At 62.4% G+C, this 57,671-nt stretch carries 47 protein-coding genes (1 of these 47 running past the window's edge); 23 read left to right on the top strand and 24 right to left on the bottom strand.

Going from position 1 to position 57,671, the window contains the following annotated elements; all coding sequences use genetic code 11:
- The coding region (locus C476_RS08270; protein WP_008011815.1) for an RNA-guided endonuclease TnpB family protein at positions 1 to 1,282 on the top strand (1,282 nt) is incomplete at its 5' end.
- A 62-nt stretch (positions 1,283 to 1,344) separates the two neighbouring features.
- Here C476_RS08270 and C476_RS08275 read toward each other — a convergent pair.
- From C476_RS08275 to C476_RS08300, 6 genes are all read right to left on the bottom strand, one after another.
- The gene (locus C476_RS08275) at positions 1,345 to 2,172 is read right to left on the bottom strand and encodes an undecaprenyl-diphosphate phosphatase (RefSeq protein ID WP_008011817.1); all 828 of its coding nucleotides are present in this window, start codon (positions 2,170 to 2,172) and stop codon (positions 1,345 to 1,347) included.
- 81 nt (positions 2,173 to 2,253) lie between these two features.
- Positions 2,254 to 4,056, bottom strand: coding sequence for a glutamine--fructose-6-phosphate transaminase (isomerizing) (glmS, locus tag C476_RS08280; protein ID WP_008011819.1), 1,803 nt, complete (start codon positions 4,054 to 4,056; stop codon positions 2,254 to 2,256).
- A 2-nt stretch (positions 4,057 to 4,058) separates the two neighbouring features.
- A complete protein-coding gene (locus C476_RS08285) occupies positions 4,059 to 5,234 on the bottom strand; it encodes a sugar phosphate nucleotidyltransferase (RefSeq protein WP_049911675.1) in 1,176 nt (391 codons plus the stop codon).
- A 125-nt stretch (positions 5,235 to 5,359) separates the two neighbouring features.
- Positions 5,360 to 6,382, bottom strand: coding sequence for an NAD(P)H-dependent flavin oxidoreductase (locus tag C476_RS08290; RefSeq protein WP_008011823.1), 1,023 nt, complete (start codon positions 6,380 to 6,382; stop codon positions 5,360 to 5,362).
- A 13-nt stretch (positions 6,383 to 6,395) separates the two neighbouring features.
- On the bottom strand, positions 6,396 to 6,917 hold the full coding sequence (gene moaC, locus C476_RS08295) for a cyclic pyranopterin monophosphate synthase MoaC (protein WP_008011826.1): 522 nt from the start codon (positions 6,915 to 6,917) through the stop codon (positions 6,396 to 6,398).
- Entirely contained in the window at positions 6,910 to 8,358 is a 1,449-nt protein-coding gene (locus tag C476_RS08300; protein WP_049911687.1) for a bifunctional ADP-dependent NAD(P)H-hydrate dehydratase/NAD(P)H-hydrate epimerase, read from the bottom strand. Before C476_RS08300 ends, moaC begins: the two co-directional genes overlap by 8 nt.
- A 159-nt stretch (positions 8,359 to 8,517) precedes the next feature.
- Between C476_RS08300 and C476_RS08305 the strand changes: the two genes are divergently transcribed.
- From C476_RS08305 to C476_RS08320, 4 genes are all read left to right on the top strand, one after another.
- Positions 8,518 to 9,279: an ABC transporter ATP-binding protein gene (locus tag C476_RS08305; protein ID WP_008011832.1), complete on the top strand. Its 762-nt coding sequence runs from the start codon at positions 8,518 to 8,520 to the stop codon at positions 9,277 to 9,279.
- On the top strand, positions 9,276 to 10,742 hold the full coding sequence (locus C476_RS08310; RefSeq protein WP_008011834.1) for a hypothetical protein: 1,467 nt from the start codon (positions 9,276 to 9,278) through the stop codon (positions 10,740 to 10,742). Before C476_RS08305 ends, C476_RS08310 begins: the two co-directional genes overlap by 4 nt.
- 85 nt (positions 10,743 to 10,827) lie before the next feature.
- Positions 10,828 to 11,037 (top strand): hypothetical protein, encoded by a 210-nt coding sequence (locus C476_RS08315; RefSeq protein ID WP_008011836.1) that lies wholly within the window; start codon positions 10,828 to 10,830, stop codon positions 11,035 to 11,037.
- A 95-nt stretch (positions 11,038 to 11,132) separates the two neighbouring features.
- Positions 11,133 to 12,722, top strand: coding sequence for a cobyric acid synthase (locus tag C476_RS08320; protein ID WP_008011837.1), 1,590 nt, complete (start codon positions 11,133 to 11,135; stop codon positions 12,720 to 12,722).
- Between the two features lie 41 nt (positions 12,723 to 12,763).
- On the opposite strand, the gene C476_RS08325 is transcribed toward C476_RS08320, so the two are convergent.
- Entirely contained in the window at positions 12,764 to 13,150 is a 387-nt protein-coding gene (locus tag C476_RS08325) for a ribbon-helix-helix domain-containing protein (RefSeq protein WP_008011840.1), read from the bottom strand.
- Between the two features lie 191 nt (positions 13,151 to 13,341).
- Here C476_RS08325 and C476_RS08330 point away from each other — a divergent pair, with 191 nt between their 5' ends.
- The 4 genes from C476_RS08330 to C476_RS08345 all read left to right on the top strand — a co-directional run bounded on the left by C476_RS08330 (position 13,342) and on the right by C476_RS08345 (position 17,273).
- Positions 13,342 to 13,593 carry an MTH865 family protein gene (locus C476_RS08330; RefSeq protein ID WP_008011842.1) on the top strand — a complete coding sequence of 84 codons (252 nt, stop codon included), beginning with the start codon at positions 13,342 to 13,344 and terminating at the stop codon, positions 13,591 to 13,593.
- Between the two features lie 131 nt (positions 13,594 to 13,724).
- On the top strand, positions 13,725 to 15,830 hold the full coding sequence (locus C476_RS08335; protein ID WP_008011844.1) for a bacterio-opsin activator domain-containing protein: 2,106 nt from the start codon (positions 13,725 to 13,727) through the stop codon (positions 15,828 to 15,830).
- Positions 15,831 to 16,145: 315 nt separating this feature from the next.
- Positions 16,146 to 16,412, top strand: coding sequence for a hypothetical protein (locus tag C476_RS08340; RefSeq protein ID WP_008011846.1), 267 nt, complete (start codon positions 16,146 to 16,148; stop codon positions 16,410 to 16,412).
- Between the two features lie 84 nt (positions 16,413 to 16,496).
- Positions 16,497 to 17,273 carry a hypothetical protein gene (locus C476_RS08345; protein ID WP_008011849.1) on the top strand — a complete coding sequence of 259 codons (777 nt, stop codon included), beginning with the start codon at positions 16,497 to 16,499 and terminating at the stop codon, positions 17,271 to 17,273.
- Positions 17,274 to 17,369: 96 nt separating this feature from the next.
- Here C476_RS08345 and C476_RS08350 read toward each other — a convergent pair whose 3' ends face one another.
- From C476_RS08350 to C476_RS08360, 3 genes are all read right to left on the bottom strand, one after another.
- The gene (locus C476_RS08350) at positions 17,370 to 17,720 is read right to left on the bottom strand and encodes a winged helix-turn-helix domain-containing protein (protein WP_008011850.1); all 351 of its coding nucleotides are present in this window, start codon (positions 17,718 to 17,720) and stop codon (positions 17,370 to 17,372) included.
- A gap of 178 nt (positions 17,721 to 17,898) precedes the next feature.
- A complete protein-coding gene (otsB, locus tag C476_RS08355) occupies positions 17,899 to 18,714 on the bottom strand; it encodes a trehalose-phosphatase (protein ID WP_008011852.1) in 816 nt (271 codons plus the stop codon).
- A gap of 3 nt (positions 18,715 to 18,717) precedes the next feature.
- The gene (locus C476_RS08360) at positions 18,718 to 20,424 is read right to left on the bottom strand and encodes an alpha,alpha-trehalose-phosphate synthase (UDP-forming) (RefSeq protein WP_008011853.1); all 1,707 of its coding nucleotides are present in this window, start codon (positions 20,422 to 20,424) and stop codon (positions 18,718 to 18,720) included.
- A gap of 188 nt (positions 20,425 to 20,612) precedes the next feature.
- On the opposite strand from C476_RS08360, the gene C476_RS08365 reads away from it, so the two are divergent.
- Positions 20,613 to 21,758 carry an aminopeptidase P family protein gene (locus tag C476_RS08365; RefSeq protein WP_008011856.1) on the top strand — a complete coding sequence of 382 codons (1,146 nt, stop codon included), beginning with the start codon at positions 20,613 to 20,615 and terminating at the stop codon, positions 21,756 to 21,758.
- A gap of 145 nt (positions 21,759 to 21,903) precedes the next feature.
- Here C476_RS08365 and C476_RS08370 read toward each other — a convergent pair whose 3' ends face one another.
- The 3 genes from C476_RS08370 to C476_RS08380 form a co-directional block, all read right to left on the bottom strand.
- Positions 21,904 to 23,109: a Cdc6/Cdc18 family protein gene (locus C476_RS08370; RefSeq protein ID WP_008011858.1), complete on the bottom strand. Its 1,206-nt coding sequence runs from the start codon at positions 23,107 to 23,109 to the stop codon at positions 21,904 to 21,906.
- Between the two features lie 1,218 nt (positions 23,110 to 24,327).
- On the bottom strand, positions 24,328 to 24,504 hold the full coding sequence (locus tag C476_RS18705; RefSeq protein WP_008011862.1) for a hypothetical protein: 177 nt from the start codon (positions 24,502 to 24,504) through the stop codon (positions 24,328 to 24,330).
- 117 nt (positions 24,505 to 24,621) lie between these two features.
- Entirely contained in the window at positions 24,622 to 25,728 is a 1,107-nt protein-coding gene (locus tag C476_RS08380; protein ID WP_008011864.1) for an iron transporter, read from the bottom strand.
- Between the two features lie 205 nt (positions 25,729 to 25,933).
- On the opposite strand from C476_RS08380, the gene C476_RS08385 reads away from it, so the two are divergent.
- The 6 genes from C476_RS08385 (at position 25,934) to C476_RS08410 (ending at position 32,963) form a co-directional block, all read left to right on the top strand.
- Positions 25,934 to 26,647, top strand: a complete 714-nt coding sequence (locus C476_RS08385) for an SCO family protein (RefSeq protein ID WP_008011866.1) — start codon at positions 25,934 to 25,936, stop codon at positions 26,645 to 26,647.
- Positions 26,648 to 27,214, top strand: a complete 567-nt coding sequence (locus tag C476_RS08390) for a TlpA family protein disulfide reductase (protein WP_008011868.1) — start codon at positions 26,648 to 26,650, stop codon at positions 27,212 to 27,214. It abuts the gene before it with no gap.
- A 2-nt stretch (positions 27,215 to 27,216) separates the two neighbouring features.
- A complete protein-coding gene (locus C476_RS08395) occupies positions 27,217 to 27,900 on the top strand; it encodes a cytochrome c biogenesis CcdA family protein (protein WP_008011870.1) in 684 nt (227 codons plus the stop codon).
- A 197-nt stretch (positions 27,901 to 28,097) separates the two neighbouring features.
- Positions 28,098 to 28,520: a universal stress protein gene (locus tag C476_RS08400; RefSeq protein ID WP_049911689.1), complete on the top strand. Its 423-nt coding sequence runs from the start codon at positions 28,098 to 28,100 to the stop codon at positions 28,518 to 28,520.
- 199 nt (positions 28,521 to 28,719) lie between these two features.
- Positions 28,720 to 31,929 carry a bacterio-opsin activator domain-containing protein gene (locus C476_RS08405; RefSeq protein ID WP_008011874.1) on the top strand — a complete coding sequence of 1,070 codons (3,210 nt, stop codon included), beginning with the start codon at positions 28,720 to 28,722 and terminating at the stop codon, positions 31,927 to 31,929.
- Between the two features lie 305 nt (positions 31,930 to 32,234).
- On the top strand, positions 32,235 to 32,963 hold the full coding sequence (locus C476_RS08410; protein ID WP_049911690.1) for a helix-turn-helix domain-containing protein: 729 nt from the start codon (positions 32,235 to 32,237) through the stop codon (positions 32,961 to 32,963).
- A gap of 87 nt (positions 32,964 to 33,050) precedes the next feature.
- Here C476_RS08410 and C476_RS08415 read toward each other — a convergent pair whose 3' ends face one another.
- Positions 33,051 to 33,233 carry a DUF5786 family protein gene (locus tag C476_RS08415; RefSeq protein ID WP_008011878.1) on the bottom strand — a complete coding sequence of 61 codons (183 nt, stop codon included), beginning with the start codon at positions 33,231 to 33,233 and terminating at the stop codon, positions 33,051 to 33,053.
- A 614-nt stretch (positions 33,234 to 33,847) separates the two neighbouring features.
- Here C476_RS08415 and glmS (C476_RS08420) point away from each other — a divergent pair.
- Both glmS (C476_RS08420) and C476_RS08425 read left to right on the top strand, forming a co-directional pair.
- Positions 33,848 to 35,659, top strand: a complete 1,812-nt coding sequence (gene glmS, locus C476_RS08420; RefSeq protein WP_008011880.1) for a glutamine--fructose-6-phosphate transaminase (isomerizing) — start codon at positions 33,848 to 33,850, stop codon at positions 35,657 to 35,659.
- Between the two features lie 643 nt (positions 35,660 to 36,302).
- On the top strand, positions 36,303 to 36,509 hold the full coding sequence (locus tag C476_RS08425; RefSeq protein ID WP_006431419.1) for a DUF7563 family protein: 207 nt from the start codon (positions 36,303 to 36,305) through the stop codon (positions 36,507 to 36,509).
- A gap of 87 nt (positions 36,510 to 36,596) precedes the next feature.
- Here the strand turns inward: C476_RS08425 and glmM are convergent, their stop codons facing one another.
- Positions 36,597 to 37,922 carry a phosphoglucosamine mutase gene (gene glmM / locus C476_RS08430; protein WP_008011888.1) on the bottom strand — a complete coding sequence of 442 codons (1,326 nt, stop codon included), beginning with the start codon at positions 37,920 to 37,922 and terminating at the stop codon, positions 36,597 to 36,599.
- A gap of 287 nt (positions 37,923 to 38,209) precedes the next feature.
- On the opposite strand from glmM, the gene C476_RS08435 reads away from it, so the two are divergent.
- Positions 38,210 to 38,494, top strand: coding sequence for a MarR family transcriptional regulator (locus C476_RS08435; RefSeq protein WP_008011890.1), 285 nt, complete (start codon positions 38,210 to 38,212; stop codon positions 38,492 to 38,494).
- A gap of 45 nt (positions 38,495 to 38,539) precedes the next feature.
- Here C476_RS08435 and C476_RS08440 read toward each other — a convergent pair whose 3' ends face one another.
- Both C476_RS08440 and C476_RS08445 read right to left on the bottom strand, forming a co-directional pair.
- Entirely contained in the window at positions 38,540 to 39,550 is a 1,011-nt protein-coding gene (locus C476_RS08440; protein ID WP_008011893.1) for a lipid II:glycine glycyltransferase FemX, read from the bottom strand.
- A complete protein-coding gene (locus C476_RS08445; RefSeq protein WP_008011894.1) occupies positions 39,547 to 41,175 on the bottom strand; it encodes an alkaline phosphatase family protein in 1,629 nt (542 codons plus the stop codon). The genes C476_RS08440 and C476_RS08445 overlap by 4 nt, the downstream gene beginning before the upstream one ends.
- Positions 41,176 to 41,408: 233 nt before the next feature.
- On the opposite strand from C476_RS08445, the gene C476_RS08450 reads away from it, so the two are divergent.
- Positions 41,409 to 42,524, top strand: a complete 1,116-nt coding sequence (locus C476_RS08450) for a DegT/DnrJ/EryC1/StrS family aminotransferase (RefSeq protein ID WP_008011896.1) — start codon at positions 41,409 to 41,411, stop codon at positions 42,522 to 42,524.
- Between the two features lie 30 nt (positions 42,525 to 42,554).
- Here the strand turns inward: C476_RS08450 and C476_RS08455 are convergent, their stop codons facing one another.
- Positions 42,555 to 44,291, bottom strand: a complete 1,737-nt coding sequence (locus C476_RS08455) for a helicase HerA domain-containing protein (RefSeq protein WP_008011897.1) — start codon at positions 44,289 to 44,291, stop codon at positions 42,555 to 42,557.
- Positions 44,292 to 44,400: 109 nt separating this feature from the next.
- Positions 44,401 to 46,317, bottom strand: a complete 1,917-nt coding sequence (locus C476_RS08460) for a DEAD/DEAH box helicase (RefSeq protein ID WP_008011898.1) — start codon at positions 46,315 to 46,317, stop codon at positions 44,401 to 44,403.
- A 588-nt stretch (positions 46,318 to 46,905) separates the two neighbouring features.
- Between C476_RS08460 and C476_RS18935 the strand changes: the two genes are divergently transcribed.
- Positions 46,906 to 47,082, top strand: coding sequence for a hypothetical protein (locus tag C476_RS18935; RefSeq protein WP_008011899.1), 177 nt, complete (start codon positions 46,906 to 46,908; stop codon positions 47,080 to 47,082).
- On the opposite strand, the gene C476_RS08465 is transcribed toward C476_RS18935, so the two are convergent.
- Positions 47,075 to 48,034: a transcription initiation factor IIB gene (locus C476_RS08465; protein WP_008011900.1), complete on the bottom strand. Its 960-nt coding sequence runs from the start codon at positions 48,032 to 48,034 to the stop codon at positions 47,075 to 47,077. The two genes, C476_RS18935 and C476_RS08465, sit on opposite strands and share 8 nt — an antisense overlap.
- 719 nt (positions 48,035 to 48,753) lie before the next feature.
- On the opposite strand from C476_RS08465, the gene C476_RS08470 reads away from it, so the two are divergent.
- Complete coding sequence (locus C476_RS08470) at positions 48,754 to 49,347, top strand: DUF7344 domain-containing protein (RefSeq protein WP_008011901.1); 594 nt, start codon at positions 48,754 to 48,756, stop codon at positions 49,345 to 49,347.
- Positions 49,348 to 49,759: 412 nt separating this feature from the next.
- Here C476_RS08470 and C476_RS08475 read toward each other — a convergent pair whose 3' ends face one another.
- From C476_RS08475 to C476_RS08485, 3 genes are all read right to left on the bottom strand, one after another.
- Positions 49,760 to 51,568, bottom strand: a complete 1,809-nt coding sequence (locus tag C476_RS08475; RefSeq protein ID WP_008011902.1) for a hypothetical protein — start codon at positions 51,566 to 51,568, stop codon at positions 49,760 to 49,762.
- 463 nt (positions 51,569 to 52,031) lie between these two features.
- Complete coding sequence (locus C476_RS08480) at positions 52,032 to 52,982, bottom strand: hypothetical protein (RefSeq protein ID WP_008011903.1); 951 nt, start codon at positions 52,980 to 52,982, stop codon at positions 52,032 to 52,034.
- Between the two features lie 413 nt (positions 52,983 to 53,395).
- On the bottom strand, positions 53,396 to 55,222 hold the full coding sequence (locus tag C476_RS08485) for a hypothetical protein (RefSeq protein WP_008011904.1): 1,827 nt from the start codon (positions 55,220 to 55,222) through the stop codon (positions 53,396 to 53,398).
- 286 nt (positions 55,223 to 55,508) lie between these two features.
- On the opposite strand from C476_RS08485, the gene C476_RS08490 reads away from it, so the two are divergent.
- Positions 55,509 to 56,816: a hypothetical protein gene (locus C476_RS08490; protein WP_008011905.1), complete on the top strand. Its 1,308-nt coding sequence runs from the start codon at positions 55,509 to 55,511 to the stop codon at positions 56,814 to 56,816.
- A 17-nt stretch (positions 56,817 to 56,833) separates the two neighbouring features.
- On the opposite strand, the gene C476_RS08495 is transcribed toward C476_RS08490, so the two are convergent.
- On the bottom strand, positions 56,834 to 57,671 hold the 3' portion of the coding sequence (locus C476_RS08495) for an alkaline phosphatase family protein (protein ID WP_049911692.1). Its footprint extends 773 nt past the window's final position; only the last 838 of its 1,611 coding nucleotides appear in the window; its start codon lies beyond the right edge, outside the window — the gene reads right to left on this strand; its stop codon occupies positions 56,834 to 56,836.

The following is a 57,671-nucleotide window of genomic DNA, read 5'->3' on the forward strand; positions in this document are numbered from 1 at the left end:
CACGCAGTCGGCGGTCAACGATGTTGTTACCGGCTACAATCTTACGTCCTACGCGAAGGACGCGCTCAAGAACTACGTCCCACAACTCCGGCGGACGTACAACGCGTCGGAACTCGAAGACGACCATCCGGTCCGGTTCACGAACCGGGGATTCCGAATCGACCACTCCGACGACCGTGTGTGCGAGTTCTGCTGGCGTGTTCCACAGGCCGGACGTGGGAACGCTTTCTGGATTCCGCTCCGGATCAATCCCGAACAGGAATCCTTGTGGTTCGACCTGCTCGACGAGAACGCGACAGTCGGTGAGTTCCGACTGCAACAGTGCCGCACGAATTGGGTGCTGCACGTCACCGTCGAGTACGAGGTCGCCGACCCAGAGATCCCGGACGATCCGACCCGAATTGGTTTCGATATCGGTGAGTCCAAGCTTCTGACGGGCTGTGCCTGTCAGAACGATACTCCGACTCAACCGTACATCTANCCGACCCGAATTGGTTTCGATATCGGTGAGTCCAAGCTTCTGACGGGCTGTGCCTGTCAGAACGATACTCCGACTCAACCGTACATCTACGACGGCGGTCGTTCGCGAGCACTCCGCAAGGAGATGTACATGACGCTGAAACGCCTCCAAGAGCGTGACGCCGAGCAGTGGCGCGTGGACGAACGCTTCGACCACTACCAGAACGCCCTGACGGACATCGTCGAGAAGGCGTCTCGAGAAGCCGTCGANGAGCAGTGGCGCGTGGACGAACGCTTCGACCACTACCAGAACGCCCTGACGGACATCGTCGAGAAGGCGTCTCGAGAAGCCGTCGAGTACGCCGAGTCCTTTGACGATCCAGTGATCGTTCTTGAGGACTTGTCGTACATCCGCGAGAATCTGGATTACGGGAAGTACATGAATCGACGCTTGCACTCGTGGGCGTTTGCCTGGATCACCGACCGTATCGAGGACAAAGCCCTCGAAGCCGGTGTCCCAGTCGAGTTCGTGAACCCGCGCTACACGTCTCAGACGTGCCACGCTTGCGGCCACATCGGCCGTCGTGGATCGCAAGCTGAGTTCACGTGTACGAACGCGGAGTGTTGGGTGACGGAGTATCAGGCGGATATCAACGCAGCAGCAAACATTGCTGGTCGCATTGACCCGTGGGGAGAGAGCGTTCCTTGGAAACCGGAGCGCGATGACTCGCCACGGGATGGGAGCCGTTGTGACACGGCCACAGGACACCGCTCGCCGAGTCGGCAATCCCGACAGACGACGCTTGCGGTCTTTGAGTCCTGAAACCTCCCTCGACACGAGGCTTCCCTTGTAGGAAGCCCTGTCCTTTAGGACGGGCGAGGATGTCACACGACGACAGAAACAACTCCCCCACCGACAATCGCGAGCCCGCCAAGGCCGAAACAGACGACCCAGAACGGGATGCGATCGACGATCCGCATGAGGGCGTCGATGGTGAGATAGCCGACGAAGGAACTGACTCCAAGTGCCGCTAATGCAGGCACTGGCTCGATACCGGGAAGACCACCGGAACCCGTGATAGTGAGAGCAGCCGCACCGAGACTGGCAGGGATCGACAACAAAAAGGAGAGACGGAACGCTGCCGGCGGATCGTAGCTCCGAAACAGCAGTGCGCTCGTCGTGATACCAGACCGTGAGATTCCTGGAAGGATCGCAACGCCCTGGACGGCCCCGACCAGAACCGAGTCAGGTAGCGTCGGCGCGTCACGGATCCCCATTGACACCGACTCCGAGGCGAGCTGAAGGATACCCGTGAGCACCAGGAGAACACCGATAGCCGCGATGAAGATGCCGCCGGTAAGCTGGCCGGCGAGATCAACTGCATACACGTACAGTGGGATTCCCACGACGCCAGTCATTAGCGTGGCGACAACGACGTACGACGCGATGGCGTTCTCGCCAGCGTACGCGCTGTCAGGTCGCCAGCCGGGCACTGCGCGGATGGCCGTCGCAATATCATCGCGGTAGTAGACCGCTGCCGAGAGCGTCGTACCGACCTGCAAGAACAGCGCCAGTTGCACCGCAACTGCAGGGTCGGTGCCCACGACAGTCAAGAACAGCGCCAGGTTGCCCTGACTCGAGACGGGCAACCACTCGACGATTCCCTGAACGATCCCGGCGAGGATTGCGACGACGAGGTCGATTCGGCTCACTGATGATGATGCGACAGTGTGATAACTTAAATGAATCCGATTCGAGTCAGTGATCGAGCGAGAAGATGAATTGTGACCGAGCTACTCGACCGTCACGCTCTTGGCCAGATTGCGCGGTTTATCGATCGAGCGTCCCAGCAGGTTCGCAACCCAGTAGGCGACCAGTTGTAACTGAACGTTCGCGAGCACAGAGCTGCCGAAATCACCGACAGCAGGAATCTCGAGGACGTGATCGGCGTACCGCCCCACGTCGGACTCGCCGTCGGTGATCGCCACGACGGGCGCATCGCGAGCCTCGACTTCTTTGACGTTTCCGATGGTCTTCCGTGCGGTCTCATCGTCACCGGTGACGACTGCGAACACGGGCGTGTTTTCGGTCACAAGCGCGAGCGGGCCGTGTTTCAACTCGCCAGCCGCGAACCCTTCCGCATGTCGGTAGGTAATCTCTTTCATCTTCAGCGCGCCCTCGAGCGCAACGGAATAGTGGTACCCACGGCCGATGAAGAAGTACGCGTCAGCGTCGGCATACTCCTCGGCGATCGCCCGTGCATCAGTCGTCTCGAGGACAGTCCTGACCTGGCCGGGAATATCACGGAGTGCCTCGAGTTCTTCGCGAGTTGGCCCGTCACCGAGTGTGAATGCCAAGAGTGCGAGTGCCAACTGCTGGCTTGCAAAGGTCTTCGTCGCGGCGACGCCGATCTCGGGACCGGCTCTGATATAGAGAGCGTGATCACACTCGCGTGCAGCCGAACTGGCGACCGTATTGGTCACCGCGAGCGTCGTCGCCCCGGCGCGGGCGGCCTCTCGAAGCGCGCGTAATGTATCAGCCGTTTCGCCGCTCTGGGTAACGCCGACGACGAGGGTCTCATCGTCGATGGGGACGCGATCGCTCGCGTACTCGCTGGCGAGGAACGCCTGCGCCCGAACCCCTGCTTCTCGGAGTCGCTCAGCGCCGAACAGCGCTGCGTGATACGACGTCCCGCAGGCGACGAACTGTACCGGCCCCTCGTGGTCGAGGTCAGCAAGGTCCTCGAGATCGACCGCTCCATCGAGATCGTCGATTCGACCGCGAAGACACTGCCGTAGGGCTTTCGGCTGCTCGTGGATCTCCTTGAGCATGTAGTGGTCGTAGCCACTCTTTTCTGCGTCTTCGGGATCCCACGCAACCGTTTCTATCGGCCGGTCGACGGGGTTGCCCTCCGCATCAGTGACGACAGCATCGTCGGCAGTCAGCCGAACGAAATCGCCATCTTCGAGATAACAGACGCGGTCTGTGTGCTCGACGAACGCGGGGACATCACTTGCGAGATACGTGCCAGTTTCGCCGAGGCCGACGACGAGTGGGGAGTCCTGACGAGCCGCGTACACTGTCTCTGATCCATCGAAGACAGCAGCGATCGCGTAACTGCCCTCGAGTTGATCGATCGTCAGTCGGAACGCTTCCTCGGGAGCCGCGCCGCGGTCGAGATAGCGACCGATCAACTGCGGGACGACTTCGGTGTCGGTCTCGCTCTGGAACGTGACTCCAGCGTCGATGAGATCGTCGCGCAGCCGCTGGTAGTTCTCGATGATGCCGTTGTGAACGACTGCAACGCGACCTTCTTCGTCGCGGTGTGGGTGTGCGTTCACATCGGATGGGGGACCGTGCGTACTCCAGCGCGTATGGCCGATCCCAGTCAATGCACCCTCGAGTTCGTCTCTCGGAACCGTGTTCTCGAGTGCTGATAGCTCGCCCTCTGTCTTGTGAACCCTCACCGACGGTGTTGGCACAGCAAGGCCGGCAGAGTCATAGCCGCGATACTCGAGACTTGACAGGCCATCGAGGACCACATCGACGGCGTCGACACCGTTGGACGTCCCAACATACCCGACGATACCACACATCGTCACTGCACCTCCGTTCCATCGTCGACCGTCCCGCTGACGGCTGTGCCAGCGGTAATAACAGCATCGGAGCCGACGACCGTTCCCGGCGCGTAGGTCACACCGCCTCCATCACGAACACGATCCGCGAGCACAGCACCCAGCCGCTCGTTCTCGTGGATTCGATCGCCAACGCGGACATCGCCGGGGCCACCGACCATGGTCGAGCCAGCGCCGATCTGGACGCCATGGCCAGTCACACCATCGATAAGTGTTGCGTTTGCTCCGATGCGGGTGTCTGCATCGACGACACTGTTCTCGACGACTGCGTTCGCTCCCACCGTCACGTTCTCGCCGAGCGCGACGTTCGGACCGACGACGCTCCCCGGGCCGATGACGCAGTCCGTCGAAATCACGACCGGTTCGACGATCGTCGCGGACTCATGAATCTGGGCGTCGGTCGATACTGTGCTTTCAACGCCGTTTGTACTCCCGAGGAGCGTCTCCGTCACCTCGAGTAAGTCCCACGGATACGTCGCGTCGTACCAGAACCCGGCGGATGTGACACCGCGGACGGTTTCGTCTGCATCGATCGCGTTCGCAATACCGTCGACGAGCGAGTATTCGTTGAACTGGGGCTCTGGGCCACGGAGGTATTCGAAGATTTCGGGCTCGAACGCATAGACTCCTGCGTTGAGATGGTAACTGCGGTCGTCACGGGGCCGTTCGACGATCTCCGTGACGTGCTCGTCGTCCTCGAGGATCACGCCGCCGTAGTTAGCGATGTCCCCGTCTCGAACGAGTCCAAGCGTTGCGATAGCGTCGTTATCATGGGCTTCACGAACGTCCTCGATGAGCCTCTGTTCGACGAGCTGATCACCGTTGAGTACGAGCTGCGGACCCGAAACCTTGGGTTCGGCTTCCAGAAGCGCATGGCCACTGCCGAGTTGCTTGTCTTGGACGACGTAGTCGATCGACACACCGCGGTACGTCGATCCGAAGTGCGACTGCACGTGTGTGCGACCGTAGCCGACGACAACGGTAATCTCCGTGATATCGGCGTCGACGAGCGCATCGAAGACGTGCTCGAGTATAGGTTTGGTCGCTGCAGGAAGCATCGGCTTCGGCCGATGTTTCGTCAACGGCCGAAGTCTGGCCCCTTCCCCCGCTGCAAGGACCACCGCAGAACTGATTGGCATGTCAAGAATAACAGTAATGAACGACTATTGTTCTTGTGGATCGGATTTTCACTCAACAGTAACATTCGAGATGGGGTTGGTGACCCGTGACAGGATTACGGCTCGAGAACTCCAATGATGACCGCTCAGTCGTCTCGGCCCAGACCCTCAAACGCGTCACGCGTTTCCACGACGAGTTCCTCGAGCAGCGACTCCGCGGGCTGAATATCGTCCGTCAGCCCGACGCTCTGCCCTGCAAACAGCGCCATGTCGTCGATATCCCCCTTAACATCCGGCGTCGCGAGGGCTTCGGCATAGCGTTCGATCGGTTCGCCGTCACCGTCGTCGGTCCGTGCAACGATGTCGTCCTCACCGGGACGATCGCCTGGAGGTGTCCGTCCTGCCGACTCCCATCGCTCGAGCGTCTCGTTTCGCAACACGCGATGAGGCATTCCTGGCCAGCCCTTATCGAAAAGACAGGTGTACTCGGTGTCGGTTTCGTTGCTCTCACGGAGTCGGCGGAGATACGTCTCGTGAACGCGTGCCTCTTCGGTCGCGACGAACCGCGTGCCGAGCCACGCGCCGTCAGCGCCTAGTGTGAGCGCAGCCGCAATCCCTCGTCCGTCGGCAATGCCACCAGCGGCGACGATCGGCACCGCATCGCCGACGGCATCTGCGACCCTGGGAACGAGCGCCATCGTCGACACCCCGCTCTGTACGTGCCCGCCGGCCTCGAAGCCCTGTGTCACGATCACGTCGACACCGGCGGCGACAGCCTTGCGCGCTTCTGCAGCGCTCCCGACGGTCTGTGAGACGAGTACGCCTGCCTCGTGAACTCGGTCGATGTAGGGCGCTGCCTCGCCGAACGAGAGCGTGACGATGTCGACTCCGGCCTCGAGAACGACCTCGAGGTGTTCGTCGGTATCCACGGTTGTCGTCGCATCGTCACACACGAGGTTGACAGCGAACGGCTGGTCTGTTAGCTCACGAGTTTTCTGGACTACCCGTCGGGTTTCCTCTCGGTCGCGCCACGTCACTGCGAGGTGACCGAGACCGCCGGCGTTCGAGACGGCTGCTGCGAGTTCGGGACACGTGGCGCTCCCGATCGGGGCCTGAACGATCGGATAGTCGATCTCGAGCAGTTCACAGAGGTGCGTCTGCAGCATCATTTCTCCCGCTTACTCACGGCCGCTGTTTTTCTTTCGTGAGTACCCGAACGTTTTCGATCCCGGTATCGGGATACTGACCCGAATCGTCTTTCTCGACGGCTTTGACCATATCCCAGACGACGTTGAGCCCGGTCGTGACACCCTCGAGGGCCTCCATCTCACACCCCGTCTTGCCGGTGGTCTCGACAGCGACTCGAAGTTCGATCCGGTCCTCGGCAAGTGAGAAGTCGGTGTCGACGTTCGTGATCGGGATCTGGTGACACATTGGGATCGTCTCCCAGGTGTGTTTGACGGCCTGAATCGCGCCGACGCGGGCGGTCGCGAGCACGTCACCCTTGCCTACTTGATCAGCGCGGATGGCCTCGATCGTCGACGGCTGGAGCCGAATCTCGCCGGCTGCGACCGCGCGACGTTCGCTGTCTGGTTTGTCGCCGACGTCGACCATCTGGACGTCGCCTTCGTCGGTGGTGTGGGTGAGGTCATCGGCTGCGTGGTCGTCGCCGCTCGAGTCGGCCGCGTCGTCGTTCTCACGCATCCGTCTCACCCCACAGCGCCGCGGGGATTTCGTCGAGCATCTCGGAGGCGAGTACACCCAGTGCATCGCTGTCGGCCAGACGCTCGCCTGCGATACCGCTGACGTACGCGCCAGCCGTCGCAGCTTCGAGTGGATCGGTCTCCTCGAGCAGCGCCGCGACGATCCCCGCAAGCAAGTCACCGGTGCCGCCGACTTTCATTCCCGGCGTTCCCGACCGGCAGATCCGGGTGCGATCGCCGTCGGTTATCACGTCGTCGACTCCTTTCGCGAGGACGACGTGGCCCAGGTCGGCCGCGAAGGCCTCGATCTCGTCGACTGCGTCGCGAAGCGAATCGGTGTCCGGCCCGCCCATCCGGGCGAGTTCCCGGCGGTTCGGCGTACAGACGAGTGTCGCCTCGGTGTCGATCTCGGGGACGACCGATAACGCGTCGGCGTCGACGACCGCTGCCCCCGTGTAGGACGCGAGGAACTGGCGCGTCGCCTCGAGCGTCTCGTCTGCGGTGCCGAGGCCGGGACCGAGGACGACGATATCATCGTGGCGTTCGGCCGTTTCGGCGAGGTCGTCGGCTTGGTCGGGTGAGAGGCGATCACTTCCGTAGGGCTGGACGATGAGGTCCTCGGCGTAGCTCTGAATCTCGCCGGCGACGGACTCCGGTGCGGCGACGAACGAAAGTTCGACCCCGGCTCGGAGCGCTGCCTGTGCGGCGAGTGCCGGCGCGCCAGTGTAGGGGCCGCCGCCGATGACGAAGACGCGGCCGTCGCGACTCTGTGGCCGGGCGAGGGTGACATCGCCGGGACCGGCGAACCGTTCGGCGGCAGCCGGAATCCCGATGTCAGCGACGGTGAGCTCGGCGTCGAGGTCATCGAGCCCTGGTTTCGTATCGTGGAAGGTGACAACGTGGTCGGCTTCGACGCCGTTAGACGCATGATCTCCCCCGTCGGCGTCGAAGCCGGATGGAACGTCGACCGCGAGGACGGTCGCGTCAGTGTCGTTGATCGCTGCCGCCGCAGTCGCTGCTGGTTCCCGAAGGTCGCCGCTGATCCCCGTGCCGAGCATCGCGTCGACGATCACGTCCGCCTCACTGAGATCGAACGCACTCGAGTCCGGTGTGAGGGCGCTCGAGTCGGTCACCTCGCGGGTGTCGTAGTCCGCCTGCTCGAGCGCGTCCCAGTTCTCACGGGCAATGTCCGTCCCGATCAACTCGGCGCGGCCGAGTAACAGCGTCGTGACGTCGTACGCGTCCAGGAATCGGGCGGCAACGAACGCGTCACCGCCGTTGTTCCCCCGGCCAGCGACGATGACGATGCGAGCGCCCGGGTCGGCGATCTCTCGGATCGCTCGAGCGACCGCGTGTCCGCTCGATTCCATCAACTGCTTTTGTGGCACGCCCAGCGCCGCGGCGTTTGCGTCGACAGCGGCCATTCGCTCGCCTGTAATCATACGCGAGGGTTCGGCCGGCCGACCGTTGAAGATTGCGGACAGTGCAACTCGTTCGGTGGTCGTCATCGATCGTTAGTCGAGCGTGACACGAACTGAACGCATGTGGATTCCGCGACCAGCACCGTTATTATCAGTTCCTGTGAATAGTTCGGCGTTCAGATGGGTGCAATTCGCGTAGACGGGCTGCGAAAGTCCTACGGAGCCGTCGAGGCGGTCGCCGGGATGAACTTCACCGTCGAGCGCGGCGAACTGTACGGCTTTCTCGGCCCGAACGGGGCGGGGAAGACGACGACGATCCGAACGCTGACCGGGCAGGTCCAGCCAGACGCGGGAACGGTCCGCGTCCTCGAGACCGATCCGGCGACGGAACCGCTCGAGACGCGCCGGAAAGTCGGTATCCTGCCAGAACAGGGATCACCGCCGAGCTTTCTAACACCGCGTGAGTACCTCGAGTTCGTCGGCGAGGTGCGGGATCTCTCGGCTGACCGGGTTGCCGACCAGACGGTGGCGTGGGCCGAGCGACTGGGATTCGAGAGCAAACTCGAGACGCTGCATACCGATCTCTCCCGGGGCCAACAACAGAAGGTGATGATCACGCAGGCGTTCATCCACGAACCGGATGTCGTCTTCATCGACGAGCCGCTAGCGAACCTCGATCCGCTCGTCCAGGAGCAAGTCAAGCGGTTCCTGATTTCCTATGCAGCCGGCGACAACGCCGTCTTCGTCTCGACGCACAACATCGACGTCGCCGAGGAGATCTGTACCCGCGTCGGCATCGTCGCCGACGGTCAGCTCGTGACCGAACGCTCGCTTGACAACGGTGCGGATGAGGGCGAGGGATCGCTACTCGAGCTCTTTCTCGAACGTGTCGAGGCCGAAGAGACGCGAGACACGCCGACGCTCGAGCACCTGGGCTCATGACTGGGTCCACGACGAGCGATCGGCCAGATTCGGGAGGTGGCCTTTCGACCCGGCGGCTGCTCGCGGTGCTCTTCCGCGAAGAGTGGCGTATGCACACTCAACTGTTCGGCGGCTGGCGCTTCGCGCTCTTCCCGGTCGTCATCGCCGTCCTCGCGGTGGGAGCGACGGTCGCGCTGCTCGAGACCGGCACCGCGCAAGGAACGATCGTCGGTGGCCTGCACGCACTCGCCGTCGCCTTCGGCCTCTATAGCGGCACTGCCGGCTTCGCGGGTTCGGATATGCTCGAGAACGTCTTCGGCCGGCTGTCGCTGTTGCTCTCGTCGTCGACGACGCTGCCGCTCTCGCGACGGTGGTTGCTCGGTGTCTTTCTCCTGAAGGACGCGTTGTTCTACGGCGTTGCATTCGTACTGCCGATGGCACTCTCGAGCGCGGCTCTGACGGGTTTTTCGGCTGCGACGCCGGTCGCCGTCGGGCTGTTCTGGCTATCGCTCTGTCTCGTTTTCGCGGTCGGGATGGCGACAACAGTCGGGCTAATTGCCATTCGAACTCGCGGCGTGCCGCCGTGGACTATCGGGCTGGCGGTTGGCCTCTCCGTCGTCGGCATTTGGGCCACGGGCAGCCTCGGTGCCGTTCAGTCCGTTTTGGTGCCGGTGCGCGGCTCCGCGATCGCCGCTGGCGGGCTGGCCGTCAGCACCATCGTCGTCGCGATGGTCTCGCTCGTGGCCTACAATCCGACGTACGGTCGACCCTCGCGGACCGCGACCGATCGCTTTGCCCGGCTTAGTGGGGCACTCCCCTTCGAGAACGCGCCGCTGGTCACGAAGTCACTACTCGACCTCGCGCGCTCCTCGGGCGGCGTCTGGAAGCCGTTCGTCTCGGCGTCGATCCTGCTCGCGCTCGTAGCCGCGCTCGTCGGTGTCGTCGATTCGATTACCGGCATCGTGCCCGCGCCGGGGATCTTCTTCGGCGGCGTCCTCGGCCTCTCGGCGTTTACGACCTACAACTGGCTGACACAGTTCGACTCGCTCGAGGCCTATCTCGCCTACCCCGTCTCGATCGCGGACGTCTTCCGGGCCAAGCGAATCGCATTCGTGCTCGTCGGTGCGCCGACGGTCGCCGTGCCATACCTCGCGGCCGTTATCTGGTTCAATGCGACGCTGCTCGATGCCGTCGTCGGCGCGATCTTGCTGGCCGGCTACGCGCTGTATTACTACGGCCTCACCGTCTATATCGCTGGCTTCGATCCGAACGAGTTCCTCTTCGATGCCGTTCGTTTCGCGACGTTTACCGTCGGCGTGGCCGTCGCACTCGTGCCGACGCTGGTTGCCGGCTTCGTCGTCGTCCCGCCGTCAGTCGAACTCGCTGCTGCGCTCGGTGTCGGCGGGGTCGTGATGGGTGTCATTGGGATCGTCCTCTCGAGTCGCGCCGGGCCACGTTGGGACGCAAAATATCGGACGGAATGAACGGCACATGCCGTTACGCGGCAGCCCAGCTGTCGCCTTCGTTCGCAAGGGACAGGAGAAACCGTCGGCCCGTTGATGTCACTGCATGAGGGTCATTTTCAAACCAGGCAACGCGTACGAAGAGATCGATTGTTTCGACTTCCGCGAGTACGAACACGGTATCGTCCTGCGCGACGAGGAGGGATACAATATCGGCTACGTCCCACACGATATTCTGAGCCACATCGTGCCCCATTCCGACGAACAAGTCGAATTCGAGAACGGACAGCCGTCGGAATCCGGAACTGCCGAGTGACAACGGGACGGGTAAACTGAGAAGAGGATGGCCTAGACTCCTTGAGGCGAACCGATAGGACAATACACCCTGCAGCGGGAGTACCGCCAACGCGGATGACACGAACGCTTCTCGTCGCCGGAACCGCGAGTCACGTCGGCAAGTCGACGGTCGCGGCCGGCCTCTGTCGATTGCTCGCCGACCGTGGGGTCGACGTCGCGCCGTACAAGGGCCAGAATATGAGTAACAACGCGCGCGTCGTCGTACGGCCGGACGCGGACGGTCAAGGAGATGGCGAAACTGACGATCGATGGGGCGAAATCGGCGTCTCCCAATTCGTTCAGGCTCGAGCGGCCCGCATGACTCCCACCACCGACTGCAACCCCGTTCTTCTCAAACCTCGCGGCGACGGTGAGAGCCAGCTCGTCCTGCAAGGCGAGGCCCACGACCACGTTCCCGCGGGAACCTACTACGAGGAGTACTGGGACCAAGCACGCGAGGCCGCCGAAGAGTCCTATCGCAGACTGGCGGCCGACAACGACGTGATCATCGCCGAGGGCGCGGGCAGCATCGGCGAGATCAACCTCCACGATCGGGACCTCGCAAACGTCGAGACGGCCGAGTTCGCCAACGCCGACATCCTTCTGCTGGTCGACATCGAACGCGGCGGGGCATTCGCCAGCCTCTATGGCACCATCGAACTCGTCCCCGACGCGCTTCGCGACCGAATCGTCGGCGCGGTTATCACCAAGTTCCGCGGCGATCCGTCCCTGCTCGAGCCCGGCATCGAGGAGATCGAATCCCGAACTGGTGTGCCGATTCTGGGCGTGCTCCCCTACGACGATCCCGGTCTCCCCGAAGAGGACAGCGTCGGCCTCCCCGGCAGCGAGGAACGAGGTGTCGTCGGCGACGAGGATGGCGTCCCCGCCGATCGACGGCTCCGGATCGCTGTCCCCCGGCTGCCGCGAATCTCGAACGCGACCGATCTCGAGGCGCTGGCGGACGAACCCGGCGTCTCGGTTGTCTACGTGCCAGTCGACGGCGACGGGACAGCTGATCCGCTCGAGGGAGTCGACGCCGACGCAGTCGTCATCCCAGGGACGAAGAACACGGTCGACGACCTGCTGGCACTCCACGAGGCCGGCTTCGCCGACGCGCTTGCGACCTTCGACGGCCCGGTTGTCGGGATCTGTGGCGGCTACCAGATGCTCGGCGAGCGGATCACCAACGCTGCGCTCGAGGGAACGGGCACGGACGATACCGTCGATGGCCTTGGCCTGCTGCCGGTCGAAACCCGATTCGAGGGGGACAAACGCCTCGAGCAGACGTCGGTTCCCGTTGACGACGCTGCGTCACCGCTGCTTGCGGGTGCCGACGGGCCTGCGTCTGGGTACGAGATCCATGCCGGCCGGACGCGGGCGCTCGAGGACGTGACCCGGCCGCTGGGCGACTCGAGTGCGGCCCGTGGACAGGTGCTGGGCACCTATTTGCACGGGCTGTTCGACAACGAATCGGTTCGGACGGCGTTTCTGGAACACGTCGCGGCGACGGCGGGGGTCGACTGGCCGCCGCAGGCGGAGACGGACGCGTCACCGTCGCCGGACTCGGATGCGACGGATGCTGGCTCGACGCCGTACGATCGCGCGGCACGGCTCGTCAGCGAACACGTCGATCTGGCGGCGCTTGGCGACCCATTCAGCGAGTGAGAAAATAGACGGCAAGACCAACAGCAGAGACGTTCGAGCGACTACGATCCGTCGCGGTAGGTTCCGAGTAGTTCCTCGAGGATGATACACTCCTGGTCGGTCTCGTCGTAGTGGGTGTCGATGAAGCGTTCGGCGGCCTCGTAGTTGCCACGCAGTCCGTGTTTGCGGACGTTGATGACCGCGTCGAGGAAGAAGGTGCCACCGTCTGTCCCGAGCGCTTCGGCGTGGTCGCGGTCGCTGATATCGAGTTCGGCCTGGATCTCGTCGAAGTTGAACGTCTTGACATCGTGATCGTCGTTGATCAGGGTGAGGACGTACTCCGCGGAGAACCGATAGAACTCGGACTTACTCTCGAACATACCGTCTTCGACGAGTGCGTCGATCTCTTCGACCACGTCGTCGGGGTACCTGACGGTATCTTTCGCCATTTCCCTAGACTGGTCGGTACTCATTAATTATTGTTTCGCCAATCCCGTTCAGGTTGGAAATCCAACAGTGGAGCGACCTGTCGGACGTGACCGGTCCGGCGTGGAGCACAGCGACGCGCCGATCACGGCTCGAGGTCCAGTTCGTGTCTTCCTGCAGAGTTATTGGGGTTCGCGCAAAAGGACGGACTGTCATGGTAGACGAAGCTGAACTCCGCGAGCAGATGATCGACGCGTTCGAAGACGCCGACTATCCGGTCTCGAGTCCGATGGATCTCGTCCCGGCGTTGCCCGACGGCCCAGGGACGAAATTCGAGTCTGGCGACTTCTCGATGACCGCGATGGAACTCAACACCAAGACCACGGGCGGGGATTTCCCCTACGACGATGTCGAGTCCCTTGTCGACGACCTGCTCCGGGAGCTCAAAAAGCAAGACGAACTGTAGGCTACGGACAGCCGTCGTCCGGTTCTCGTCGGTGGGCAAGCGAGTCAGCCGGTGACCAGCAGGCTTTTTATTCCACAGCGTAGTTGTGAGAGAAGAGAGCAGATGCGGACTGTCTGGACGGAGCGATACGAATGACTGAGAGACAGTGCTCGAGACCGATCGTCATCGTGATCGACACCCGTACCCAGGAGAGCCGTCTTCGACCACGACTCGAGCAGGCGACCGAGCGCGACGTACGAACGGTTTGTAATCACGAGTGTCCCCTCGAGTCGATGACGACGCCTGCCGACACCGAACGCGACAGCGGCGTGGAAACGAACGCGGAACACAGTGGGGACTCGGCGCTCTCCAGTACGGAGGACACGGCAGCCGTCAGCGAGACGGCACGGATTACGCCGAGTGCTGTCGTGCTCGAACTCGACCGGCCGGGCGACATTCAGTCGTTGTTACAGCGAGTCAACGCTGACCTGCCGGCTGTGCCGACGATCGTTGCCCCTCACGAGGGCAGCGAACGACTCGCGACGGTGGCGCTCCGTGCCGACGCGACCGAATACGTGCCGACGGAGTACGACGAAGATCCGATCGACCGGATCGTCTCGACGGTCCAATCCGAAACCAGCGGTCGATCGGATGACGGCGACAGCCGGTACCACCACATCCTCGCTACCGAACTCCCCGATGAAGCGTTCGTCATCGGCGAAGACGGCACCTATCTCGAGGCGAAGGTCCGTTCCAGGTCAGCGGACCTCTACACCGTTCCCGCCGACGAATTGGTCGGCACCACGCTCGAGGACGCGTTTCCCGATACGGTCGCAGCGGACTTGCAGGATTGTCTCGACCGAGCGATCCAAACTGGCGGCGTGCAGTCGATCGAGTACCAGGCGGACACCACCGATGGCTGCCGCCAGTTCGAGGCCCGCGTCGTCCCGATCGACGAGCGGGTTCAGGGGCGACGCGCCGTCGTCTGGCTGGCACGAGATATCACCGAACGCGTCGAGCGCGAGCGACAGCTCCGATCGCGACAGGACCAACTCGAGACGTTAAACCGGATCAATGCCGTCGTCAGACAAGTCATCGAGACGCTCGTCGAGGCACCGGCCAGAGACACCATCGAACGCGAAGTCTGTGAACAACTCGTCGACTCGGAGCTGTATTGTGGCTCGTGGATCGCCGAACGGACCGGCGACGGCCGGCTGTCATACCGGACCGGCGCGGGCGACGCCGAAACCATCCTCGAGTGTGTGCGTGACTGTACCGGCGAGTACGAGAACCCGGTCGCGCAGGCAGCACGAACGGGCGAGTTACGGACAACGAACAGCATCACCGAGAACGAATCACTTCCGGACGAACTCCGGGCAGCGGCCCGCGAAGACGATGTCAGATCCGGCATCGTCGTTCCGATCACACACGAAGACGCGACCTACGGCGTTCTCACCGTGCTTGCGAGTCGCGACGACGCCTTCAGCGAGCGCGAGCGAGCCGAGTTTAGATTGCTCGGCGAGACGATCGGCTTTACCATCATGGCCGTCAAAAACCGCCAGCTACTCTTTGCCGACTCCGTCGTCGAACTCGAGTTCCAGATCGACGGCGGCGACACGTTCTGCTTCGATCTCTCCGAGCAATACGACTGTACCGGCTCGCTCGAGTGGGCTGGCACGACGTCGGGCGGGCGTCTCTTCCAGTACGTCACCGTCGACGGCTTGGACGGTGAAACGGTCCTCGAGGAGGCGACGACACACGAGTCCGTCGAGGAGTGTCGGCTCATTCACGACGGCGACGAGCGCTGTACGATCGAGTTGCGGCTTCGGAGATCGGGCGTCCGCACGCTCGCAAACCACGGGTCGACGATTCGGGACGTCACCGTCGAGGACGGTGTTGCAACCTGTCTGATCGAGGTGTCACAGGACGCCAACATCCGGGAGATCGCCGAGGCACTGACTGTCGTCTACGAAGACGCCGAGCTCGTAGCCAGACGAGAGGTCGATCGGGCGGTCAGGACAGCAGCCGAGCGGCGAACCCGAATCCTCGATGAGCTCACTGACCGCCAACTGACGACGTTACGACTCGCCTACTACGGTGGGTTCTTCGACTGGCCGCGAGAGAGTACCGGCGAGGATATCGCCGAGGCGATGAACATCTCGCCACCGACGATGCATCAACATCTCCGAAAGGGACTGAAGTCGATTCTCGGAGAGTTCTTCGAGGATAGCACCGGTACTGGTACTAGCACTGAGTGACACTGTCTGCTGTCACTGGGTACCAGCGCACCCGTCTAATGACTGTCGTTCGGTGATGGGTCGTCAGAAACCGTCAGAGCGTGTGAAACGGTCCAAACAGCCGACTAGCATCGGTTTCGTGGCCTGTCCGCCCTCGGCAGAACGTGCTGGTCTGGCCGACTATCACGGAAGCTAGAGTTCCACTCTTCGAAGACCATCACGGATGCTTAAACGTCGGCTATATGAACCCGAGCGCCAATACGCGTGACAGTCAGTCAATCGAATAGCAATGTCCGAGACGACAGCAGTCGCCCAATCGTGGGGGGTGGGATAGCCGTGGTAGCACTGCCATTCGAGACTGTGTTCGAAGGGTCGGATGGTCGATACTACACCGACTGGCAGGTTCGTCACCGGCTTCGGACCGATGAGTGGACGTTTTGCATGCAACAGCGAACGCCGCACCGACGACTGGTCGAAACTGACGACGACGCGTTACTCCTGTTGGTCCCGATCGAACTCGAGGAGCTCCCAGCAGGACGCGAGATCCGCGTTTCCGGGTGTTGTGCCCGCGTCGTCGATACTCAGCGCGTGCCGTCAGCGTAGGCTCGATCACGCCATGGCTATCCACCGACGGGCGCTCGCCTCGAGGCGATTTAATGTACGATCAGGTTCAGCCATAGAGACTGGGTGCGTGCTGCGAAACTCGCACTCGTGAACCGTCGCGCGTTCCTCGGAACGGCCGGCTCGGTGCTCTCGCTCGGGACGCTTGCCTATACGACACGCGGGGCCACCGACACGCTCGAGATTCGAGTCTGGCTCTCCGAACAGGCCGCGACATACGACGGCGTCGCCAAGCGGATCCGCGAGTATCTCACCGCGACCTTCTCGCTCGAGTACTGGACGCTCGCAGTCTCGATCGGTGGGACCGTCTCGGTTTCGAGTGAAGACGCCGCTCGTCTCACCAGCCGCGGCGAGTGGCCGATGGCCGTCGCGACGGGTGCCCTCGGTGGCCGTGAGTTGGAGGCGGCGTCAGACGTCAACCTGCTGGTTACCGACGGGAGCATGGAAACGGCACCCACCGGCTACGGCGTTCCACACGTCGCATCGGTCGGTGGAGCGCGACATATCGCTGCCCTCGAGTCGTTCGAAACGCTCGTCGACGACGGACCGCGATCGATCGCGCCGAACACGATGCCGGCACACACGATGCACGTCCTCCTCCACGAAATCGGCCACGCACTCGGCCTCGGTCACAAACATGGCACCGCATTTGTCGACGGTGACACCGTCGTCGCGACGCCGATGCTCAGCAGCTATGCGTGGGATTCTGCGTCCGATCACGATCGCTCACAGTGCGGGACGACGATTCCCGACACGAACGGTCGGCACCGAGCACTTAGCTTCAGCTTTTCGTCGTGCGCTCGTCGAGAACTCGCGAGCTACGACGGCGATGTCGCTCTCTGACCGGTCAGTCGCCCCACGTCGAGAACGGAACTGTGTCGGGCCCACTCGAGGCATCCGGTTTCGGCCCGCTGGCCAAGTCTAGGCCGTACCCACTCGTCACTCGTCGTCGTCGCTGTCCGTGTCACCACGGGCGAAACTCGCCTGTGCCTCTCCGTCTGCGTCGGCGCTGGCGTTTGGCCCCTCGATGAGCGCTTCGAAGTCGTCGGCTTCGTTGTACTGGTCCTGGTACACCAGTGCTGCTTTCCCCATCGAAGTGATCTCGTAGAGCCCGGACCGCTCTGCGGGGCCGATTTTACGGACGAGTCCATAATCCTCGAGCACTGGGAGTCTCGTGTTGATGTTCTTCCGGCTTTTCCCCGTGTGCGAAGCCAGATTCGTTGCGACATTGCGGCCCTTGTCCTCGAGCGCCTCGAGGATGAGGAAATCAGTTGGTTGACGGAGTTTCACGTGTGTTCACTCTCGTACCACACTATATTTCCAGTGGTAACTAATACTTTCGGCTCGAATATGTTAATCAGCACTGGTAATTGTCATCAGTATCCGGGTGTGCTGAGCCGATGGCCCGCCGTGTCTTCGGGAGCGAAAGTCCCGCCAGTTTCGCCCTCTCGAAGGTCGACAGCATAGCTCACTCGAGCAAGTCGACGCCGGTCGAGCCGAGCCACGAGAGAAAGTCCGCGACGTCCGCCGGCGACTCGACGCGAGCAGACGCAGTCGAGGGTTCGTCGCTGCCGACCCTGATACCGAGTCCGTCCGGTTCGACGGTTCGGAACGCTGACTCGTCAGTGACGTCGTCTCCGACGTAGATGACGGCCGTCTCAGAGGGCTCGTCGGCAGCGATCACCTCGACTGCGTCTCCTTTCCCCCACGCCAAATCCGGGCCAATCTCGAGGATCTGCTTGCCAGGTGAAATCTCGAGGGCGTCGCCACCGACGCTGTCGACGACGTCATGGGTGATCCGACGGACGGTCGGGACGGCTGCCGATGGAACGGCTCTGAAATGGACTGTCCCGGTCAGGCGTTTGTTTTCGACCCGGCAGTTCGGCACGGACGCGAGAGCGACCTCGAGGACGGCACAGAGCCGTTCGATGCAAGCGGCGTGTTCACGTGCGACCGAATGGATAGAGATATCCCCATCACGGGCGAGCTCGAGGCCGTGATTGCCAGCATAAATCGACGGACCGTTGATGCGCTCGCGGACGTCCAACAGGGCTCGACCGCTAACGACGGCCGTCGTCACCCCGGGTGTGTCCGCGAGCGTCATCACTGCCTCCTGATTGCGCTCGGTCGGCGTCGCGTCATCGGGATCCTCGACGATCGGGGCGAGCGTCCCGTCGAAATCCAGACAGACGAGGATGCTAGTGGCGTCGTCGATCGTCGCCCGAATCCGGGGCCACTGCTCCTCGAGCGGCTGTGGCGGTGATGGTGTGTCAGGAGCCCCCATCGGTCACACTGGCGGCGTGGGCTCTCGGGAGTCGGACTCCGAGTCCGTGCGCCTCCCGGTTCGGCCGGACTTGTCGGAACTCCCGGCGTCGTCGTGTACGCGGTTGATCCAGTCGAACTGCGTCGTCATCCACGACTGGATGTCGCCGCTGAAGACGCGCTGGCGGAGCGTGTTCAGCCGCCGCTGGCGCTCGTGTGCCGACATCGAGAGCGCGTACTCGAGTTGGGCCGCAACCCCCTCTGCGTCGGCGGGGTCGATCGTCAACGCGTGCGAGCCGAGCCGCTCGTGGGCACCGACTCGATTGCTCAGCAGTAACGCGCCATCGCCGTCGACGCTCGCTGCGACGTACTCCTGGGCGACCAGGTTCATTCCGTCGACCAGCGAGCTTACTACCATCGCGTCGGCGTGGCGATAGAGCGTACAGAGGTCCTCCCGTGGCAGGACGTCCTCCGTGTAGACGATCGGTCGCCAGTCGGCGGTCCCGAAGCGGCGGTTGATCCGCTGGACCTCGCTGCGGACGAGCTCGCCGTATTGCTGGTAGGTCTCAATTTCGGTCCGTGAGGGCGTCGCCTTCTGGACGAACGTAAACTCACCGCGCCAGCCCGGATTTCGCTCGAAGAATCGCTCGAGCGCTGCCAGTCGTTCCGGAATCCCTTTCGTGTAGTCGAGGCGATCGAGCCCCAGCCCGAGCGTCGTTCCCTGTGGGATTCCGTACTCCTCGAACAGCGCTGTGAGGCGGTCGCGGTCGGTCGAGCGTGCGTCACTGTCGTATGCTTCGGCATCGACCCCCATCGGGGTCGCGACGACGCGGGTCGTCCGCCCATCGTAGCGAATCGTCCGTCGGGTGTGATCGACATCAGCGGCCGGGAGGAACCGGTCGACACAGTCGACGAAGCGGTCGGCGTACCCCCCGACGTGGAACCCAAGTAGGTCGTTGCCGAGCAGTCCCTCGAGGAGATTGCCGCCGGCAGGACAGTGTCGAAACGTCTCTGGTATCGGCCACGGGATATGCCAGAAGTGGGCAACGGTCGCACCGTCGGGGATCGAGTCCTGAATCAGCCGCGGCGCGAGCGCGAGATGGTAGTCCTGCAGCCAGACCACCGAATTCTCGTCGGCATGGTCGCCGACCGCCTCGGCAAACTGTTCGTTGACCGTCCGATACCACTCGAAGTCGGTCGGCCGATTCTCGAGGAGGTCCGGAAAGCCATGACAGAGCGGCCAGAGCACGCGGTTGCTAAAGCCGTAGTAGTAGGCATCGATCGCCTCCTCCGAGAGATCGAGTCGACGCAGCGTGTAGGCCTCTTCATCTGGTGGGACGGCCACGCAGTTGCGGTCGTCCGTGACCGCGAAGTCAGCGTCGCCGTCGCCCCAGGCGATCCAGGTTCCGTCGGTTTCCTGGACGACGGGGTCGAGGCCGGCGGTCAGCCCGCCGGTCGGCTCGTCGACCGTGATCGATCGCTGATCATTCGGACGAGCGAGCCCGCCGTCGGCTCCAAATGACGGGTGCCCGTCGCTGCTCGTGGGGTCCGAAGCGGATTCGTCTTCGTACTTGTGGCGGTACGGCTGGCGGTTCGAAACGACGATCAACGACCCGGGACAGTTCGGACCGTCGCCCCCGGACGCGTCGTCCGTTCGTCCGCGGTCGCTGGCTCGAGTTCGATACTGTCGATCGGACACAGTCGTCGTCGGCAACCGCTCTGGAACTCGCATTCGCTGAAACAGCACAGTCTCACCACTGGTTGCTTCGCGGCCTGCGCTCGCTGGGGGGTTACTAGGTTCCCACTAGTCCCCACGGATGGCAGACAGTCCGCTCGCGGAGACAGTCAGCCAAAATACGGGAGACGCTCGTAACCGGAAGTAACCAAACGTTGATTGGTCGCTCGAGCGAACCCATTGCCATGACGCCGTTCGAGCGCCGGATAGCCGCCTGTCAGAATCGGCTCGCCGACGTCGGGGCCGATCTGACGGTTTGCTTTCCGAGCCCGAACCTGACCTATCTGACCGGCTTCGCGGAATCGCCATCGGAACGACCGCTATTGCTGTTCGTCCCCCGAGACGGCGATCCCGCAATCGTCGCGCCAGCGATGTACGAGGCCCAACTCGCCGCAGTGCCGATCGCGGATCTGCAACTGCACTGCTGGGCCGACGCAGAGGATCCACTCGAGAGTGTCGAGCGCGTGCTTTCGAGCTACTCGCTCGAGGAATCAGACGAAGCGACTGTCCTCGTCGACGACCGGATGTGGGCGACGTTCACGCAGGATCTCCGAGACCTGCTGCCGAACGCGACGTTCGGGCTCGTCAGTACCGTCCTCGAGCCGCTCCGAATCCGCAAGGACGATGTCGAACTCGCGGCGCTTCGTCGCGCTGGCGATCTCGCAGATCGCGTCGCACTCGAGATTCGCGAGCGTGGCGACGAACTGCTCGGCATGACGGAATCGGAACTCGCAAGCGAGATCGATCGGCTGCTCGCCGCAGAAGGCGGCGAAGAGCCAGCCTTCGAGACGATCGTCGCTGCCGGCCCCAACGGTGCCCGTCCGCATCATCACAGTGGGTCACGCCGGATCACAGCCGGTGATCCCATCGTGCTGGATTTCGGCGCGTTCGTCTCGGCTGCTCTCGAGACGGGAACCGGTCGCTATCCCGGCGATCAGACGCGCACGATCGTCATCGGCGATCCACCCGCCGAGTACGAGCGCGTCCACGAGACCGTCAGAAACGCACAGGAAGCCGCGATCGACGCCGTCGAGCCAGGCGTCACCGCAGACACAATCGATCATGCCGCCAGATCAGTCATCGAAGCAGCTGGCTACGGCGATGCTTTCGTTCACCGCACTGGCCACGGCGTCGGCCTCGAGGTCCACGAACCGCCCTACATCGCGGCGGGCAACGACCGCGAACTCGAGCCCGGGATGGTCTTCAGCGTCGAACCGGGGATCTACCTCGAGGGGCAGTTTGGCGTCCGGATCGAGGATCTCGTGGTCGTCACCGACGACGATGTCGAGCGACTGAACGACACGCCGCGTGGCTGGGAAACTGGACAGTGACACGGCGGGGAAGATCGCGGCCGACCTGCGAGCTATGACACCAGGTTTCCGGTGAAATCGACTGGTGGAAGTGTTGAAACATCGACAATACGGATTCTAGAAGCAAGCGCAGCGAGACAGGATTGGCGCGAGACGATCGCAGTGTTCAAGCGTCATCAGTCTCGACGAGCACTTTTCGGACGACTTCGGGGTCCTCGAGCAACTGGTGTTCGGTATAGCTCCCTTCGGCGCTGCCGCCGCTCCGGCGGGCCTGCTCTAAGATATCGAGGAAGGCGTGTTCTTTGAGCAGGTCTCGAACCCGCCGCAGGGAGAGCGGATCAGACCGTTCCTGTCGGCAGATCTCCTCGTAGACGTCGTATATCTTCGTCGTCCGGAACCCGTCTTCCTCTGGCGTGTTGAGCGAGAGGACTGCAAGCGCCTGCAGAACGTACCGCGAGTGTGGCGTCGAGCCGCGGATGAGTTCCCGGAAGCGGTCCGTTTCGGCCCGCTCGCGAGCCTGGACGACGAACTCTTCCTGCACGGTCTCGTTGCCGTTCGACTGGGCAATCTCGCCGGCGTATCGGAGAATGTCGATGGCCTTGCGAGCGTCGCCGTGTTCGCGGGCCGCAAGCGCTGCAGCGCGTGGGATGACCGAGGGCTCGAGAACGCCATCTTTGAACGCGTCACTGCGGGCGTCCATGATCTCTCGGAGCTGGTTTGCATCATAAGGTGGAAAGACGAACTCGCGTTCACAGAGACTCGATTTGACTCGCTCGTCTAACCGATCCTTGTACTTGATTTTATTACTGATCCCGATAACACCGATCTTGCACGACTCGAGCTTTCCGGCCTCGCCCGCGCGCGAGAGTTGCATGAGAATGTCGTCGTCGTCGAGCTTGTCGACTTCGTCGAGAATGACGAGAACGACGTCGTACTGGGTGTCTAATACCGTCCAGAGGCGCTTGTAGTAGGTCGACGTGCTGAGGCCCTTGTCGGGAATTTTGATATCGGTAACCGCTGGCTCGTTTAACGTGTGAGCGATCGTCTGGACGGCCTGGGTTTCCGTGTTGTCCTGTGCGCAGTCGACGTAAGCGAACGCTGACGTGATGCCTTCTTCCCCCGCGACGCGGACCAGCCGCTCCGAGATGTATTTCGCACAGAGCGATTTGCCAGTTCCCGTTTTCCCATAGATCAACAGGTTGCTCGGACTCTGACCGAAGATCGCGGGATTGACCGCGTTTGCAAGTTCCGAAATCTCGTCGTCGCGGCCGACGATCCGACCCTCTTCGGGGAGATGGTTGATCTCGAGGAGTTCTTTGTTCTCGAAGATCGGATCGTCGCGGGTGAACAGATCGTCGCCGGAACTCGACATAGAGGGACACCGTGTTTCCGGTGAAATAGCTGTTCCGTTTGGCGGCGACGATCCGGAGCCGAGACCGAACCGCGCTGAGACGGTCGCAAGGAGGCGAGACGCTGCCGATTAGGTAATTCGATCGAGACGAAACGCCGTCTTCGGTGACCGCGAGAGTCGGTCGACGGCTGCCGACACACACACACCGTGTTTCCGGTGAAACAGCAAAAATCCACTGTGGGGTGCAGTCGAAGCGGAGGTTACCGATCACTGTTTCACCGGAAACCCGGTGTACGACACGAGGGCGCATATGAAATTCCGCGACAACAGACACGTTATCGCCTCGATTTTCGCTCGAGGCTGCTGTCGTACTCAGTGATAGTGGTTGATATTTAGTGACCGCACTCGAAACGGGTTGTCAGCTAGAAATCGTCGGTTCGATTGCAGCGATATCTAATCGATATCTATTATACTTACTTCTAATTCACTTAATGGACTTTACTCATATGGCCAATTTATATATTCCTATTTTGAACAAGCGATTCTATTAGGTAGGCAACAATAGATAGATATCTCGTCTTTATCCTGCTATTACGGTCCGAGATTGCATACCGTTGGGTGCTTTCCTCGTTCGGTGGATACACGTCCGAGGTTTCAATAGGTCCCTGCTTGTTTCACCGGAAATACGGTGTGCATTCGACAGCGTCGCTAGAGATGGCCACCGGCTGTTCGTACCGTTTCACCGGAAACCCGGTGTGTGTCCGCACGAGCATGGCACTATTACCCGCGTGTCTGTGACTCGTGAGAGTCTCTGGTTCGATCACAGCGGTCGTCTGCTGTTCCTGTTGGAGACACGAGACTCGTTCTCGAGTCGTCCAGTTGAGTCGCTGGCTCATTCACATCGTCACGGCTCCTATCGAGGAATCGAATTCACCGGAAATCCGGTGTGTTTGCTCGCCGGTGGTCACGATGCCGTTCACCGGAAACCCGGTGTGTGTCAGCTACAGGACGTCGCTGCCATGTTTCGGTGTCGGCACAATCTCGATCGCTCGAGGACGATGCTGAGCCTCCGACGATTTCACCGGAAACCCGGTGTGTGGATCACAGCCACGGTATGTGGGTCCCTGTTGCACTAAACTGCTGTCGACGCTGTCAGTTCATACGGACTCCTGTCAGTCAGTTCCGGGTCTCCGCGACCTGTCCTGTGGATACGCCGGTAAATCGGTACAGCAGACCGTATCAGTAGTAATAGAGTTCGAGTTCGTGGCCACAGTTTCGACATTGTGTCTCTTTCCCGAGAAGCCGGTTCGAATCGTTCTCCGTGTGAATCCCCGGTCCTGGTGGAAGGGACGTGGCAACCGTCGCATCACACTCCGGACAGCCGATATTGATGTCTGCATTTCCTGTCCGAGACATACCGTAGACGTATTTGGTTGTCCCCGATAGTTATCGGAATCGTACAGTACCGACAGGGATCCGTTACATTCCGTTCACGAACCGTACGATCGGCTTTATAAGGCTTGATCCCGAGATTCACACAGTATAGGTCACGTCGTCGAAGTCGAAAAACGCTGTCTCGTATCCATCGTGTCGTGATACCTGCGGCGATGAGTCGACGGTGACTGTGACGCGATCTCCTGACGCGATCTCATCGACTGTGACGCCGTAGTGGTGGCCAATTTCGTGATCGAGCGCCTCCGTGAGCGTGAGCTCGTCGTAGATGGTCTCCCCATCACGTTCGATGGTTGCAGACAGGGAGGTAAACGGCAGGATAATTCGGTTGTACGGCGTTCTGGGACTGACTGCCAGATACGAGCCACCGTCCGCGAGCCGGTCGGCATCGGAGACGAGCGCGGCGAACGTCGCGTCGCCGCTGCGCTGGGCTTCGAGTGACTCCCCAGGTAGTTCCTCGAGCGGCGTGGCCTGTCCCATCGGCGTGTGCCCGCCGTCACCGCCGCCGTGTTCCATCTTCATGAGCGATAACGCCTCACGGTTCCCCCGCTGTGATTCGGGGATCGTCTCGAACGAAAGGTCGTGAATATCAGACCGGATGTACTCGAAGTCGATCTCGAGCGAGCCGAGCGACCCCAGTCGCTCCGCGAACGCGCCGGTTCGCTCGAGAGTGACCGGACCGACCTGAATCCGGGCGGTATACTGCCCCTCGCCCGGAAGTTGGATGTTGTCCCCGTAGTGAAAGCCCATCCGCTGGGAAATCATCGGCCACAGCGATGAGGAGCCGATATCGACGAGCTCGCCGTCCTGGCGGAGTTCGATGCGTGCGTCCACCGGAAGGACGGTGTGTGTCTCACGATCCCAGACGGTGACCATGAGATGAAGGCTGTCGTCGGCGGTGATCTCGACGAGTTCTTTCTCCTCATCGGTTGCTTCGACGGTCCAGAACCGGTGGGGGAAGGTATACGAGAGCATCGCGGCGTAGTCTCCGTCGGTTGCCATCCCATACATTCCCATCGCATCGCGTGAAGAAGGGAGATAGACGGCGTCGGGCCGGTTTTCGACGAGCGGCGGGTTCGCAAAGGCTGATTCTTCTTCGAACCCGAGTTGCTCGAGACAGCCGGCGATGCCGACAGTCCCGACGGCTCCAGCTGCGGCTGTACCACGAAGGAAAGCCCGGCGGTTCATTAGCCGGTGGTTGGGAACCCCCGACAAAACGCCTGTTGGTTCACTGGTCGAACGTGATACCCGACCTATCGCTGCCGGCACGTGTGTTTCCGTTGGGTTCAATTCCCGTGTCTTTTGAAACCGATGGCAGTAAGCGACTGCTACGTGACGCCCCTTCGTGAGGAGAACCAATGGAACTTTCATCCACCGCTTCTAGAACTCGAATATGGACCGGCGGACATATCTTGGAACAGTCGGAATCGCAGGACTTACCAGTGTTGCCGGCTGTCTCGATGGAACGATCGGCGGAGGGGAGACCGGAAACGGATCCTCAGGTTCTGGCACCCCTAATACCATCCTCGAGCCGCCGGAGACGGATTTAAGCGAGTCGTCACATCCGAGCTACGGCGATGAGTTGCCGTCGCTCAGCCTGCCCGATCCCCTGATCGACGAGACGATTTCGACCGATCAGTTCGAGGATGAGCGGGCCGTGTTGATGACGTTTATATATACGAACTGCCCGGATGGGATGTGTCCAGCGCTCACGTTGCGGCTGCGGCGCACCCAGGAAGTTGCCGCTGAAAACGGCTTCAGCGACGACGTGGCGCTCCTCGAGATGACGTTCGATCCGGAACGCGACACCGAATCGAAGTTGCGGACGTTCGCCGACGAGCAGGGTGTCGACGCCGAGGCTGACAACTGGCACTTCCTCAGACCCGAGACGTACGACAGAGCCAAGACGATCATGACCGAGGATATCGGGCTTCCGCTCAAGAAGACGGACGCTCCGGACTACGACCACCTCGAGTACATGTTCCCCCACTACAACCTGATCTTGCTTGCCAACAAGCGCGGGATCGTCGAGCGTGCGTATCCGAACGGTGCCTCGATCGATCCGTCAAAAGTCGTTGAGGACGTCGAAACGGTGGTGACGGAGTAGATGCGCAGACGGGACGTCCTCGCTGGAATCGGCAGTCTGGGCGTCATCGGCGGTGCAGGTGCAGTAGCGATCAACGGTCTCCCATCGACCGACAACGCCGACAACGAATCCGACGACGAGAACGGGCCGGTCGACACACGCACGGTTGAGACGATCGAAGCACCGGGAAGCGAGGCTGGTGAACTCCGTGTACCGGCAGCCGACCAAGCGACGTTCATTGACTTCTTCGCGACGTGGTGTGACCCCTGTGAAAAGCAGATGCCCGCGCTCATCGAGGCTCACGACCGGCTTGGTGACGACGTGCTGTTCATGTCGGTTACGAACGAGGCGGTTGGGCGCTCGGTGACGAAAGCGAAAGTCGTCGACTGGTGGGAAAAGAACGACGGAAACTGGACGCTCGGGATCGATCCGACTGCGGAACTGAGCTCCCAGTACGTCATTCAAGGCATTCCGTATGCCGTCGCGATCGACGCGTCCGGACGGATTCAGTGGACGTCGGGTGGGGAGAAATCCACGGACGAGTTCGTCGCTGGCATCGAACAGGCACTCGAGGCTGGAGGGCAGTAAGGATGGTCGACGCCGCACTGACCACGTCGATCGTGTTCGGACTCTCGACCGGCATCGCGACGTTTTTCTCACCGTGTGCGTACCCGCTGTTGCCCGGCTACGTCGGCTTTTACGTGAGCCAGACCGACGGCGAGCAGGCGTCGCTCGGCGGTGCGTTGAGCCGCGGGCTGTTCGCCGGGCTGGGCGTCCTGGTCACGTTTACGGCCCTGCTCGGGGCGACGTTCTGGGTCGGCCAGTCGACACTGTCGTCGATCAAGTGGTTCGAAGCCGCTGCCGGCCTCGTGTTGCTCATCCTCGGCGCGTTGATCGTTGCCGGCCGCGCACCGTCGTTTTCGGTTACGCTCCCGAAGCGTCGCTCGAGCGTGTTCGGCTTTTCGATCTTCGGCGTCGGCTACGCGCTCGCGTCGGCGGGCTGTGTCGCGCCGCTGTTCATCAGCGTTGTCACCCGTGCGCTCTCGCTGTCGATGGCCGATGCGCTGGTCCTGCTTGGCACCTACGTCGGCAGCGTCGTCGTGTTGATGGTCGCGTTGACCGTCGCGACTGGAATGGGGCTCGTCGCCGGTGCTGGCCGGCTGACAGCCTACTCCGGGCAGTTAAAACGGATCGCGGGCGTGGTGATGATCGCCGCCGGGATCGGGCAGTTGTACCTCGCAGTCGTTCGGTTCAATATCTTCGGGCTGTTTTAAACGACAGTCGGACGTGGACGTATTCGATTCACGCGCGATCGCGTGTGTGGCTGTCGTCGCCCGTGGCAACGCGCGGTCGATCGCAACCGAACTGAACCACTGCGGTCTGGCGGTGACGTGACGAGCAGGGACTGACAACCACCGGGCAGGCAATGGCTGGTCCGGGATGTATCTTACCGTCGCTCGAACGGACGACCATGTATCAGGAGCTGCTTCTTGCGACGGACGGCAGCGATGCCGCTCGTCAGGCAACCGAGCACGGAATCGACCTTGCCGACCAGCTCGATGCGACCCTCCACGTGCTGTCGGTTTCCGAAGCGGGGCCGCAGGCGGAGAACAAACAAGATCGGCTTCGTACCGATCCGGATGCAGAAGCCGCGACAGCTGTCGACGAGGCCGAGAAAGCGGCGACTCGAGCAGGCATCGACGCGACCACGGACATTCGTCATGGCGTCCCACAGGAACAGATCGTCGACTACGCGGAGACGAATCCGGTCGATATGGTGATCGTCGGAACGGCTGGTCGGTCCGGGCTCGAGCACCTGCTCTCGGGCAGCGTCGCCGAAGAAATCGTCCGAACCGCTCCAGTTCCGGTTCTCACGGTTCGAGACCAGTCGTAGCGATCGGCAATACGGATGTACCACCACCTAATCCGTCGCTACGTCCGGGTACGACGCTGATACTTAACCCGCGCGGAAGCGACGCAGCCACCATCGTGGCCGGTCTGTCCGCTCGCTGTACCGTTTGCCTCCCGTATCCGAGAGCAGTGCCGACGGCAAGCGTTGGCACCACGTCTGTCTCAGTCGGGGTGGTCAGCGCGTGAGCGAGCGGACCGCGACCGTCGTCGGCGACACACCCTGTGTGCTTGTCGTCGGCGATGACGCCGCTGCCGACGATGCGAGGGACGTGCTCGCTGCACGATTCGCGGGCGCATCGATCCTCCGAGAGCGGACGTTCGAGGGGGCTCACAAGCGACTCGCCGATCGTGACGTCCACTGTTTGGTCTGTCCGTTCGACGCGGCTGCTGTCGATCGATTGGGGGGAGAATCGACGCTCGAGCGCCTCGCCGCCGACGCCGACGAGCGGCCGATCGTGGCGATCACTGACGAGGGGGATGCCGACGACGCGCTCGCAGCCGGTGCGAGCGACGTCGTGGCCCGCGACGAGTCGCCGCGGGTGCTGACCGCGCGGGTTCGAACTGCCGCCGAGCGAGAGCAGTATCGGCTGGCTGCCGCGGCCTCGGACCGACGCCAGCGGTCGATCCTCGAGCACGCCGCTGCCGTCGTCTGGGTGCTTGATGCTGACGGCGAGATCGAATACGCGACGCCGGCAGTCGAGTCAGAACTGGGGTATACGCCCGCCGAACTCGAGCGGACGCCGATCGATCGCCTCGTCCATCCCGACGACCGCGAGGCGATCCACGAGACGCTTGCAGCCGTCACTGACGCGCCGGTCGGCGCGACCGAACGCGTTACTCTTCGGCTGGGCGACGCCGACGGCACGTGGCGCGTCTCGGAAGTGACATGTGCGAACCGGCTTGCGGATCCGACCGTCGAAGGTGTCGTCATGACCCGAACCGGGGTCGGCGCGGCAGCCGACGTGGCCGCCCCTGCTGCCCTGCATGCGGGCGTCGACCGACTCGAAGACGCGTTTTTCGTCCTCGGCCCGCAAGACGAACTGCAATATGCCAACGACGCGGCGACGACACTGTTTCGGCCCGAGGTCCGCCAGATCGATCTCGCCGACGTGAGTGGAACCGTCGTCTGGGACCTCCTTCCGGACGAGATCAGCGAAGCGCTGTTCGATCGGGTGCGTGCCGCAGAATCGACGGGTGCGGTCGAAACGGTCAGCGTGACCGCGCCGTCGCTCGAGGGCCGCCTCGCCGTGCGCGTCCACCCCAGCGACGACGGCGTCTCGGTCTACGCGACCGACCAGTCCGTCGACGCTGCGGCCGCGCCGGATCTCGAGCGACTCGAGTTGCTCGAGACCGTCATCGACGCGCTCGACGATGGAATCGCCGTTCTCGAGGGATCGACGATTCGGCTGGCGAATCCTGCGCTTCGAGAGCTCGCCGATGCGGACACGCTCGTCGGCCACGAACTCGAGACGGTGTTCGATGCGGACCTCGTGTCGGCGATTCGAACGCGAGCCCGATCGCCGGTCGTCAGATGGATGGAGCCGGTCTCGGGCACGCTCGCGACTGACGAGGCACCGCCGGTCGACGTCTTCGTCGTGCCGCTGTCGATGCCCGATCGAACGCTCTGTGTCGTCCGTGACAGACGCGAGTCTCGCGCGGCCACCCTGTCGACGGTCCACGATACCGTCGCGGCCATCCGCCGTGCAGAGACGCCGTCGGCCGTTCGTGACGCCGCTACGGATGCCATCCGTGAGCATGCGGGTGCCGACGTGGCCGTCTGGTATCGCCTTGCCGACGACCGACTGCAGCCGGCAGCGATCGCGGCGGCCGAACACGTCGGCGGCGATCGCCACTCGATCGAACCACCACCGATCGATCTCGACGACACCCCGCTGGCAGCCACCGTCGAGGACGAAGCGGCGACCGTGTCGCCGACCGTCTACGAGCGCGCGGAGCTCGATGCCGTGCTCGCTCAAACCGGACTCCGCGCCGAGCGGGGTCTGTCCGTCCCGATCACGACGCGAGCCGTCGTCCTCGCGACCAGCACCGACCCGATGGCGTTCGACGGACTCGAGTCGGACCCGATCGAGATGGTGTCGGACGCCGCTGCGGTCGCCCTCGAGTCCCTCGAGCGTGCCGATAGCCTCCGGACGTGCCGACACGATCGCTCGCGCCTCGAGACCACTGCCGCACAGACCGAACGGGTGTGGGACGCAGGCGGGGCGATGCTGACGGCTGAGACGCGTGATGCGGTCGAACAGCGCCTCTGCGAGGCAGTCTTCGCCTTGTCGTCTCCTGAAACGCCTGACGCTATCACACTCGCGTGGATCGGCCATGCAGACCACGGGCGCGAGACGGTCGTGCCGACGACCTGGGCCGGACGAGACGGCGAGTTTCTCGAGTCCGCAACGGTTCCGATGGGAGCGGACGCCGACACGCCGACGGGGACGGCAGCGGCGACCGGGGAACTCGTCGTCGATGACCTCTCGAGCGACCGGGAGACACACGACGATGGCCGATCGTGGCGACGACAGCTCCTCGAGCGAGGGATTCAGTCTGTGCTCAGCGTGGCGCTGACGGCTGATGGGGTCCGCTATGGGACGCTCACCGCCTACGCGTCGGAGCCGTCGGCGTTCGACGAGCACGTCCAACGTGCGTGCCAGCACCTCGCTGCGATCGCCGGTGCTGCGATCGGGTCGATCGAGACGAAACGCGCACTACTCGCCGACCGAATCACCGAACTCGAGGTCGTGCTGCGAGACGATACCGAGCCGCTCTCGACGATCGCCAGCCAGCTCGAGCAGCGACTGACGGTGCGAGCGATCGTGCCACGGACGTCCGGCGGGTCGACGGCCTTCTGTACCGTTGAGGGCGGCGTCGACGATACCGTGTGCGATGCGGTCGAATCGCTGCCGGCGGTCGATTCGATCTCGATTGTCGAGCGTGGCGACGACGGCGTCCTCGAAATCGGTGTCACAGCGCCCACCGTCGCGGAGACGATCGCAGACCACGGTGGCGTTCTCCGGTCGTTGACGCCGGTCGACGATCGGACCCGGCTCGTGATCGAACTCGGCGAACCGGTCGACGTTCGATCGTTCGTCCAGCACCTCGAGCGACGTCATCCGGGAACGGAACTCGTCGCTCGCCGCCAGCGCGATCGCCCGCTTCGCCCGCCCCGTCCGTTCGACGAGTTACACGACCACTTGTCCGACCGCCAGCGGCGGACGCTCGAGGCAGCGTACTATGGTGGCTTCTTCGAGTGGCCCCGCGAACACACTGGTGAAGAGGTCGCTGAATCGCTCGGCGTCTCACAGCCGACGTTCAGTCGCCATCTTCGGTTAGCCCAGGGGAAGCTGTTCGCACTGTTGTTCGACGAACCGACGAGAGACTAAGTCGCAACTGTGCCTGCACGCCGCCGATCGTCGGTCAAGCTTCGATCGCGAGCGAGTCGACAATCGGCGGCGACGGGCAGTATACGATACTTACTTCGACCTGAACAGTGGGTAATACCGTGTTTCTTCACGTTTTGTGACTGGTCACGGTACCGATCGATGAATCAGTATTGAGCGTTGCGCCGGGATTGATTCCGTATATAGCGCCCACGATCATGTCCTCAGCATCTAATGAGCTATTCAATGAGCGCGTTCGAGGTAAGCGATAGTTACAGCGGCCGTCTCCCCGGATGGCGGATGCACTCGTGAGCATCGATTTCGCCGACCCGACCGAGAGCCTCGAAAAGCTCTCCGATGCGACCGACGATCGGTCCCCGATCCAGTCGCAGGCCGACGGCGGGATCGTCGCGCAACTCCGACTCGATCACCCGGACCTGTTTTTAGCGCCGACGCTCCGGGACGTGCCGGACGTGACCGTCGAACCCGACTACTGGACGACCGTCGAGCCGGAGCGAACGCTCGTGTTCGTCACCGTCTACGGAACCGCGTTCGACCAGTTCGAAACTGGCCTCGAGACGGATCCGACAGTCACCGATCCCGTGCTCGTCGATCGGTATCCCGACAGACGCGTCTATCGGGTTGCACTTACCGATCGTGCGGTGACGTTTACCGCCACCACTGCTGCCGTCGGCGGCCGACTGCTCGACCTCTCGAGTTGCCGGAACGGCTGGCAGGTCCAGCTTCGGTTCGCAGACCGGGAGCAACTCGTCGCGTTCAACGACTACTGTCGCGACCGAGAAATCTCCGTGACTGTCGATCACCTTCGCGTCTCCGATGACGGTGACGACGGCGTCGTCGCCCTGACGGCGAAACAGCAGGAACTGCTCACAGTCGCGCACGAAGAGGGCTATTTCGACGTGCCGCGTGGGATCTCCCAGGACGAACTCGCGGACCGACTCGACGTCTCGAAGTCGGCCATCTCACAGCGGCTGCGACGAGCGATCGGCGAACTCTGCGCGTCGTCACTTTCCTGATCGGTGACGCCGCTCGATCTCGATTGATTCGACGGCGAGCGTCCGGCTTCAAAAACGTGAGTCAGCGACGGCTGTGGGATGACGTGATTACTCGTCAGCGTCGTCGTCTTTCATCGAGCCGAGCTGCGAGACCAGTTCGTCCGTCGAGACGTCGGACTCGAAGGACATTTCGCCGTGATGATCGTTTTCGTGGACGTTGACCGCCTCTACGTCCTCATCGTTGGTGGTCTGCTCTTGCTGTTCGGACTCGTCGTAGCTTCCAAAACCCATACTCATACGTCCTGAGCCAGTACAAAAGATGTGACGGTTCGATCCGTCTGTCCGTCCACACCGCCGTTCCAAAGCGGATCGATCGAGCCAACTGACTCATCGAACGGCGTTCCGGCGGTTGCTCGAGTCTCCTTCGTGCCCAGTCGTTCGATGCCGACCGTTTATCGGCCCTACTGTTTGGCGATTGCTATCGAGGGTTTGTCTCCCCGTACTCGAGCGCTGGTTCCCTGTTCGTTTCCCATACTTTTGAGGGGGAGTCGACAGCATGTCCGTTTCGGGTGTGAGAGGGGCTCTTTTCCGATAGTTCGCCGTCGGTGTCGATCCGCACTCTCGTGGTGTCCTGTGACTGACAATCACTACGGGTGACAACACGTGGCAGCGTACCCGTTGGCTACGCCGTTCAGTAGCCCGTCTATAGTAATGGCTTCCGGAAGCCTGAATTCTGCTCATGGTTGCATACCGTTCGTCGTCTCGACCACGTATTTCGACGGGATCGTCTGCCACGAGACGGTCACCGTCGTCTGCACAGCGGAGACTGGCTGGTGTCCCGTCCGCAAAACCCGTGACCGTCTCCGGGCCAGCCGGCAAGCGGCCCACCAGGCGGTGAGCAACCGATGTGTGGAATTATCGGCCGCGTCGGAGACGGAAACGCCATCGAGCCACTACTGACTGGGCTGGAGAACCTCGAGTATCGAGGCTACGATTCTGCCGGTATCGCCGTCCAGAACGGCTCGGGAATCGATATCGAGAAACGCTCAGGGAAGGTCGAAGAGCTGAAAGAATCGATCGGCGAACCGCTTCGGGGTGAGGTCGGCATCGGCCACACTCGCTGGAGTACCCACGGGCCACCGACCGACGCCAACGCGCACCCCCATACTGACGAGAGCGCGGACGTCGCCGTCGTTCACAACGGGATCATCGAGAACTACGTCGAACTCAAAGAGCGACTGGCCGCGAACGGCTACGAGTTTACGAGCGATACCGATACCGAAGTCATCCCGCATCTGATCCAGTACTACCTCGATGCGGGCTTCGATAGCGAACGAGCGTTCCGCCAGGCGATCAGCGAACTCGAGGGCAGTTACGCCGTCACCGCTATGGTGTCTGGCGAGCACGTCCTCTATGCGGCCCGGCAGGGCTCGCCGCTCGTCGTCGGTATCGAAGACGGCGAGTACTTCCTCGCCAGTGACGTGCCTGCCTTCCTCGAGTACACCGACAGCGTGGTCTATCTCGAGGACGGCGACGTCGTCATCGTCGACGAAGACGGCGTCGAGTTCACCGACCTCGAGGGGAACCCGGTCACGCGCACGCCCGAGACGGTCGAGTGGGACCCCGAACAGGCCGGGAAGGGTGAGTACGACCACTTCATGCTCAAGGAGATCCACGAGCAGCCGACCTCGCTGGCCCAAGCGCTCGAGGGTCGCATCGATCCTCGAAGCGGTCGAATCGCACTCTCGGAGTTCGAGCCGGGGACGTTCGATGACGTCGAAAGCGTCCAGTTCGTCGCCTGTGGGACCTCTTATCACGCTGCGCTGTACGGCTCGCTCGGGCTCAACCAGGCCGGCATCCGATCGACTGCGCTACTGGCTAACGAGTACAGCGTCGTCGCACCGCCGGTCGACGACGACACCCTCGTGATCGCGGTGACGCAAAGCGGCGAGACTGCCGACACCCTAAACGCACTCAGACAGGCCAACGCTGAGGGTGCGCGCACGCTGACGGTGACGAACGTCGTCGGCTCGACGGCCGCCCGTGAGGCTAACGACGCGCTCTTCATCCGCGCTGGGCCGGAGATCGGCGTCGCCGCGACGAAGACGTTCTCCTCACAGGCCGTCATGCTCACGCTGCTGTGTCAACGCATCGCTGCCGACCGTCAGGGTGAGCCGCCAGCCGACCTCGAGTCGCTGTTGCCGGCCGTTGAGTCGATGCCGAGTGCGCTCGACGAGGTGCTTGCAACCTCCGAGGCCGCGTCGATCGCCAGGCAGTACGACGACAGCCAGTCGTATTTCTTCATTGGACGCGGGCTCGGCTATCCCGTGGCACTCGAGGGCGCACTGAAGTTCAAGGAGATCACCTACGAGCACGCCGAGGGCTTTGCCTCCGGTGAGTTGAAACACGGACCGCTAGCACTGGTCACGCCAGACACGCCGGTGTTTGCGGTCTTCACCGGCCAAGAAGACGAGAAGACCCTGAAAAACGCCGAGGAAGCCCAGACCCGTGGCGCACCCGTCGTCGCGGTCTGTCCCGACGGGCACCCTGCCGTCGCGGTGGCCGACGAGCACCTCTCGATTCCCGACACGGACTCCAAGTTGGCGGGGCTGCTGGCGAACGTCCAGCTCCAGCTCGTCTCCTATCACGCCGCAGATCTCCTCGATCGGCCGATCGACAAGCCGCGAAACCTCGCCAAGAGTGTTACTGTCGAATAAGTCGATCACACAAACGAATCGGGCGCTACGCTCGAGTGGTCCCTCGTTTCATTCTACGCCGAACGCGTCTCGACATCGTTTGCGCTACTGAACAGCGATCGGTTCGACTCGAGTATGGGCCTCGAGACCGCAGGACACGAAACTACCCCCACAGTCTCGAGTCCATACGGCATCAGCATCGGCCCCGTACTCGACTGCTGTCGACCGTGGAGGAGTACTGTGACGATCAAATGCGGTGATGATACGTGGTGATGGTATCACCGCTTCCATGGGTATCGATTACATTCTCTGATTCCGATAGAAATTCACCGATGGATAAAGGGTACACCTGATCACTCCGGGCGACGGCGTGGACAGCTATGCACGGCTATCCCACAATAGTCACAGACCAAGTTGGCCGCACGTACTAGGGTGATCGTCTCGGCTCGACGGTCCCAAGATGTGGACACGACTACATGAATTTCGGCCTGAAATACGATGTTTCGACAGGGTAATATTGTATTTCTCAGGAGAGAAGCGCTGACACGTACGATATTCAGAGTGTTTCGATCGAGTGCTAGTCGGTCCCAACTGAGCGATCGCGCAGCGGTCGCATTGATTATGCGGTCTATAGTAAATACCCTTCTGTGGGTATAGACTGTTGATGTCGACGGACCCATCCGCGAAGTGGACGCCAATGACGTCCGGCCAGCAAACGACTGCCCCCCGATGTGTCAACTGTGGCAACCAAGTGACTCGACAGTTCGCTCGCGTCTTCGGCGACAACCGTGACGTCGTTCACGCCTGTCCCGACTGCGCGACGTACCGTGAGATGAAGACCTCGGATTTCATTCCGAAAGAAGCCCGATAGTGTCTGTCAGTCTCGTCTCGAGTCTGCTGTCTCTCTGCTAGTGTTCGCCGATGACACGCTCTCCGCCGGCCGCACCGAATCTGTCAGTCAGGCCCTCCTCGTGACGGTTTCGGTCACCAGCGCCTGTGCATCCTCGAACAACGTGTCGGCGTCGGTGGCCGACCGCGCCTCCGCCGTGACGCGAATCAACGGCTGTGTGCCGCTCGCACGAAGCAGGAACCACCCGTCTTCGGTCTCGACCCGGACGCCGTCGAGCGTCTCGACCTCGTCGTATCGGTCACGCACCGCCTCGCTGACGTCGGCCATCACCGCCGCCTTTTCGGTCACTTCGATCGACGTGCGCTGGATTGGATACCCCTCGATCTCGGCGACGAGGTCGGACAGCGGCCCGCGGTCGGCGACGAGTTCCACCAGCTTACACGCCGCGAGCGGGCCGTCGGGACACCGCGTTTCGTCGGGCCAGATCCACGCCCCACTCGGCTCGCCGCCGAAGACGACGTCCGGCTCGGTCGTCCGTTCGGCGACGTAGACGTCACCCACCTGCGTCCGTGTCACCGACGCGCCGACGGCCGCCAGTGCGTCGTCGACCGCGAGGCTCGTGTCGACGGGTGCTGCGACGCGGTCGCCGTCGCCGGCTGCCTCGCGGGCGAACAGGGCCAGCAAGGCGTCTTTCGGGACGAAGGTACCCGTCTCGTCGACGGCGACCATTCGATCGGCGTCGCCGTCGTGGCCGATCCCCACGTCGGCGTCCGTCGCCGCGACGAGCGTCGACAGCGTCTCGAGGGTCTCCGCGTTCGGCTCGCTCGGGCGGCCGGGGAAGGCACCGTCTTCTTGGCCGTTGAGCGTTCGGACCTGACAGCCCAGCTCGTCGAGTACCGTCGCAGTGACGCCGCCAGCACCGGTACCGAGATCGACGACGACGCTGAGTGGCTGTTTTATGTCGACTGCTGCTCTGAGTGCGTCGGCGTGATAGTCCTGCACGCCGTCGTGGCTCGTTCGATCGCCGACGCCGTCCCAGGCAGCCAGCTCGTAGTCGTCCTCGCGAATCCGTCGTTCGATCGCCTCGCGCTGATCGGGACCGAACGCCTTCCCCGAGGGATTCCAGAGTTTGATCCCGTTGTCCGTCGCCGGGTTGTGCGAAGCCGTCACCACGACTCCCGCGTCGGCCTCGAGACGCTCGATCGACCGCGCGACCGTCGGTGTCGCCGCGACGCCAACCGTGATAACGTCCGCTCCACACTCACACAGTCCCGCGCTGATTGCGTCGACGAGCATCGCGCCGCTGTCTCGCACGTCGCGACCGACGACGACCTGGTCGTAGCCCTCCGAGGCGACCGCACGACCGACGGAAAGCGCCAGCCCTGCCGTCACCTCGTCGCCGACTCGTCCACGAATGCCACTGGTTCCGAACATATCGGTCCTGAGTCGGGCGACCGCCTTACTATGCGCGGATTACTGGTGTCCGTCGTCCCGATCGGCTCCATGCCAGTGCTGTGGGGCCGCTTCGTGACGGACTCGAGACGGCGACGAGTGCTGGAACGGTCGCATACACGCCCGTTAGCTGCCGCCTGTCTCGTTGAACTGTCGGTGCTGTATATGTAACACACGCAGATAGACGTGACTGAACATGACATACGAACGGCTCGTGTCCCGCCAGACGAACCGGTCGACGGACGTGGCAACCGCAGCGATCGATACCCATGAGCGCAACTGAATCGGATTCCGACGAGGCCGTCGATGCCGACGACCCACACGGCGAGTGTGACCGGGCAACGATCGACGCCGACCTCCCGCCGAGCGCGAAACTGGTCTACAAGGTCCTCGAGTACGAGGCCCCACTGACACAGGAGGAACTCGCTGCCGAATCGCGGCTCTGTCCCCGAACCGTTCGGTATGCGCTGGGACGACTCGAGGAACAGGGTGTCGTGACAAGCCGCGCCTGTCTCGCGGACGCGCGACAGTCGAAGTATCGGATCGACGACTAAGCCCTCTGTCGGTAGATCGACAGTCGAGCGGCTGCAGCGCGTGCGCTACCGGTGTTTCTGATACTGATCGACCAGCAGATCGATCCCGAATGCGCCCGCCGTGATCTCGTAGTGGGTCTCGAGCCGCGGGTTGAACTTCGCCTTGTACCGGTTGATGCTCGGGACGCCAGCGCCGACGAGGTCGTACTCCTCGATTCCCGCGTGGAGGCCATCGCGCATGACGTGCCAGTCGAGTAAGTCGTTGATCGCGATGTCGACGTCGGCGTCCGGTTTGACCCCGCCCTGCCATCGATACCGCGTCCGATCCGACTCGACGACGAGAATGCCACCGAGGAACTCACCGTCGACGCGACAGACGTAGGGTCTGATCGCGCCGTCGGGGAGCTGTTCGTGGACCGCTCTCGAGAAGTCGACGCTCAACCGGAACGGCTGGTCTTGGCTCTCGTAGCGCTGGCGGACCTTCTCGACGATGCGTTCGACGTCGTCGGTGTCACCCTCCTCGATGGTGTAGCTGTCTTCGTCGGCGTTTCGGATGTTGCTTCGCGCGTCGCTGCTGAACCGATTGAGCAGTTCCGCTTCGGAGCCATCGAGGTCAACGACGTACGTGTGACTTGGCCTGACGTCGTAGTCGTTCCAGACGAACGGACGGACGTCCTCGAGCGTGCCGGTGACGAATTTGCTATACAGCGGCGAGAGTTCGGTATCGATCCACTCGAGACAGCCCTCGATGAACCGTTTGATCCGGCGGTCGGCCTTGCGCTGTTTGAGCTTGTCGACGTTCAACAGGGCTGGGCCGAGATACGTCGTCCACGAGTGGGGGGCCGGGGAGAACGCGCCGGTTACCGGCCCCTTGGTGTATTCGAAGACTGGAAAGATGCCGACTGCTTCCTGACCTTTGAAGCCCGCGAGCAGGTGCGCCGTCGTGTCGGTATCGACGGCCTGCAATCGGAGCGCTTCGGCGCGAAAGAACGGGTTCGAGTCGTCAGAGCGTTCGACGTACCGATTCCACTCCTCGGCATCGGCGTGTGGGTTGAGGGTACGGATCTCGACGCTCATAGGTAGCCCAGATCTGAGAGTCTGTCTTCGACGCCCCTATCGTCGGTCGCCGTGATCGGCTCGGGATCGTACGCCGGATACGATCGTTCGGTGCTGCCCTCGATGATCGGCAGTGGATCACCGTCCATTGCGGCGTCGATCGGGATGTCAAACAGTGAGCAGATCGTCGGCGCGATATCGAAAATCGTCGCCGCGGTGAGCGCGGCGGACTCGTCGAAGGCCGACCCGGCGGCCGCGACGACCCCAGTCCGCTTGTGGTTCCACGACTCCATTGGCTCGCCGAACTGGCCGTTTCCAAGCGACGCGGCGATCGCATTGTCGAACTCCGCCGGGACGGTCAGGATGTCGGGTGCCTTCTCGACGTAGGGCCCCTCGAAGTAGGTCTCTCGCGGCTCGACGGCATCGAACATCGGCTCGCCGTCGGGCGTCCGAACCGCCGACAGTTCGTCGATGAGCTCCTCGCGGACGCAATCGTAGTCCTCGACCGGCACCTGCCCGTTTGGCTCGCGGCCCTCGAGATTGAGCCGGACGCCGAGTTCGCTCTTCGAGCGGACGTATGCCTGCGAGTTCGGGAAGTCGACTTGTTCGCTTGCCGCCCGAATCATGTCGTTTGGCACCCGTTTGCCGATCGGTTCTTTGAGTCCGACGACCTCGAGCGTGTTCGCGACCCGCTGGGTCGTAATCCCGACGTTTGCGGCCAGATTCATCGCTCGCTCGAGCGCGCTTGGGCCACCGTCGCTGGCGTCCGATCCCTCGAGGAGATTGTTCTCCCAGGACTTCGACCAGTCTGGCATCCCTTCGCCCCCACTCTGGGCGCTGACATAGCCTTCCGACCGGAGGTACTCGTTGACGCGGAACTCGTCGCCGGTCACCTTCCCCATGCCGTGGTCGCTGACGAGCAGGACGTTCTCGGGGTCCGTCCGCTCGATGGTTTCCTCGAGCTCGCGGTCGACTGCCCGATACACTGCTTCGATCGCCTTTTTGTCCCCCGGGCGCTCGTGAAACACCGAATCAGTCTGCTGGAACTGGAGGAAGCCAAACTCCGGCGCGATTCGCCGACAGAGGTACCGAAAGGCCTTCCCCCGGAGTTCGACCGTCCGCTCGTAGCCCTCGATCGACTGATCCGGTTCCGGGCTGTTCTGTGGATAGATCCAGTAGTCGCCACCACATGCCAACTTGACGTCCTCGAGGATGCCTTCGGGGTGACAGTCCGGGTCCTCGGGCGCGGTCAGCCCCGGGATCAGCGCCCCATCGAACGCCCGGGCGGGATGGGTCACGGGCATGTTGACGACGACGCTCGCAAAGCCGTACTCGCTCAACAGCTCCCAGACTGGCCGTTCCCGAACGTGAGTTGCGTTGACCACGTCCCAGTCGTAGCCGTCGAAAGAAAGGAAATCGTAGACGCCGTGTTTGCCCGGATTCTTCCCGGTGTAGAGCGACGGCCAGGCGCTTGCAGTCCAGGGCGGAATCTGCGACTCGAGGGGTCCAGCAGTGCCCAACTCGAACAGCCGCTGGATGGTCGGCACCTCGCCCGATTCGAACAGGGGCTCGAGTATCGGCCGACACCCGGCGTCGAGCCCCACGACGAGCAGACGAAGGGATTCTTCGTCCGTCGAACTTGCCATAGAGACGGTATGTTGCCGGTTAGGCTTTGTTATGCGACCGCTTGATGACTGTAACATCGTACTGGGTGGCTGTACGATCGGAATAGCGCTCGCGCCGGTGTCTCTCGCTGTGGCTGTAAGCGCCGATTGTCACCCGTTTCAGGCGAGTATCGTCCGCATCACTAAGGTGTCTGATGATACCGTATTACGTCGATGATCGCCGTTACTGGTGTTCGTCACCACCGATTCGAGATATGATCAGTGCCACCCCCTCCGTGTTCGACGCGTCGCTCTCACGGTCGGGGGGTGCGGGAATCGACGCGTTTGTCGACCGGCACGCCCCCAACGTTGACTACACCTACTACGGTGCCGGCAAGGTCGCGCTCCGGGACGGCCTCGATGGCCTCGTCGAACCCGGCGAGAACGTTCTCGTCCCTGCCTACCTCTCGCCCGCAGTCGTCGAACCCTTTTGCGATCTCGGCCTCGAGCCCCGGTTTTACGCCATCGAAGAGACGCTCGCGCCTGATTTCGCCGATCTCGAGAGCCGGATCGACGACGACACGGTCGCCGTCATGTCGGTCAACTATTTCGGCTTTCCACAGCCCGGGCTCGAGCGGCTCGCGTCGCTGACCAACGAATACGACTGTTATCACATCGACGACAACGCTCACGGCCCGATCAGCGTCGCGGACGGGACGCTGCTCGGGACGCACGGTGATCTCGGGTTCACGACGTTGCGGAAGCTACTGCCGGTTCCCGACGGCGCGATCCTCTACCGTGTCGCCGACGAGGCCAAAGCGACGTTCTCCCCATCGCCGCTGGCCGGCAGTGCAGACCGGATCGCGGCCACCGACTGTCGGTTCGTCACGACCTCGGCCGCCGAAACCGCCCTTGGCCCGCTCTACCAGTCGATCGAGTCGATGCTCGACGACGGGGCCGACGATCCGTCGTCCGTAGATCCGGGTGCCCGATACGAGGCCACAAAAGCCCCGATGTCGAAGCTTACAGCGATGGTCACCGACGCCGCCGATCCGGACACGATCCGGGCCGCCCGGCGAGAGAACTACCGGACGTGGCAACAGGTGTTAGCCGACCGTGAGGACATTACGATGTTCTACGAGCGGCTGCCGGAGGGGATCAGCCCATACGAGTTTCCCGTCCGGGCGCGCGATTCAGACGCGTTTCTGGCGGCGCTCCACGATTGTGGCGTCGTGGGTGCACACACCTGGCCGATACTCCGCGAGTCCGTATTCGAGGCCGACGGCTACGACACGGCGACACGTCTCTCACAGGAGGTCGTCACGCTGCCGGTCCACCAGGGCATCGAGCCGACAGCGATCGAGACAGCCGGCAAACGACTGCAGCAGTGAGCCGGGAGATCTCGCGGCTCGGTCAGCACCTCATTCGCTGGCAGCCGGCGGCGACGAGAGCGCCGCGTGTACGTCGTCGCTCAGCGCGTACGCCCGATCTGGCGTCCGCTCGAGGACGCCCTCCGTCCGCAACTCCGAGAGGAGCCCCTGAACCGCGACTCTGGACCGCTCGACGTCTGCGGTGAGGGTCGCCGCATCGAGCGATCCGCGCTCGTCGAGGGCGGCAAGCACGTCACGTGCCGTCTCGAGCGAACACTGTGAGCCCTCGCACGCGCGCTCGACGCGGTCGCCAATGTCGGTCGTCTCGAGGACCGTTGCGAGGTCGTGTTCACTGTCGGTGGTGACACGTGCCGTTTCATCGGCTGTGGACGTGGGTGTGTTGTCGGGTGTGTTGTCGTTCGATCTGGCGTTGGCTATCGCCTCGTCCCAGTCGACGGGCGTGTATCCGAACTCGACGTCGTCACCGCCGGCCTGCAGGATCGTCGACTCCTCGTCGGTCCCGTCCTCGTCTGCGCTCTCGTGTTCGCTGACGGTCTCGCGTAACCGCTCGTTTTCATCGCGCAGGCGGCTCAGTTCGTCCGCGCGAGACTCGAGTTCGTCTTCGAGGGCGTCGATCCGGTCGTCGCGTGCCTCGAGTCGGTCTTGAAGCTCGTCGCGTTCGGCCTCGAGGTCGGCGATTTCTTCGTGAAGCCGGCGCAGGTCCTCGCTACCGCCGGGGAGTTGTGACTGGACCGTCTCGGTGTTCTGCAAGGCGTCGGCCATCTGTTTGGCCGCACTCGAGACGTCACGCGCCGAGGAGAGTTCGTCTTCCAAGGTCTCGATGCGCCGTTCTTTCTTTTCGAGTTCGGCCTCGAGTTCCTGAATTCGGTCCTGTTCGCGATCTTTTCGCTCGGAGATGTCCTGAAGGTCGCCGACCAGCGCGTCCGAGACGGACTTGAGTTCGGGGCGCTCGAAATCGTCGAGGCCGGGCGTCGCGCCGGCGTCGAAGGTCCGTTTGCGGCGAAACTGGACCTTTTGGACATCGACTTCGGTCCAGTCGGTCTGGACGAACGCCTGCCCGTCGTCTAAGTCGGCGACGCGCTCGGCGTATTCGGTGTCGATGATCCGGCCGACGACTTTCGTGTCGTTGTCCCAGGTCAGCCGATGCCAGACGAGCCAGTTGGCCTGCGTGATGAAGTCCTTCTTGACGTCGGCCGGTCGCTGGCTGATTCCCAAAATCCCGAGGCCGTGTTTGCGGCCGCGCTTGCTGATCTTGATCAGCAGGTTGCCAGTCTCGCCGACGCCGCCGCCCTCCGGGATGTACTCGTGGACCTCCTCGACGACCAGCAGGAACGGCTTCTTGAGCTTCTTCTCCTTGACGAACAGGTGTCGGGCGACCTCTCGGAGTAGTTCGTCGGCCACGTCCTCGTCGAGATACCCCGAGACGTCGAGGATGACGGGGACGTTCTCCTCGAGTGCGATCGTGGCCATCTGTTCGGCGTGTTCCGGCCCGATCTGGATGTCACACTCCTCGTCAGCGCCGGCGTGGAGCATTTCGTACTCCTCTTTGAGTCCGTAGTACTCCCCGTCCGTGTCGACGATCAGGAGGGGATAGCCAGCCTCGAGCAACTCCTCGGCGATGACCGACGCGGTGTTGGACTTTCCGGAGCCACTCTTGCCGGTCGCAAACCCGCGTCCGGTGAGGACTTCGATGACGGGCAGTTTGAGATCCGCACCGCCGGCCGTCTCGCCGACGCGGATCTGTCGCTGTCTGGTGCCGTCGCTCACCGGTCGATCACCCCGCGAACGCACGATTCACTCATGATATCTGTACTGTCCGAACACGCGACCTTGAATATTGGCCTCGATGCGAGTTGTCTCCCCGTCGCGGTTCCGTTCACTCCGCGTCGCGTTCGACGGTTTGCTCGCGAATCGTCATCCCCTTGCGCCCGAGGTGCTGGAGCTGTTTTCGGGCGAAATCCTCCTCGCGTGTGCCCCGCGTTGCCAGCACGTAGACGAGCGCGCCGCCAGCGGGCCGCATGGTCCGCCCCGCCCGCTGGGTGCCCTGCCGTCGCGAGCCGCCCAGTCCGGAGGCGACGATCGCCAGATCGGCCGTCGGCAGGTCGATTCCCTCGTCGCCGACCCGCGAGATGATCAACAGGTCGCGCTCGTCCCGGCGGAACTCCTCTAACAGCCGCCGGCGTTCGTGATGTGGCGTCTCGCCGCTGAGGAAGGGGACCTCGAGCGCGTCGGAGAGTTCTCGGCCCTGCTCGAGATAGTCGACGAAGACGATGGCCTTCGCGTCGGGGTGGGCCGACAGCAGGTATCGTACCTCGTCGATCTTCCCGCGATTCTTCGCCGCGATGCGGTACTTCTCGCGGCCGTCGGCCGAGCCGTAGGCGTTGGCTTGTTCGTCGTCGCCCCACGGCACGTAGCGGATCTCGAGTTCTGGTTCGGCGACGAAGCCGGCCTCGAACAAGGCCTCCCAGTCGGTGCCGATCGGCGGGCCGACGAGGGTGAAGATCTCGGTCTGGCGGTCGTCTTCGCGGATGGGGCTGGCGGAAAGCCCCAGGCGGTGCTTGGACTGTAAGTGCGTACTCCGCCGGTAGACGTCCGAAGGGACGTGCTGGCACTCGTCGAAGATCACCAGCCCCCACTCGCGGTCGTCGAAGAGCGATCGATGACGATCCATCCCCGCGATCTGGTAGGTGGCGATCGTCACCGGTCGCACTTCCTTGCGGCCGCCGTGGTACTGGCCGATCTGATGGGGCTCGAGCGAGGTGTACTCGACCATCGCGTCGGCCCACTGCTGGGCGAGGTCGCGACTCGGAACCAGAACCAGAGTTTCGCCCTCGACGTGGGCCATCGCGCCCATCGCGGCCACCGTCTTCCCGCTGCCCGGCGGGCCGACGAAGACGCCTTCGCCAGCCTCGGCGAAGCGATCGACCCAGTTCTGCTGGTAGTCGCGCAGTCGGACGTTCAGGTCGATCGACAACTCCTCGCCGGAGGCAAGCTCGCGGTGATCCTGAACCGGATAGCCGGCCTCGTAGAGGATCCGCTTGATCGCAGCTTCCGACCCCTCTCGAACCCAGTCTTCGGTTTCGGAAATCGGTGCGTGGACGTGTTCTTCGTCGAGTTTCTGCCGGGCGACGTTGCCCATGATTTCGGGCGTCTGGGCCTCGAGTACAGTATACCCCTCCTCGTGGGTCACGAGCCGGAACTGGTGGGCCCGATCCCACTGGCTTTCGACCCACTCCTCGAGCGGTTCCGACCGCTGCCCCAGTGCCTGGCGCATCGTCCGGGCTAAATCCTCGAAACTATCGTGGGGCGTACTCCAGACGTCTTCCGGGCGGACGACGTAGCGATAGCCGTCCTCGCCGTTGGCATCTGCGAGGTGGGCAAACTGGGAGAGTTGCGCACGCGTGAATTGGTCCGGTCGGTCGACGATTATCTCTCGACGTTTCGGGAAAACGACGACGCGCTCGCGGTCGGTCAGATCCTCGAGTTCGCTGGGATACCAGACGACGGGGTCCGTGGACACGGAGAGTCGCTCGAGGGAGCCCGACTCGGCGAGAGTCTCGAGTCGGTCGCTCGCCTCCTCGTGGGGGAGCTCGAGCGCACGGGAGACGGCTGCGGCGGTGAGCACCGGTCGACCGGCCTGCTGGCTGGCGTCGTGGAAGTCGGCGATGGTGAACGCCTCGCCCGCCTCGTTCTCGTCGGACTTCGCGCTGGCGTCGGCTGTCGCGTCCCCGGCCGGATCGTGGACGTCGCTTCGCTGCTCGTCGGAAGCCGCCGAAGAACGTTCGTCAGTCACTGCCGGGTCGTAGCGGTGGTGGGGGTAAACCCATTTCGCTCGTGGCTCGAGTACGGGGCGACCGTCTCGAGCGCAAACAGCTATCTTTCTTCAAGGAGAGAATCCCGGCGTTTACGCCGTCATCAGAAATCTTCGATTTCTGATTGCCCGTCAGACGTAGTCTGACGACCGGGCGTGAATCCGACAACGCTTACACAGTCCCCGTTCGGTAGCAATACGGGTATTTAAGTTCAGTCGAGGTGTAGTATGACATACACCGAGGCGGCACGTCCGCCCACCTAATCGGACAATATCGGGACTCCGAGACCCAGAACGTTCGAGACTCCCATTTCGAACCGCTGTGGTGTCTCGGTCACCAAGATAACTCCGAGTCCCCGTGCCGGGGATAGGAGTAACGGCGGTGTGGCCCCGCCATCGGCCCGTCATACCGACGAGTCGTAAACCAGCAAATATCCCAACCCAGCGGTGCGGTGCCGTGGGAAGCCTCGCCGTCGTCGGGCGTAGCCCGACTGCCCGAGGGATCTTCGATCCCTCTCCGTTTACGGCGAGGAGGAGGTCACATTTGACGTGCTAGCGTTACAAGCTCACATGTATCACGCGATCCTCCCAGAAGGACAGATCGTCTGTGAACGCTATGATCACACCGATGACGGGCTCGAGTTGTACGATGCCGACGACAACTTCCTCGCGTTCGTTCCCTACAGCAACCTCCACGCGCTCCTCGACGAGGAGATCTACGAGGCGGACGACCGGTCGGTCATGTAGCCGGCTGTTGGTCGATCGCCTCGAGTTGCTCGCGATATCGGTTCCGGACGGTGACAACGGTCGTCTGGGCGGTCTCGGCGACCGCTCGCTGCGGGATCGTTTCGTCACAGAGCAGCCCGGCAGCGTAGATGGCTGCGGCGGCGAAGCCGGTCGGTGACTTGCCCGAGTGTAGCCCCTGGTCGGTCGTTTGATCGATGATTTCGATGGCTTTGGTCTCGACGTCCTTGCCGACGTCCAGTTCCGAGCAGAACCGCGGAACGAACTGCCGGGGATTCGTCGGTTCTAAGTTGATGTCCAGTTCGTCCGCGATATACCGGTAGGTACGGCCGATTTCACGCTGGTCGACGCGTGAAACGGATGTTACTTCCTCGAGGCTACGGGGAATGCCCTCTTTACGACAAGCGGTGTAGAGGGCGCTCGTCGCGACGCCCTCGATCGAGCGCCCGCGGATGAGGTCTTGCTCGAGTGCCTGTCTGTAGATGACGCTTGCTGTCTCCTTGACTGGCTTGGGGACACCTAACGCGCTTACCATCCGGTCGATCTCGGAGAGGGCGTATTTGAGGTTGCGTTCGCCTGCGTTTTTCGTTCGGATTCGTTCCTGCCAGACGCGAAGTCGATGGAGTTGGCCGTGTTTGTCGGCCGACATCGAGTGGCCGTTGGCGTCCTTGTTGCGCCAGTCGATGGTCGTCGTCAGCCCGCGGTCGTGCATCGACTGTGTCAGCGGTGCGCCGACCCGCGAGAGGTTGTCGTGTTCCTGTGCGTTGAACGCTCGCCATTCCGGGCCGTAATCGATGGGATCCTCCGTAAGGACGAGGCCACATTCCTCACAGACTCGCTCACCGCGGTCCGGATCGTGGACGATCGTCTCGGTCTCGCAATCGGGACAGCGATCAGCCTCGACCGCCTCCGACTGCGATTCGTTGCTGGCGTGATCGATAATAGACCGCGTCATCAGTACCCGACCGAAGCCGTGCAGTCATTGTAAGGGGATACCATGGTTTCGCGGGAAACACCGATTTACTCTGCTGTCGTCAATAGACGAATAAAAGAAAGGTAGACGACCGATCCGATCATCGGCTGTCTCGGAGACAGCGACGATAGTCGCGTCCCATCGGCCGCGTCCGGACGAAACGCCCATCGGTCGATCGATTCGCTCTGTGATCATTAATAGGTGCATGGTACATGTAACGTGAGGGCCGTTACGCCGACTCAAGACGGTAAACACGTCTTTCGTGTCCGAACTGTCACTCGAATCTATATTCGTTGAGTCGAACGGTCAGCACTGGTGCCGTGTTGTCAGACAGTCGTCCGAATGCAGACCAGTGTGCAATCCCGTTTCGATCGAGTCAGCCGTACGCCGTGGATACACACGGACAGTCGGCTGATACTGCCCAGCCGGTCGGGCGATCACGATCGACAGCCATGGCGATGGGAAGCCGCCGCTGTCAGCCGGTCACGAATTCCCTCCGTACCTACTTTGCAGCCGGTGCGAAACGTGGCTGTGCTTAAGAGTATCTATATTGGTGTACAACCTGGTGTGTCAATCGTGAGTTCGACTCGTCGTTTGAACGTACAGCGGTCGCCGCTACGCCGAGACTTCGGTAACGTCGGCCGCCGGAGACCGGAGACAGCGAGCGCGAATGGGGCTGCTACAGATGGGTGGTTCTAATAATGTCGTCCATCGATCAGTCACTGCCCGATGAAATAACGTCGGTCGCCGCAGACGAGGACGAACGACTCTCGAAGGACGTTATTTTCGAGCTCTTAAAGAATCGGCGTCGTCGCGAAGTGCTCGCATACTTGCTCGAAGCGGACGAAACGGTCACACTCGGTGAACTTGCAGAACAGATCGCTGCGTGGGAGAACGACACCACCGTCAACGCGCTCAACTCCGACCAGCGCAAGCGGGTCTACGTCGCCCTCTATCAGACCCATCTCCCGAAGATGGACGACGCTGGGATCGTCGAGTACGATCAGGACCGTGGGCTCATTTCGCTTGCGGACAACGCCGACCTGCTGATGATGTATCTCGATACCGATTCCCATCGGCAGGACCGGTGGGACCGATGGTATGCTGGGCTCAGTGTGACTGGAGCGACCCTGCTGGGCGCAGCACTCTTCGGGGTACCGCTGCTGTCGGCCATCCCGACACTCGCCATCGCGAGTGTCGTCATCGCTGCTTTCCTTTGTCTCTCGGCTGTACACGTCGTCCAAAACCGTCATCAGGAACGGAACGTCGACGGGAAACTCTCACGTATCGATTGAGTGTTTGCTTCGTCCCGTGGTATCGTCTTCTCGCTCACCGTCATTTGTCAGTCATATTCTAGCAGAGCGCGATTTCATTCGTCGGCAACGAAATCGAACCACTGGACAGTGGTCGTGTCGTGCCGTCCGCCAAGAAGACTTTTTACTGCTCGGCTTCGTACATTCGAACGGCTCCCGACGACCGTCATCCAGTACCGGAACAGTCGCGTGCCAGCAGCTGTTCTCGGCGCGGGGGCCTTTTAAAACGACTCGAGTGGTGACTGTTCTCTCGCGTCGGGTGACCGCGAGTCAAACGTCGTGACGCCACAGATCCGGGTGGAATCCCGTCGCTGCGTCGACGACACCGCATTCTGTCTGGGCAAACGCCGACGAGAGACGAGTCGTCGTTTGCCAACTCACTCGACCCACTCGTTCACTGATCGCGTGCGTTGTACTGAACGTCGACGTTCGCATCGCCACGCAGTCGGAAGTCGGCGATGTCGCCGTCGAACCAGTAGGCGTCGATCCAGTTGTAGACAGCGCCGCGAACGGTCGTCCCGTCGATCACGTCGCCGTCATCCATCGAGGCGTCCTGGTAGGTAGATTTGACGACCGTCCCGTCGATCTCGAATGAGTATGTACTCGGCCCGTCGGTATCGACGCCGTCGATTACGAGCGCGTGGGGAGGCAGTTCCTGGTCGCCGTACTCGCTTGGGTCGATCTGCTCGCCGTCAAGCGTGACAGCAGCGTCGCCGTCGGTAACGGTGATGTCCGTCAGCTCCCCTGAGAACCGGAAGGTCTGGGTTTCGTCAGTGACCGAACTCTGGACGGTCGTGCCCGAGACTGTCGTCGCCTCCGTCGCCGGCTCGTCGGTCGAGGCGAGTTCGATCGTGCCGCCGACCGTAATCTCGTAGCTCGTCGGCGTCCCGCGACCTGCAACCTCGAGGACGTGGGGGAGCTCTTTGCCGTAGTCGGCGGGGTCGACTTCCTCGCCGTTGACAAGCACCGAGCCGGGCCCGTCGACGGTAAGTTCCTCGAGGTCGCCCGCAAAGCGGAAGGCGTCTTTCCAGTCGGCGACGCTGCCTTGCACGGTCGAGCCGTCGATGGAGTCGCCATCGTCGATCGACGCGCCCTCGTAGTTGGAGTGTTCGACCTCGCCGCTGACGGTGAACTCGTATCGGGTCACATCCGACGGACTGCCGTCGACGAGCAGCAGGTTCGGCAGGTCCGGTTCGTCGTTCGTGTCCGTGCTCCCGGAACTGCTCGAGCCTGTACGTCCGGACCCCGAGGCGGCTTCCTCGGGCGACGTTGGGACGCCGTCGGGAATCGAGAGGTTCGGATTCCGCGAGACGTCGCTACCGATCGAGACCGTCGAGCCGCTCGCGCGCTGGATCGTGCCGCGATAGCCGCCGCTCTGGAAGTCGACGCTGCCGGGGGAGCCGTTTGCCCCGGCGACGAGCGCGTAGGGGTAGGGGCCATCGGCGAAGTGCGAGTCGCGGATCGTCACGGTGCCGCCGTTCCAGACCCAGACGGGCCGGCCGTTGGTCTCGGTGTAGCCGCCGTAGCCGCGTCCGTAGTCGGTGGTGTCGTTGTAGGCGACGCAGTTGACGATTTCGTCGTCTTCGCTGCCACACCGGAAGGTGGAGACACCGTTGTTCTTGCCGAAACAGCTCTCGAAGCGAACGCTGCCGCCAGCGGGCGTATTGGAACAGTAGAAGCCGTTGTTCGGAAATCCCTGTACGTTGCAGTGACGGAACGTGAGGTCTGCCTGACTGCCTTTGTGCATGAAGACAGCACCAGGGCCGTGTACGAAATCAGCGCCTTCCTTTGTCGCGCCGTCACCGAGATAGATGTTCTCGAAGAGGATGTCGCCCTGTCCGGCGTTGATCGAAATAATGAATGACGCACCTCGGTAGAGACCTTTGAAGCCGATGTTCCGAATCACCGAGTTCGCACCCTCGACGTAGATCAAGAAACTCTCGCCGGTAGTGAAGTCGATCAGTTTGTTCTCGAAGGTGTCGCCTTGGCCGACCCGGATCGTCTGGCCACGGGCCTCGATGACCTCGTAGTCGTCAGCCGCTGCACTCGCGGTTCCGCCGAGTGCCGCTGCTGCTGTCGTTGCACCGGCGAGTTTCATATACGATCGTCGATGCAGTAAGCCATCATTACCACTGTCGTCGATCGTCTCGCCGTCACGAGAGAAAGACGACTCGTCATCCAGTTCCGAACGGTCGCGTGCCATGCAATCGGGTAATTCGACACTACCGCAATAAACTTTCCCAATTCCAGAGCCTAAAATTTACAGACTGTACCTATTGTCTGTAGGATTTATAGATGATTGTGTGATTGAACGGCTTGGAATTTTATTTGTGGAATATATCATCCTCACTGCTGGTAATACTGTATTACCGCCCAAGAAGCGCTGAAATCCGATCAATCTCGAGTGTTGGTGCCCGGTAATACGATTTTACCACCGGACGACCGGTCGAGCACACCCGAGAGCACGCGGTGGCTGAGCGACTCGAGGGAATATCACGAGTGTCGAAGCGAAAATAGAAACTGGAGTGTGTTGTAAGATAGCACGGATCGTGGTATGGTTGGCGGTGATCCGCACTGGGGAGGGGGAGTCGCGTCAGCGGGACCTGCTATACGGAGAACGTCGCGTCAGCTGGGACCGTATTCGCGGTGTCGTCTCAGAAGAGGATTTAGTTCGACGCGCCAGATGCGGCTTCTTCCGGGGAGGTCGGGACGCCGTCAGGGATCACTGCCTCGGGGCTGGTTCCGACGTTGTTGCCGAGCTTGACGTTCGAGCCGGAGTGTTCGGCGATGCCCGCCTGTTTGTCGTAGTCCGATTTTTTGACGACGACTTCGGTCGGCTTGCCGTTTGCACCGGCGACGATAGCGTTGTTCTGGCCGTTCATCTCGAGCTGGCAGTTCTCGACCTCGATCGTCCCGGGGGCCCACGCCCAGATGCCGCGGCCGACGTAGCCCTCGCTGGAGTCGACGTAGACGCTCGAGTTCGTGACCTTGCTGCCTTCAGTGGCCAGTCGGAAGTGCGAGACGTAACAGTTCGCGGCGAAACTGCTGTCGATGTGGATCGTCCCGCCACCGTTGTTACCGGGGGCCGAGCCGTAGATCGCGTTGTCCGCGAAGCCCTGAATGTTGACGTTTGTGAAGTCGATGTGGCCGGAGTGATCGGGGGCGGCCCAGAAGGCGGTCTGGCCGTGTCCGTTGGGGTTGCCGTTACCCGTGCTCGCACCATCGCCGAGGTAGACGTTCTCGACGGTACAGGTACCACCGGCGGTGTCGGAGATGCCGAAGGTGGCAGAGCCAGTCCCAGAGGTGTTCTCGCCCTTGAATCCGATGTTTCGGATCGTCCAGTCGCTGCTGTGGGCGGTGATGACGATGTCCTGCCCGGTCGTCATGTCGATGAGCTTGTTCTCCCAGGTCTGACCGGCGTCGATGGTGATCGTCTGGCCCTGGGCTTTGATGACCTCGTAGTCGTCCTTGGCCGCAGCGGAGCCGGCCCCACCGATCGCGGTCGTCGCGGTTGCCACCGCGGCGAGCGAGCGAACGTAGTTTCGGCGGGTTAATCCGGAATTACGGCCTGTCGTCGGAGCGGATTCCGTTTCGGACGTACGGGGATTCTGCGCCATACAATTCCGTAACACCACCTTACGCTCATAAACTTTTTCTTGCCATCATCTCGAGGATTTCCAGACAATATTTCTAACACTGAATAAATACACACAAACTACGAGTTTTCAAGCTCGAAATTACGAACAAATCAGCGCCCGATAGCCGCCAGGAAACGACAGCGTTCCTCGGGAAATCAGTGAATACCTCGACTAGAAGCGCTATCCCTGCCGAATTCAGCAAGCGGCTGACAGACTGTTACACAACGAAGGACGTTGTTTCACGCAGGCAGCGCCCTCTTTCACGGTCACAAACCGGTATTACTGCCTGTCGAATCGGCCCCACGCGTCAAACAACTGCTGCTCGAGCTAGCGTGTGCGCTGACTGATGGCCAACAGTGACGGTACGGTTGTCATGTCGACTGACGGCGATCCTATGCCGTGGCGTTGACCGCCGTCCTGTTGACCGTCGTCCCATTGACCGTGTACATTTTGAACTCATCGTTTGCGATGACCTTGTTCACGTCCGGTTCGGTGTCGAGTTCCTCGAGTGCAGCACGGTCGTAGTTGAGCCCTTCGTAGATATCGATCTCTTTGGTCCGGTCCCACTCCGTGAAGACGAGGTAGTACTTGTCGGCGGGATAGGCCCCGGTGTAATTGCCCGCCGAGAACACACTGGCGTTGGCAGTTCCAGTCGTGGCCGACGCGCCGCTGATCGTCCCGCTACCGCCGCCAGAAACCCCGTTGATTCCATGATCGTATCGGTACGGATCGTACCCCATTCCCGCGTAGGGGACGCCCTCAGCCCCGTGGCCTAATGCATCCTCGTACCCGCTCATCATCTCGTCGGTCACGTGCTGGCTAGGGTTGTAGATCAGCGGCGACGTAAACACCGTCACCAATCCAAGGACGAGACAGGCACTGAGCACCAGTGCGACGACCGCGTTCGCACCCGGTCTCGTGATCACGCTCGAGAGGCCGCCGGTAAGCTGTGCAAAGGCGATTCCGGCGAGGATCGTCAGGAGCACGTAAATAAACCCAATCTGTCGGAACGCCATCGTCGGCGTCCCGAGGAAGTAGACGAGGAACATGCCGGTCAGCGGGAACAGCGAGAGCGAGACGTAGTTGACGAAGGATCTGGGCTCGTCGTCGAGACTCGTTCGGCGGAGCCAGACGACCAGAATAAAGAGGCCGACGATAATCGCGATGATCGCCTTATCGAGGAACATCTTCACGAACAGTTCGGTGAGACTCCCACCGATCTCGGTCAACGACGTCCCGCGCTGATTGACCGTTGAGTTCCCGCCGATATCCTGTGCGAGAAGCCCGGTGACAAGCGCGATGACGGCCTGCCTGAACCGCTCGTTGCTGAGCGCCCAGATGCCAAAGAGGGCACCGAGTGAGATCGTGTGGGCGTAGGTCGTCGGATGCTCGAGCATCGGATGGTCGTCGAAGCGCCACCGGGCCAGATACTGGACACCGCTGACCGCGCCGATGAGGACGACGACGTTGATCATCTGCTGGGGATGGACGACGAGGAGCGCGAACCCAGTCAGGAGGATAAGAGCGCTAAACGGCGAGACGCCGAGGGGAAGCCGTTCGACTGTCGAGCGCCGTCGGAGATAGGCAACGAGCGCGAAGACGGCGGGCGGCACGAGAAACAGCGCGTTCGAGTTGGTGTGGACGGCCATGTGTGTCGCGATATTGTTGACCGGCAACACCATCCAGGAGGCGATCGCGGCGATCCCGACTGCCAACTCGCTGCCAGCCATCCCACGGACGACCAACGGGACGAACACGACGAAGGGGACGAACAGGACGACCATGCCGATCAGGAGGCCACGCTCGATCGAGACGCCGCCGACGAAGTGAAACACCGTTGCAAACGCGTGCAATCCCGGATAGAAGAGCTCGTGGGGTTGTGTCGCGCCGGCGACGATGTCTCGTGTCAGCCCCAGATGCGTGAGCGCATCGCCCATCCCGGCAAAGCGGTAGTTCCGGACCAACGGCAGGCTCACGATCGCTGTCACTGTCAGCGCGCCGAGGCCGATCCCGACACCCTGCTGGCGACCACGACAGACCAGCGTCGTTCCAACGGCGATCGCAAGCGCGAGTGCAAAGCCAGCCCACGTGACCGTCGGCGTCCCCACGTAGACCGACGGCTCGTAGGCAGTCGCAGGGTTCGCTCTCGCCACGAGGAGCCCGATCGCAACCGCGAGAAAACCGACCGCGACCGTCATCTCGATCGCCGATCGTCTCATGGGCACTCACCCGGCGCGGCCGAACCACTCTCGAGACGCATGTATTGGCCCAGTCGTCGCCGCTGCCGTGGATTGTTATAGGGATCATACCTGCGAACACAGCCGTTGTCGTCGCTCGCACAACGATGTGACTGACTGTCACAGCACGCGCACGCGTCGAGATATGCTGTCCCTGTCGATAGGGGACGACTGCCTACAGCGAGCTGCCTCGGCCCGCGGCCGTTCAACGGTTCTGATGGTTTTTGTAGCCGGTCGTGATCCAGTCTGGACGATCCGACCACGTCTTATGTCATCGATCATCATCGACGAGATTTCAGCCCACGACGACCGTCTCGAGTGTTCGGTCCGCAGTTCGACCGACCTCGAGCGGTTTTTCACCGACGAACCGTTTCGCACCAGCTACGACGTGCCGATCGAGGACGTCCCAGCGGGTGTCCTCGCGATTCCGGTCCTCGCACAGGTTTGTCCGGTCGCGTGGGCCAACGGAGCCGACGTCTACATCGACGAGGTCGATGCGACGTTCGCCCGGGCGCTCGAGGACGTGCAAGCGTCGCTGTGTGAGATGTACGACTTCCTCGAGGGCGGGACGCTCTATGCCCGCAGTACGATCGAGCCTGAGCCCGAGCCGGGCGACGAGAGCGGGCTGTTGTTTACCGGCGGCGTGGACTCGACGTGTTCGTACGTCCGCCACCGCGAGGAGTCGCCGACGCTGATCAGTATCCGGGGGTGGACGATTACACCGGATGCGGCCGACGACGAGAAGTGGGCTGCCCTCCGCGAGCGCGTCTCCGGGTTCGCCGCCGATCACGGCTGCGAGACCGCCTTTATCGAGTCGAACATGCTCTCCTTTCTGGACCATCCCATGCTGTTGGCCCACTACAAGCGCTACGTCGACGGGGGCTGGTACAGCTCCGTCGGGCATGGCCTTGGACTCTTGGGCCTCTGTGCGCCGATGGCCTACGCACGCGGGATGACCGACCTCTATGTCGCTGCGACCCACTGGGACGGCATCGATCTCGAGTGGGGCTCACGGCCCGACATCGACGAGCACGTCCGCTGGACCGGCACGGCGTGTCACCACGATGCCTACGAACTCACCCGGCAGGAACGCCTCGACGTGATCGCCGACTACGTCCGCAGCGAGGATCCAACTCTCCAGTTGCAGACCTGTAACAATCGCATGGACGGCAACTGTGGCGAGTGCGAGAAGTGTTATCGTACAGCTGTTGGGCTCCGGCTCTCGGGGCTCGAGCCGCCGGCCCACGGCTATCCCTTCTCGGACGCGGACTATCACGACCTCCGTCGATCGCTCGAGCGCGGCGACTGGGTGCTCGGGCAGGACGAGCGCCACATGTGGGCCGACATTCGCGAGCGCGCACGCGAGACAGAACCTGCGTCGTCGGCCGAGCGGACCTTCTTCGAGTGGCTCGAGACCGTCGATTTAGACGAGCTGGTCTCGTCGTCCGAGCCGCCGCTGACACACCGGCTCTTCTGGATCGGCGCGAGAAACACACCGAACAGCGTCTACAGTACGGTGTATCCGGCCTGGCGGACGGCAAAAGCCGGCCTGCAGTTCGTCCGGTCCGACCGATAGTCCCCTTACTTTGCCTGTCACTCGAGATAGCCGAGATCAGCGAGTCGTTTCTCGACGCCCTCGTCTGCCGTCTCGATCGATCGATCCTCCTCGAGTCGTGGATACTGGCGCGTGCCGGCCGACTCGACACACGGGAGAGCCTTGCCGTCCATCCGTTCGTCGACCGGCACGCCGAGCGTCGCGAGAACGGTCGGCGCGATATCGAAGAGATGGGCATCCCCGACGCCGGCAGCGTGATCGATATCGTCGCCGGACGCCGCGACCGTTCCCTCGAGCTTGTGGTTCCAGGGCTCGCTCGGCGGGCCGAACTGCTCGTCTCGCAACGTCGCCGAGATGAAGTGCTGGAAGTCCGCCGGGACGGTCACGATGTCGACGGCGTCGTCGCTCTCGGGGCCGTGGAAGTACTCTTCCCTGCGCCCAACCGCCTCAAAGACGGGCTCGCCGTCGGGCGTTGTGACCGTTCGCAACGCGTCGATGATCCGGTCTCGAACGTCCTCGTAGTCTTCGGGTGGGACGACACCGTCAGGTTCGCGCCCCTCGAGATTGAGCCGGACGCCGAGTTCGATCCGTGAGCGAACGTAGGCGCTCGACGAACGGAAATCGACCTGGGTCGCCCCCGCGCTGACGAGTCCGGCTGGGGCGTACGCTGCGACGAGGTCCGCAAGGCCAAGTCGCTCGAAGACGGTACCGAGCCGCTGGCTCGTCAGACCAACCCTCGCAGCGGCTGCCATCGCCCGTTCGGCGGCCCCGGGCTCGTACTCCGTCGCCTCTTTCCCTTCCTTGAGATTGCCGTCGCGAACGGTCGCCCACGTCGGCATTCCCGTCCCGCCGCGTTCGGTTTCGACGAATCCTTCC

Origin of the sequence: Natrinema limicola JCM 13563 (assembly GCF_000337475.1) — an archaeon.
GTDB classification, from domain to species: Archaea; Halobacteriota; Halobacteria; order Halobacteriales; family Natrialbaceae; genus Natrinema; species Natrinema limicola.

Excerpts from the sequence above, each read along its gene's own strand:
- glmS (WP_008011819.1), bottom strand. The coding sequence starts at position 4,056 with ATGTGTGGTATCGTCGGGTATGTTGGGACGTCCAACGGTGTCGACGCC.
- C476_RS08285 (WP_049911675.1), bottom strand. The coding sequence starts at position 5,234 with ATGCCAATCAGTTCTGCGGTGGTCCTTGCAGCGGGGGAAGGGGCCAGA.
- C476_RS08290 (WP_008011823.1), bottom strand. The coding sequence starts at position 6,382 with ATGATGCTGCAGACGCACCTCTGTGAACTGCTCGAGATCGACTATCCG.
- moaC (WP_008011826.1), bottom strand. The coding sequence starts at position 6,917 with ATGCGTGAGAACGACGACGCGGCCGACTCGAGCGGCGACGACCACGCA.
- C476_RS08300 (WP_049911687.1), bottom strand. The coding sequence starts at position 8,358 with ATGATTACAGGCGAGCGAATGGCCGCTGTCGACGCAAACGCCGCGGCG.
- C476_RS08305 (WP_008011832.1), top strand. The coding sequence starts at position 8,518 with ATGGGTGCAATTCGCGTAGACGGGCTGCGAAAGTCCTACGGAGCCGTC.
- C476_RS08310 (WP_008011834.1), top strand. The coding sequence starts at position 9,276 with ATGACTGGGTCCACGACGAGCGATCGGCCAGATTCGGGAGGTGGCCTT.
- C476_RS08315 (WP_008011836.1), top strand. The coding sequence starts at position 10,828 with ATGAGGGTCATTTTCAAACCAGGCAACGCGTACGAAGAGATCGATTGT.
- C476_RS08320 (WP_008011837.1), top strand. The coding sequence starts at position 11,133 with ATGACACGAACGCTTCTCGTCGCCGGAACCGCGAGTCACGTCGGCAAG.
- C476_RS08325 (WP_008011840.1), bottom strand. The coding sequence starts at position 13,150 with ATGGCGAAAGATACCGTCAGGTACCCCGACGACGTGGTCGAAGAGATC.
- C476_RS08330 (WP_008011842.1), top strand. The coding sequence starts at position 13,342 with ATGGTAGACGAAGCTGAACTCCGCGAGCAGATGATCGACGCGTTCGAA.
- C476_RS08335 (WP_008011844.1), top strand. The coding sequence starts at position 13,725 with ATGACTGAGAGACAGTGCTCGAGACCGATCGTCATCGTGATCGACACC.
- otsB (WP_008011852.1), bottom strand. The coding sequence starts at position 18,714 with ATGGGGGCTCCTGACACACCATCACCGCCACAGCCGCTCGAGGAGCAG.
- C476_RS08360 (WP_008011853.1), bottom strand. The coding sequence starts at position 20,424 with ATGCGAGTTCCAGAGCGGTTGCCGACGACGACTGTGTCCGATCGACAG.
- C476_RS08365 (WP_008011856.1), top strand. The coding sequence starts at position 20,613 with ATGACGCCGTTCGAGCGCCGGATAGCCGCCTGTCAGAATCGGCTCGCC.
- C476_RS08370 (WP_008011858.1), bottom strand. The coding sequence starts at position 23,109 with ATGTCGAGTTCCGGCGACGATCTGTTCACCCGCGACGATCCGATCTTC.
- C476_RS18705 (WP_008011862.1), bottom strand. The coding sequence starts at position 24,504 with ATGTCTCGGACAGGAAATGCAGACATCAATATCGGCTGTCCGGAGTGT.
- C476_RS08380 (WP_008011864.1), bottom strand. The coding sequence starts at position 25,728 with ATGAACCGCCGGGCTTTCCTTCGTGGTACAGCCGCAGCTGGAGCCGTC.
- C476_RS08385 (WP_008011866.1), top strand. The coding sequence starts at position 25,934 with ATGGACCGGCGGACATATCTTGGAACAGTCGGAATCGCAGGACTTACC.
- C476_RS08390 (WP_008011868.1), top strand. The coding sequence starts at position 26,648 with ATGCGCAGACGGGACGTCCTCGCTGGAATCGGCAGTCTGGGCGTCATC.
- C476_RS08395 (WP_008011870.1), top strand. The coding sequence starts at position 27,217 with ATGGTCGACGCCGCACTGACCACGTCGATCGTGTTCGGACTCTCGACC.
- C476_RS08400 (WP_049911689.1), top strand. The coding sequence starts at position 28,098 with ATGTATCAGGAGCTGCTTCTTGCGACGGACGGCAGCGATGCCGCTCGT.
- C476_RS08415 (WP_008011878.1), bottom strand. The coding sequence starts at position 33,233 with ATGGGTTTTGGAAGCTACGACGAGTCCGAACAGCAAGAGCAGACCACC.
- glmS (WP_008011880.1), top strand. The coding sequence starts at position 33,848 with ATGTGTGGAATTATCGGCCGCGTCGGAGACGGAAACGCCATCGAGCCA.
- C476_RS08425 (WP_006431419.1), top strand. The coding sequence starts at position 36,303 with ATGTCGACGGACCCATCCGCGAAGTGGACGCCAATGACGTCCGGCCAG.
- glmM (WP_008011888.1), bottom strand. The coding sequence starts at position 37,922 with ATGTTCGGAACCAGTGGCATTCGTGGACGAGTCGGCGACGAGGTGACG.
- C476_RS08435 (WP_008011890.1), top strand. The coding sequence starts at position 38,210 with ATGAGCGCAACTGAATCGGATTCCGACGAGGCCGTCGATGCCGACGAC.
- C476_RS08440 (WP_008011893.1), bottom strand. The coding sequence starts at position 39,550 with ATGAGCGTCGAGATCCGTACCCTCAACCCACACGCCGATGCCGAGGAG.
- C476_RS08445 (WP_008011894.1), bottom strand. The coding sequence starts at position 41,175 with ATGGCAAGTTCGACGGACGAAGAATCCCTTCGTCTGCTCGTCGTGGGG.
- C476_RS08450 (WP_008011896.1), top strand. The coding sequence starts at position 41,409 with ATGATCAGTGCCACCCCCTCCGTGTTCGACGCGTCGCTCTCACGGTCG.
- C476_RS18935 (WP_008011899.1), top strand. The coding sequence starts at position 46,906 with ATGTATCACGCGATCCTCCCAGAAGGACAGATCGTCTGTGAACGCTAT.
- C476_RS08465 (WP_008011900.1), bottom strand. The coding sequence starts at position 48,034 with ATGACGCGGTCTATTATCGATCACGCCAGCAACGAATCGCAGTCGGAG.
- C476_RS08470 (WP_008011901.1), top strand. The coding sequence starts at position 48,754 with ATGTCGTCCATCGATCAGTCACTGCCCGATGAAATAACGTCGGTCGCC.
- C476_RS08475 (WP_008011902.1), bottom strand. The coding sequence starts at position 51,568 with ATGGCACGCGACCGTTCGGAACTGGATGACGAGTCGTCTTTCTCTCGT.
- C476_RS08480 (WP_008011903.1), bottom strand. The coding sequence starts at position 52,982 with ATGGCGCAGAATCCCCGTACGTCCGAAACGGAATCCGCTCCGACGACA.
- C476_RS08485 (WP_008011904.1), bottom strand. The coding sequence starts at position 55,222 with ATGAGACGATCGGCGATCGAGATGACGGTCGCGGTCGGTTTTCTCGCG.
- C476_RS08490 (WP_008011905.1), top strand. The coding sequence starts at position 55,509 with ATGTCATCGATCATCATCGACGAGATTTCAGCCCACGACGACCGTCTC.